This is a genomic window from Streptomyces sp. NPDC031274 (genome assembly GCF_055570235.1).
Window position 1 is genome coordinate 189,246 of sequence record NZ_JBVIHP010000017.1, and the last position, 43,308, is coordinate 232,553.

Sequence of the window (43,308 nt, forward strand, 5' to 3'; positions counted from 1 at the left end):
CCCCCCCCCCCCCCCCCCCCCCCCCCCCCCTCCCCCACCCCCCCCCCCCCCCCCCCTCTCTCCCCCCCCCCCCCCCCCCCCCCCCCCCCTCCACGTAGGCCGCCGGGTCCGCCAGGACCTCGCGCACCACGCGCGCGGCCGCACCCCGCGCCGCGTCAGCGGACGAGGACGAGGCCCGCAGCCGCTTGCTTCCAGGCGTCCACAGGCCCGACACCACACGGGCGGTCAGCTCCTCGTCGGCGGCGGGGGCGAGCCACGGCATGAGGTCGCGGAAGACACCGCCCAGAATCACCGCGTCCGGGTCGATCAGATTCACCGCGCCCGAGAGGACCCGGCCCAGGCGGCGCCCGGCCTCCTCGATCGCGTGCCGGGCCTGCGCCTCGCCCTCGCGCGCCCGGCGCTCCAGCTCCGCGAGTCCGGCCAGGCCCGCGCTCTCCTCGAGACCCGCCGCCCGCAACAGCGCCGCCTGTCCCGCGTACTGCTCCAGACAGCCCCGCGCACCGCAGCGGCACTCGGGACCGTCCGGCTCCACCACCACATGCCCGATCTCACCGGCGAACCCGTGGGCACCCCGCATGAGTCGGCCGTTGAGCACCAGGGCGCCGCCGATACCGATCTCGCCGGTCAGGTAGATGAAGCTGGTCACGGGGTCGTCGCCGTCGCCGAACCACAGCTCGGCCATGGCTGCCAGATTCGCCTCGTTGCCGGCGCTGACGGGCAGTGCGCGGTGTGTGGGACGCAGCGCCGTCAACGCCTGCGCGAACAGCCCCTCCACGGCCACCCGGTTCCAGCCCAGGTTCGGCGCCTGCCGCACCGTACCGCCGGAGACCAGGGCGGGCAGGGCCAGTTCGGCACCGACGGGGTGCAGCTTCTGCTGTGCGGCGGACTCGATGGCCCGGGACGCGAGCCGCGCCGCCCGGGCCAGGACCGTGGCGGGAGGGGCGCCCCGGTTGTCGGTGCGTTCCACCAGGCGTACGCGGTCGGTACCGGCGAGGTCGATGACGCACACCGTCACGTAGTCGATGTTGATCTCGACCCCGAGCCCGGCGGACCCGGTCCGCGCCACCTGCAGCGCTGTGCCCGGCCGGCCCGCCTGCCCGCTGAACGTCTTGCCCCACTCGGTGAGGAACCCCTCGGTGAGGAGCTGGTCCACGAGCGAGGACACCGCGGCCCGGGTGAGTCCCACCCGAGCGGCCACCCCGGCGCGCGTCGCCTCACCCGCGTCATGGACCGTGCGCAGCACCAGACTCAGGTTGTGCCGCCGTACGGTCGCCTTGTCGGCCTTGGAGGGCGTGGCGGAGGGATCGTTGCTGTTCATCGTGGGTCCGACCCTATGTGAAGGGCCGCGAGAGCCTGCACAGCTGTGGCGGAACCCAACCCGGAACCCAACACCGATCACCGGACCAAGCACTCATTGAGAGTCCGTCCGTGCACGAAGCAGGCGCTTCCGATTCACGGACGCTCCCGGCTGCGACGGCGTCCTGCCGGGAGCGGAATCGGCTCGGCGCCGGCCACGACGGTGCTGGTGAGGGTCCCGATGCCTTCGACGGTGAGGGTGACCGTGTCGCCGGGCTTGAGGGGCCGCGGAATCTGCTCGCCGCGCAGGCCCCACAGTTCGGCGAGGCAGCCGCCGTTGCCGCACGTGCCCGAGCCGAGGACGTCGCCAGGGACGACGCGGGTGCCGCGGGAGGCGTAGGCGACCATCTCCTCGAAGGTCCAGCTCATGTTGGACAGCAGGTCCTCGCCGATCACCTGACCGTTGACCTCGGCGGTCAGGGCCAGGCGCAGAAAGCCTTCGCCGTCGCGGTACGGGTCGAGTTCGTCGGCGGTGACGAGATAAGGGCCGAGAGTGGTGGCGGTGTCCTTGCCCTTGCAGGGGCCGAGTCCCACCTTCATCTCGGCGGACTGGAGGTCCCGGGCGGACCAGTCGTTGAAAACCGTGAAGCCGATGATGTGGTCGCGAGCCTGCTCGGGGGTGAGGTCGCGGCCCTCGCGGCCGATGACGGCGGCGACTTCGAGCTCGTAGTCGAGGACGGCCGAGCCGGGCGGCATCGGGACGGCGTCGTCGGGTCCGTAGATCGCGTGCGGGTTGGTGAAGTAGAAGGTGGGCGCGGCGCGCCACTGGTCGGGGACGCCGCTGACACCGTCGACCGAACGGCGCACACCCTCCACGTGCTCCTCGAACGCGACGAAGTCCCGTACGGAGGAGGGCTGGAGCGGAGGCAGCAGCCGCACCTGGGAGACGTGCGGGCCGGGCGGCGCGTCCAGCGCGGCGGCACCGGCCTCGAGAAGACCGGCCAGGCCGCCGCTGGAACGGATCAACTCGGCGAGCGACGCGGCGCCGGGCAGTGGGCAGAGGATGCCGTCCTCCTCGACGACGGCGACGCGGGTGCGGTGCTGGTGTGCGTAGGTGGCGAATCGCATGGGCACTCCTGGCGAGACGGCGCCGGGGGCGCGGCGGTGAGCCAGGGCATGGACAGGGCCACCGCGCCCACGGAACTCGGGGTGGGATCAGACCGGCGGGGCGACGAACACGCCGCGGTCGACGTCGTTGAACGACTCCTTGGCGACGAGTTCGTTCATCGGGTTGGCGGTGCCCCACTGGTCGGTGACCTCGGGCCGGGAGAAGTCGTAGACGTGCGGATGCCAGGTGTCCTCGTCGAGCAGCTCCAACTCCGTCGTGTATTCCACGGTGTTGCCTTGCGGGTCGAGGAAGTAGGTGAAGGTGTTGTCGCCCGCCATGTGCCTGCCGGGACCCCAGATCTTCTGGTACCCGGCGCGCATCACCCGGCCGGAGCCGCGCATGTACTCGTCGAGGCCGCGCATCTCGAAGGAGACATGGTGCAGGGCCGTGTGGGGGCCCTGGGCGATGGCCATCGAGTGGTGCTGGTTGCTGATCCGCATGAAGTGCATGACCTCACCCATGTGCGGCGAGGACAGCGTGTCCGAGAGGGCGAAACCGAGGTGACGCTCGTACCACTCCCGGGTCCGGTTCAGGTCCGGGGAGTTGAGGACGACGTGGGAGAGCTTGACCGGGATGGCCTCCTTCTCCTCGATCTTGCGGTGGCGGCGGACCTCGACGTCGGCGGATACCTCGATGGTGCGTCCGTCGACGTCGAAGAAGCGGAAGCCGTAACCGCCGCCGGGGGTATCGACCTTGCCGGGCTGCGAGATCAACTGCACGCCGCCGGCGAGGAGGTGCTCGGCCAGAGTGTCGACGTCCGCCGCCGACGCCGCACCGTAGGAGACGAGGTCAAGGCGCTTCTCGTCGGCCTTGCGCAGGCGTACGACGTACTGCTCGGGGGAGCCCTCGGCGGCGAGGAAGGAGATGCCGGAGTCCTCGGCGACCTCGGTCAGGCCCCAGACGCCGGAGTAGAAGTCGACCTGCTTGTCGTAGTCGGGCACGGCCAGGTCGACGTGCCGCAGGTGGGTGAGCAGACGTCCGCTCATGATGATCAGTCCTTCCGGAGGAGAGTGGCCGCGTTGCCGCCGCGTATGGCGTGGAGCTCGGTGTCGGACAGACCGGCGGCACGCAGCGCGCCGACCGGATCCTCGGTGCCCATGTCGAAGGGGAAGTCGGAACCGAGCAGTACCCGGTCGGCCCCGGCCACGCGCACCAACTCCCGTAGCACGTGAGGGTTATGGACGAGTGAGTCGAAGTAGAGACGCTTGAGGTAGCTGCTGGGCAGGTGGGCGCAGCCGGATCCGGCGTCGGGGCGGGTCGTCCACGCGTGGTCGGAGCGGCCGACGTGGGTGGGGAGGTATCCGCCGCCGTGCGCCGCGATGATCTTCAGGCCGGGATGGCGGTCCATGACTCCGGAGAAGATCAGGTGAGAGAGGGCGACGGCGTTCTCGGCGGGCTGGCCGACGGTGTTGGACAGGTACCACTGGTCGAGGCGCTCGTCGAGGGTGCAGCCGAAGGGGTGCAGGAAGATGATCGCGCCGGTCTCCTCCGCCTGCGCCCACAGCGATTCGTACGCCGGGTCGGAGAGCTCGCGACCGGGCGCGTGGCTGGAGATCTCGATCCCCGACAGCCCTTGGGCCAGAGCGTGTTGAAGCGCCTTCACGGCGGTCTCCGGATGCTGGAGCGGTACGAGGCCGATGCCGCGCAGCCGGTCCGGCGCGGCCGAACAGTGCGACGCGGTGGCCTCGTTGGCCAGCCGGTACACCTTCTCGGCCGTATCCTCGTCCGCCCAGTAGTGGTAGTGCGAGGGGGAGGGGCTGACCAGCTGGACGTCCACGCCCTGGGCGTCCATCGCCGCGAGGCGGACGGATGGATCGGTGAGGCGGGCGATGCGTTCGCCGATCATCGGGCCGTTGACCTTCAGGGCGGCCGGTCCGTTACGGCGGGCGTCGAGGGCCTTCGCCGCGGCGAGGCCGGGCAGGCCGTCCACCAGCGCCTCGATCTCGGGCAGCAGGACGTGGGCGTGCACGTCGACGGTGGGCACTGTCGTCGTCACGGCAGCTCCCGCAGAATGGCCATGGTGCGGCCCATCAGGCCGGGCACGTCGGCATCACGGACTCCGTCGAGCTGCCACTGACCCAGCTGCACGGATGCCTCCACGACAGGCCGTACGCGGGTGATCCGCCGCTCGTAATAGGCCTGGAGCAGGGCGTCGTCCCAGGTGTCGGCGGCGGACAGCATCTGGGTGAGCACCCAGGCGTCCTCCATCGACAGGGCCGCGCCCTGGGCGAGGGTGGGCGGACAGCAGTGCGCGGCGTCGCCGACGAGGACGACGCGGCCACGGTGCCAGGAGCCCTCGACCAGCATCCGGTCGAACCAGGTGTAGTTCACCTGTGCCGGGTCGGTGATGTGCTCGGTGATCTCGGGCCAGTGGCCGCCGTAGTGCCGTGCCAGGGACTTCATCTCGTCGGCGTACGAGGCCGGCGGGATCGAGGCGCGGTCGCGGTTGGCCTCGACGACGTACGCGTAGAGCATGCTCTCGCTGGTGGGGCAGTACCCGGCGATGTAGGCGGGGCCGCCGTACGCGAGGTCGGTGCGGGTCACTCCGGCCGGGCGAGGCGCGGCGATCCGCCAGATCGCCATGCCGGTGGGCTCGGGCCTGTCCGGGATGCCGATGGCCGCGCGGGTGGCGGAGCCCATGCCGTCGGCGCCGATCACCAGGTCGTAGCGGCTCTCGGTGCCGTCGGTGAAGCGAGCGGTGACGCCGTCGTCGTCGGCGTCCTGGTCCAGGGAGGTGGCGCGGACTCCGAGGCGGACGGTGGCGCCGCTGGCGCGCACCGCGTCGATGAGAACGTGCTGCAGCCGCGAGCGCTGCATGCCGACGGTGGCGGGCAGGTCGTCGCCGCCCGTGCGCAGGTCCTCGGCGACGTGCAGGACGGTGCCGTCGGGGGCGGTGATGCCCACCGCGCCGAAGCCGTAGCCGAACCTCTCCACCTGCTCCCACACGCCGAGTTCACGCAGCACGCGCAGGGCGTTGCCCTGGAGAGTGATGCCGGAGCCCGCGGTGGCGTTCCAGTCGTCCTTCGCCTCGATCAGGTCGACCGCGACTCCGGCGCGGCGCAGCAGGATCGCGGCGGCGTTGCCGGCCGCGCCGCCGCCGATGACGAGGACCGTGCGGGGTGTGCTCATAGGGGAACTGCTCATAGGGGAACTCCTGTGTTCCTCAGAAAGGTCGAGGACTACTTGACGGCGACCGGATTGACCGGCGAACCGACGGCGCCGGTGATGGGCAGGGGAGCGGCGGTGAGCCAGAAGCCGTACTCGCCGTCGCGTGCGCAGTCGGCGGCGAGTACGTCCAGATCCCACATCTCGCCGATGAGCAGACCCATATTGGGGATGGCGACCTGATGCAAGGGCTGGAAGGCGTGCTCGAACTCGTTCGGGCGGACCTCGAATCCCCAGGTGTCGATGGCGATCGCGGCGATCTCGGTGCGGTGCAGCCAGCCGGCCGTGGTGAACGAGAGGCCGGGTGCCGGATCGCCGGCATAGTCGCCCCAGCCCTCGCGCCGGGCGCGAGTGAGGCGTCCGGTGCGCACCAGCACGATGTCGCCCCGGCCGACGGTCACGCCGTGCGCCGCGGCGGTCCGGGTCAGATGCTCCTCGGTGATCGCGAAGGCGTCGGGCAGTTCACCGTCCTCGCCCACGACGCGGCCCACGTCAAGGAGGACGCCACGTCCGGCGACGTGCGGGGCCATGTGCTCGATGCCGGTGACGAGGTCGCCGTCGGAGGTGACGACCTTCTCGGCGGGGCGTCCGTTCCACGCCTTGCCGTGGTCGAAGATGTGGCCGAGCCCGTCCCACTGGGTGGAGCACTGCAGGGGCATGGCGATCACGTCGTCGGCGCCACCCAGGCCGTGCGGGAAGCCCTGGTTGCCGAGGGCGGCGTCGGTGCCGGTGTCGAGCATGGTGTGCACCGGGTTGGTGCGCCGCCGCCAGCCCTTCTGCGGGCCGTCCATGTCGAACCGCTGCGAGAGGGAGAAACTGACACCCCGTCGCACGAGCGCCGCGCCCTCGCGGCGCTTGGCCGCGTCGAGGAAGTTGAGGGTACCGAGCCGGTCGTCCTCGCCCCAGCGCCCCCAGTTCGAGTACGCCTTGGCGGCCTCGGCGATCGCGCCCTCGGGATCGTCGCGGTCCAGAGGTCCGGCGGTCACGCCCCCGCCTCCGTCACACAGCGGGTGCGCTGCGCGCCGAGCCCGGTGATCGAGCCGTCCATCACGTCGCCGTCGCGCAGCAGACGACCCCAGTGCATTCCGTTTCCGGCAGGCGAGCCGGTCAACACCAGGTCACCGGGGAGAAGTCGAGCGCTCTGCGAAGCGTAGGACACCATGCGCGCCACGTTGAAGATCATGTCCTTGGTGGACTCGTCCTGCATGGTCTCGCCGTTCAGCTTCAGGACCAGCCGCAGGTCGTCGGGGTCGGCGATCGACTCGGCGGGAACGATCCACGGGCCGAGCGGAGTGAACCCCGGCGCGTTCTTGCTGCGCAGCCAGTCGGTGCCGATCTGCGGCATGTCCCGGCGGAAGACGGTCGCGCGGTCGGTGAGATCGTTGGCGATCGTGTACCCGGCGACGTGGCCCAGGGCTCCCTCGACCGACACCCGGTGGGCGGGCTTGGCGATGACGGCCGCCAACTCCAGCTCCCAGTCCGGCTTCTTGGCCCAGCCGGGCAGCACGACATCGTCGTACGGTCCCGTGATCGCGCTCGGCAGCCCGATGAATACGTACGGCAGATCCTCCGCGGCACGCCGGTCCATGATCTCGGCCGCCTCCGCGCGCCGCTCGTCCTCAGGCCGGTCGTCGCCGGGGGCGCGGTGCGCGACGTGGAGGTCGATGACGTGCTGCCGGTAGTTGGCGCCGGACTGGAAGACCTGGCGCGGCTCGACCGGAGCGTGCACCTGGAACTGCGCGAGTGGCTTGTGTGCCAGGGCGTCGTCGCCGGCCAAGGCCCGCAGCCGCGGCAGCACCGCGGGCCAGTGCGCCAGGAGTCGTCGTACGGTAAGCCGCTCGTCGTCCAGGGCGTCGCGCAGATCGACGACGCGCTCGTGGGGCGTGACCAGCGCGGGGAACGCGGGACCGCCCGGGGCCGAGAGCGTTGCCAGGGCGAAAGGGCCGGCGAAGAGCGGGGATGCGGGGGCAGGCTTCACGGACATGTCCTCCTGATTGCGGTGGGACTAATCTGGACCCGCCACCGGTGATCAGGGAAATAGATTGTGTGGATGCCAGTCATCCACCAGGAAGATTTCTGCTGGTCAGAGTTGTCCGAAGTCGTACAGCAAGGGAAAATCCGTGAATCTGGCCCGCTTGGACCTCAACCTCGTCGTCGCCTTGCGGGCCCTGCTGGAGGAGCGCAACGTGACCCGCGCCGGGCAGCGCGTCGGACTGAGCCAGCCCGCCATGAGTGCCGCGCTGTCCCGGCTGCGCCGTCACTTCGACGACGACCTGCTGGCCCGCGTCGGCGGCCACTACGAGTTGACCGCTCTCGGCCAAGTGCTCCTCGACCGCACCTCCACCGCCTACGACGTCCTCGAGCGCCTCTTCTCCAGCCAGGCCGAGTTCGACCCGGCCGAGGAGAGCCGTGAGTTCAAGCTGGTGGCGTCCGACTACGCGGTCTCCGTCTTCGGCGCCGAACTCGCCCGCGTCGTGCACGAGGAGGCCCCCGGCATCAGGCTGCGTTTCGCGCAGACCCCGCCCACGGTGGTCGACGACACGGCCACTCTGCTCAGCGCGGTCGACGGGCTGCTCATGCCGCACGGCGTCATCAGCGACTTCCCCGCCACCGACCTCTACGAGGACCGGTGGGTCTTCGTGGTCGCCGACGACCACCCGTCCGTCACGGACCGGCTCACCCGGCAGGACCTGGCCGACCTGCCGTGGGTCACCTACCAGCGGACGTACGACGCACCGGCCGTGCGTCAGCTCGGGATGCTCGGCGTTGAGCCGCGTGTGGAGGTGTCAGTCGACAGTTTCCAGCTGCTGCCGCTGCTTGTGGCCGGCACCCGGCGCATCGCCATGGTCCAGGCCCGGCTCGCCCGCCTGCTCGCGCCGATCGCCCCCGTGCGGGTCGTGGAACCTCCCTACGAGGCGGTTTCCCTGCAGGAGGCTCTGTGGTGGCATCCGGTGCACACGCACGACGCCGCCCACATCTGGCTGCGGGAGACCGCGGCACGCGTCGGATCGAGACTGCCCCGACCGCACGGCGGATGAATCAGGATGGTGACGGAGAAGGACGAAGGAGGCGTGCCTTCCCACACGCGTGGGGCGGCCCCACGCCAGTAGGGCGGGGGTAGCCGCGCCCCGAGGTCTGCGCCGTGCTGCTGGCATGCTGACTTTCACCCCCGGCACCTGCTCGTCTCAGGTCGTTGCGCGGGGGCGGCTGTCAGCCGAAGTCGTCGGGGACGATGCGGAGTTTGTGTGCGACGCGGGCGAGGGCCTTCTGATCGGTCGTGTTGAGCGAGTCGAGGACCATGTGGCGTACGGCGCGCAGGTGTGTGGGCGCTGCCAGGTGCACGATCGCGAAGCCCGCGTCGGTGAGCTCGGCGAGGGTGTAACGGCCGTCGTCCGGGTCGGGTGACCGTACGACCCAACCGCGCTGTTCACAGCGTTTGATGACGTTGGACAGGCGGGAAAGCGACCCGCTTGCGAGGAAGGCGAGCTCTCCCATCCGCAGCTTGCGCTGTGGGGCCTCGGAGAGGTGGCTGAGCACGAGGTACTCGAACAGAGTGAGGCCGTGTTCCTGCCGCAGTGGCGACTCCAGCTTGGCGGGCAGCAGCAGGACAAGCGAGATCAGTCCCGTCCACGCCGCCTTCTCCTGCTCGTCGAGCCATCGCAGCTCCTCATCGCCTTCGTGTTCGCTCATGCCGCTCATGGGTTCTTCCGTGCTGCTCACGGCTCTTCCCGCCCTTCCGGCGAAGTCCGCCATCACTTCACGCTTGAAGTTATGGTTTGCTAGCCTGACTTTACGCGTGAACTCATGGCAGAGGAAACGCGCCCCTATGGACTGGAAAAGGGAGCATCATGAGCACCGTCACCTTCGGTATCACTCCGGGCTACGGCGAGAAGCTGCACGAGGCCCTCGGCTACAGCGGGGCCGTCCGCGTCGGCGACCGGGTCGAGATCTCCGGCCAGGCCGGGGTGGATGACGACCTGGTCATTCCCGACTCGTTGGAAGACGAGATCATCCAGGCTTTCGACAACGTGGAGCGCACGCTCGCGACGGTCGGCGCGACATGGAAGGACGTCATCCACGTCAACTCCTACCACAAGGTCGCACCAGGAGATGACGCCATCGGCGACGACCACAACACGGTCATGGCCGAGCAGTTCCGCCGACGCCTCAACGGCCGCGCGCCGATCTGGACCGAGACCGGCGTCACGGTTCTCGGTCTCGCCGCCATGCGCGTGGAGATCCGCGTCACCGCCATCGTCGGATCCGGGAATTGAACCGTCGCCTCCAGTGACCGAACCGTAGTCACCTAGATGATCAATTCCAAGGGGTCTGTGGTGAGTGGTCGTAGGCCGTCAGTGAGCGAAGGACGGGCTGGCCGGTGTGATCCTTGTGCCAGATCGCGGCGGTCAGCGCGAGGATGCGCTGCATGACGCGGGCGATCACGCCGCCCGGTGTGCGGCCTCGGTGCTGATCGATGTTGAGCTGGCCCTTGAAGGTCTCGTTGACCGACTCGATCACCTGCCGCAACGGCTTGAACAGCAAGGCGCCGGGCCGTTCCGGCTCGTCCTTGCGGGCCGGCCGCAGGAGCCGGATGTCCTGCTCGGCCAACTGCTGCTCGAAGTCGCGGCCGAAGTAGTTCTTGTCGCCGATCAGCGTCTGTCCGGGCCGGGCTGCGGTCAGGCCCGGTTCGGCGGTGAGCAGGTCCAGCAGGGTCTCGCGTTCGTCGGCCTTGTCCCCGGTCAGGGCGAAGGCGACTCGCAGGCCCTGCAAGGTGCACACCAGGTGCAGGCGCAGGCCCCGAAGGAAGCGGCTGTGGCTGGCGCAGTACCCGTACTCGGCCCATCCGGCCAGGTCGGAGCGTTTGACGGTCTCGCGGGAGCGTCCGCACTCCACCGGCGTGGAATTCACGATCCACACGTCGTCGCTCCATGCGGAGCTATCGGCGGCCGGGACCCGGTCACTCGCCGCAGTAGCTCGGCGGCCTTGCGCGGCCGCTTGTTGTGGCCGGGCTGCTGCGGGAGGCAGGGGAAGAGATGTCGCAGGTGCAAGCGGGCGTAGCGAAGCCACTTGGCCTCGGAGGTGTAGCCCAGCATGGCCTGCGTCATCGCGAGCGTGACCAGCTCGGCATCGGCCAGTTGCGGAACAATCCCGATGGCCGGACGCCAGGGCATCAGATGCGGTGATGCCTTCAGCAGGTCGTCGGTCCTCACATAGAGTGCGGTGGCGAGGGAGCCCAACTCTGTCTTCACACACCGACGTTAGGCTCCGCCTTGTGCGCGCACCCGATCCCTTGGAGATCGTTCATCTAGTGGTGCTGGGTCGGGAAACCAGCGGACAGACGTCGGGCGAGCGGGCTGCGGCGCACCGTCCGCGGATCGGGCCCGACTGGAGCCGGCGGCCCGGTGCATTGGCCCGGGCCGCTCTACCGACGCCGCGTCAGTAGCCCTCGCGCACTGCGTGGTTCACGCTCGGGGTCCCGGCCCGCGTGCGTGCCGAGCGCCGCTCATGCCTCGGCGGGTGCGCTCGTCGCCGCCGCGATCAGGGCGGTCGCCGCCGCGCGGGAGGTCGCGGCCACCGTGGAGTCGTGGTCCATCAGGGCGGAGATGCCGGCGCCGTCGTAGAGGAGTTGGAGCTGGCGGCCCAGGGCGTCGGGGTCGGCGGCGCCGGCCTCGGCGGCGAGGCGGGTGAAGAGTTCGCGCATCCAGCCGCGGAAGGCGTCCGCCGCTTCCTGGACCAGCCCGCCGGGGCTGGCCTCGGCGCCGGCGCGGATGAAGGCGCAGCCGTGGAAGTCGGGCCGGTCGAACTGCCGCCCCTGGGACTCGAAGACCGCCAGCATCTGCTCGCGGGGCGTGTCGCGCTCCGCGACGGCCCGGGTGATCCGGTCGGCGGTGGCCGCGTGCCGGGTGTCGAGGTACGCCCGGACGAGCTGCTCCTTGCCGCCGAAGGTGTTGTACAGCGACGCCTTGGCCACGCCCGCGTGCTCGATGACCCGGTCGATCCCGACGCTCTGCACGCCCTCGGCGTAGAACAGCTCGTTCGCGGCGGCGAGCAGGCGCTCTCGCGCCGACGGCTTCGCGGTGCTCTGGACACTCGCCATGACGGTCACTCCTTCAGACAGATCTGTCTACATTATGCTCCGGCCGAGTGCTGGCCGGAGGCCACCCCTCAGGCGTTGCCGCCGACCTGCTCGGCCGGCAGGTCCGCCGCCCCGTCCCGGCCGCCGCGCAACAGCCCGAGCAGCGCGAACGCCGCGAGGACGATCACGGCGACGCCGTACTCCTGCGCGGTGGCGGTCAGTCCGCCCGCGTGGACGACGAGGAACCCGGCGATCACGGCGGGCACCCCCATGCCCAGGTAGGAGACGACGAAGAGCAGCGAAAGCACCCCGGAACTCTCGTGCGGCCGGGCCAGCGGCATCACCGTACGGATGCCGCCCTGGAACCCGCTGCCGAAGCCGACGCCCGCGATGGCGGTGCCGACGAAGAAGCCGGTGGGGGAGGAGTCGCGGATCGAGACGAGGGTGAGGGCCACCCCGGCGATCAGCGCGAGGATGCCGGTGAGCATCACCGTCCGGGTCGCCGCCTTCCGCAGGACCAGCACCGAGACGGCGGCCACCCCGGCGAGCACGAACAGGCTCAGCCCGCCGAGGACTTCGGACCTGGAACCGGTCAACTCCCGTGCGAGGGACGGACCGAGTGATCCGTACAGCCCGGCCAGTGCCCAGACGGCGAACAGCACCGGTGCGGCCACCAGCATCGGGCGGCGTGCGGCGCGCGGCAGCTTGATCTCCGGCGCCAGGCTGGCCAGCGCCCCCGGCTTGCGGATCACCGTCTCCGCCATCAGCGCGACGGCGACGGCCTGGAGGACGAAGACCGCCATCAGCCCGAGGTAGACCAGATGCGTGGGGGCGGGCAGGAACTGGACGACGAGGCCGGAGACCAGCGCGCCGGTGGCCGTGCCGATGCCCGGGACGACCGCGTTGGTGATCGTGCCGCGCGGCCGGTCGATGTCCATCATCCCCGCCCCGATCGCGCCGAGCGCGGCGCCGGTCGACAGCCCCTGGACGATCCGGGCGACCATCAGCCCCGACACGCCGTCGGCGGTGGCGAACACGACCATCGAGATGGCCTGCGCCGCCAGCGCGGCCAGCAGTACCGGCCGTCTGCCGACGTGGTCGGAGACCTTGCCCATGGTGAGCAGCCCGAGCAGCACAGCCACCGCGTAGACGCCGAAGACCACGGTGGTGGTGATCGGGTCGAAGCCCCATTCGGCCTGGTAGACCGCGTAGAGCGGGGTCGGCGCGCTGGAGGCCGCCAGGAACGAGATGGTGATCGAGGCAAGTGCGTACAGCGCCACGTTCGGCGGCAGCTGCCGGCCGCGCGCGGATACGGCAGCGGAAGCGGATCCGGCGTCGGCGGGCGCCGCGTCCGAGGTACGCGCCGGTTTGGACGCCGGGACGACCGAGAGATTCGTCATGACCATTCCCGTCCGAAGTGTGAGTAGACCTGTCTGTCTAATCGCGAATCAGATTAGACAGACAGGTCTACTCACGTCAAGCGGGAGAGGCGAGCATCGCTCGGGCGGGCTCACGGGAAACGCCCGACCGGGACCGCTCACCGTGAGCGGCATCAACAGCTGCGCCGTGCGGTGACGCTCATCGACCTGGAAGGTCCCTCTGCAGTCCAGGTCGCGGCGTCGAACCTGCTGATCATGTCGGGCACGCTCTCGACTGCTTTGGCGGCTACGGCGGAGAACGCTGGCTGGGACAACCGCCGTGTGATCCAGGAGACGTTGCGCGCCTGCATCCGTTTGATCGGGCCCTTCGTGGCCGAGGCCGCGGCAGCACTGGACGCTGCATAGGCCCTGACGCTCCAGGCCCGCACGGGGCGTCGTCGACAGCCCATGAAGAAGATCACCGCCCTCACCTGCGGCCCGCTGTCGCGCCGAGCATGGGGGGGGCGGGGCCCAGGATGCGTGGGGGTGGGTGTCGGGGCAAGGCTGGGAGGCATGACTACAACGCTCGGTGCTTTTGTTCTCGGTACTCCTGATCCTTGCGCCCTGGCCGACTTCTACCGGGCGCTGCTCGGCTGGCAGGAAGTCGAACGAAAGCCGGAATGGGTCCGCCTGAAGGCCCCGGATCAGGAACGCCCCGGTCTCAGCTTCCAGCTGGAGAGCGATCACACTGCTCCTGCGTGGCCGCAGCGCCCGGGGGCTCAGCAGATGCAGGCGCACTTGGACCTGCAGGTGGACGACCTGGAGGCGGAGACCGAACGGGCTTGCGCCCTGGGGGCGACGCTGCAGGAGCACCAACCCCAGAAGGACGTACGGGTCCTGAGTGACCCGCACGGCCACCCGTTCTGCCTCTTTCTCCCGGGTGCCTGAACGCCATCGGCCCGGCACCGGAGGATCTGGAGCAGGTGCCCCGAGAGCCGTTCACGGACAGCCGATGCGGACCCACGGACACGACGTAACCCTGTCCATAACTTGGGCTCGCACCACCATCCGCGTCGGTGAGCAGCTGGCACGGACACGGACAGGGGCGCGGCGAGCGCCCGCCGTAGTCGACCACACAGATATCGAGCATGGCGAGCACCAGAGGTTGACCCTCGACAGCACAAAGGGGCCACGACGAATGTCTGAAGCACCGCCGGACGCGGTGCTTCAGACATTCGTCGTGGCTCGTTGACCGGTCGCCGGTTTCAGGACCATGGCAGGACGAGAGCACCCCAGGCCACCACGGGCCCCGCGGCGACGATGCCGCAGGTGTAGCCGAGGACCTGGCGGTAGAAGCCGCGCCGCTCCACTCCCTGGGCGTTGCTCAGCACCAGTGCTCCATTGGTGGAGAACGGTGAGACGTCGACGATCGTGGTGGAGACGGCGAGGGCGGCTATCAGGCCCGTCGAGCTGAGATGGCTGGACAGCAGCAGCGGAACGGCGATCGGGATGATCGCGGTGAGGATCGCGGTCGAGGAGGCGAAGGCGGAGGTGACGGCGACCGTGAAGCAGAGCAGGAGGGCTACGACGAGCGGGGCTCCGAAGTCGGCCGCGTGCTGGGAGATCTTCTCGATGATCCCGGCGTGCTCCAGCATCGCGATGTAGGTCATCATGCCGCCGACAAGCAGCAGGGTGTGCCAGCTGATGCCGTCCACCGCCTTCTCCTGACGCTTCATGTCCAGGAGGGCAAGCAGCGCTCCGGCGGCCAGGGCCAGGACACCGATCTGCATCTGGAAACCGAGAGCACACACCACCAGGGCAGCCAGGGCGGCGAGGGTGGCCCACTGGTGCCAGGTGGCTCGCCCTGTGGCCGCGTCGCCGTCGGTCGCCTCCTGCTCGGGCCGTGCGGTCGGGTCCGCCGTCATCGTGCGGCGCCGCAGGGCAGCGAAGGTCAGCACGGACAGCAGGAGATTGACGGCGAAGCTGGCGAAGAAGAGGGTCGCAGGGGCGACGGACAGGTCGGTGTCTTCGACCATGCCGAGTACCAGTGCCCCCGAGACGGCCATGGGGGAGAAGGCTCCGGCGTGGGCGCCGCTGATGACCATCATTCCTGTCATGAGCGGGTTGATGTCGTAGCGGAAGGCGAAGTTCATCGCGATGGGCACCAGGATCGCCACGGCGGCGGGGGTGAAGGTGCCCAGCGACGTCAGCACACCGGCCAGAAGGAACAGCACCCAGGGGATCAGGGAGGTACGGCCCCTCACCATGCGGACTCCGGCGGCGACCAGAAGATCGACCGTGCCGTTGCGGCGGGCCACGGCGAACAGGTAGGTGACGCCGACGATGGTGAGGAAGAGCTCCACGGGGAAGCCCTCGAATATCTGATCCTCCGTCATGTTCAGTGCGGTCGTACCGATTGCGAACGACGCGACGAAGGCCAGGATGCCGATGTTGATCGGCAGGACGGTGCCGACGACGAACATGACGAGCAGCGCGCCGACGGATACCAGCTCAGGAGACATCATTGTCCTCTTTGTCCTGCAGGGGGGGGCGGGGCGGGGGAGAGGGCCCGAAGACTGAGGCTCACCGGGCCAGGGGGGGGCAGGGGTCAGGCGGCGGCCGGCAGTGCGGGATCGCGTACGAGGATGCGGGCCTGGCACAGCACACGCGCGGCCCGGGCGACGGTGACCCGGTCCGGTCCGGTGCCCGAGGACTCTACGGACAGCACACCTGCGGGGGTGCCGATGCGCAGGATGCTGCGGTCGGCGGCGGTGGATGCCTCTGCCACCACGGTGCCCGCGGTGAGGTTGGCGGCGGCAACGGCGACCGCGGAGGTGAGGCCGATGGCCGGGTGCGGGGAGTTCATCGACAGCATGCGTACGGACACGTCGTACTCGTGCGCGCCCACGTGTTCGCCGAGGGTGGTGGTGTAGGCGACGGGAGGGCCGACGAGGCCGACCTTGGGCACCGCGTCACCGGGTGCGGCCCCGGGGTCGGCCAGGCCCATGCGGACTGCGGCGGTATGCCGGGCCGCACGCAGCCAGGGCACCTCCGTGCGCATCTGCTCCAGCGTCTCGGCTCCGGTCCTCTGGGCGCGCAGTGCGTCCACCAGGACCACCGGGGCACCGGCGTCCACCATGCTCACGGTCAACGACTGCTGGCCGACTGGCAGTACTTGAGCCGGGCAGCCGGTCGGCAGCAGGCGACCTGTCGCGGCGCCCGAAGGGTGACGGAAAGCGAGCCCCACCGGCACGCCGCCGGCCAGCGTGCCCGGGACCGTACGGTCCCCGAACTCCTGAACCCGGCCTCCCGGGGTGTCCACCTCCGCTTCCAGGACGGCGCCCGTGTTGATGTTGCGCATGACCACGGGGGTGCGTTCGTCCCTGAGCGGCACCAGCCCCTCGGTCACCGCGTAAAGGGCGATGGCCGTCGCGCAGTTGCCGCAGTTGCTGCCCCACTCGACCGTGCCGGTCCCGATGCCGACCTGGGCGAAGAGATAGTCGATGTCGACGCCGTCGTGGGCGCTCGCGCCGACCACGGCCGCCTTGGACGTGGTGGGGGTGGCACCACCGATGCCGTCGAGCTGAACGGGGTCCGCCGCGCCATAGGCGTCGACCAGGATGCGCTCGATCCGGTCGCGGTCGGCAGGCATGTGCACCTGGGGGAAGAGCCAGCACTTGCTGGTCCCACCGCGTACGAGGGTTGCGGGAACGTGCATGTCAGAGCGTCCTTCTCTCAAGCGCATCGGGTGCGGGGCCGCTGCGTCGGCCAGACTCTCGCAGAGCCGTTGGCTTGAGCACAATGTCTCGTTTCTTGAGGAGGGTTTAGCTGGTCTAAAGTCGCTGCATGCTCAATGTCCGCCGACTCCTGCTTCTCGCCGAGGTCGCCGAGCGCGGCTCGCTCACCGCTGCCGCCGAGGCGCTGTCCATGACCACGTCCGCCGCTTCCCAGCAGATGTCCCTGTTCGAGCGCGAGGCCGGACAGCCGCTGATCGAGCGGCTGCCGCGCGGCGTGCGCACCACCGCGGCCGGCACCGCGCTCGCTGAGCGGGGCCGTGCCATTCGCCGTGAACTCCAGGCAGCGGAAGCCGACCTGGAGGCGTTCGGTCATCTGGACCGTGGTGTCGTGACTCTCGGATCCTTTCCGACGGCCAGTGCCTCGCTGCTTCCGTTGGCCCTGACCCGTTTCCGCCGGGCCCACCCGCAGGTGCGCACGGTCGTGCGTGCCGGTGTGCTGGCCCAGCTGAGGGAAATGCTGCACACCGGTGAGGTGGAGCTGTCACTGCTGTGGGACTACGAATGGAATCGCGTCGACGACGACCAGTTGATCCTCACACCGCTCCTCGAAGATCCCACGGTGCTGGTCGTGCCGACCAGTTCGCCGCTGGTCGCCTCCGACCATGTGCGACTGTCCGACCTCGCGGAACAGGAGTGGATCATCCGTGCCGAGAACCACCCGGTCGCGGACGTGCTCCGGCGTGCCTGTCGCCAGGCGGGATTCGAACCGCGCATCGCCTACGCCTCTCACGACTACCAGGAGGCGCAGGCGATGGTTGCCGCCGGCCTCGGCCTGGTTCTCGCGCCCCGACTGGCCCTGACCAACCGGCGCAGTGACGTACGCCTTCTCCCCTTGTCCCATGACCAGTCTCCCGACGCCGTCCCACCGGTCCGCCGCATCCTGCTGGCCACGCCGGCCCAGCGCGCCGCCACACCCGCGGCCCAGACGATGGCCCGCGTCCTGCACGCCGTCGCGCGAGGGTTCACCGCCCCCGGCCTTGACCGCTCGCAGCTGGGTGCGGTGCGAAAACGCTGACACGCCGCTCAGGCAGCAATTAGCGACCACAGGGCTCGAGAATGTCGATGAGAACCGGCAACGCCCTGCGTCATCCGGTGATGCCCGTCGCGCCAGTGACAGTTGAGCGCAGCCGCTCGAAGTCGTACACCTTGATCGTTCTTTGAGCGGCGCCTAGTAGGACTCCGTTAGGTCTGTCTCGGTCGTGGTGTTGTGTGTGACCTGCTGGGCAGGGGCTGATGACAGGTGGTGCAGGTACCGGTCCAGCACCTCAGGGTGTCCTGGAGGGTGTCGAGGACTTGGTAGAGGGTGAGACCGGTGTGGGCGCTTTTGGGGCCAGGCGTTGTTCGGTCAGGAACGCATGGGCGGCGGTCACGAGCGTGACGTGGTGGTGCCAGCCCGGCCAGGAACGGCCCTCGAAGTGATCCAGCCCCAGGCCGTGTTTGAGTTCACGGTAGTCGTGCTCGATGCGCCAGCGGATCTTGGCCAGCCGGACCAGGTCGCCGATCGCAGTGTTGGCCGGCAGGTTGGACAGCCAGTAGTCGGTGGGAGCCTCGGCGTTCGCGGGCCATTCGACCAGCAGCCAGCAGTCGGGCAGGATCCCGTCCCACCAGCCCTGCCCGGCCGAGGCGGCGGCCTTGATGGGCCGCTCGACGGCCTTGCCTGCCGGGCGGATCCGCACGGCGGTGAACCGGGAACGCAGTTCCCCTCGTACCCCGTGACGCCAGGTGACAGGGGTGAAGGCTGCCGCTCCAAGCCCGGCGGCCAGGGCGGCCACCGACAGGGCGGGATGGCGGTAGCGAGGCTGGGGCCAGCAGCCCACCGCTCCGTCACGGGGCGGTGCCTCGGGTTCCGCGTCGAACGGCTGGGCGGTCATATCGGTGCGGACGGACAGAACATAGGCCAGCCCTCGCTCGGACAGCGCAGCCCTCAGGCGGGCATTGGTGCCATAGGCGGCATCGGCCACCACTACCGGCGGTGTCAGTCCCCAACTCAGCGTGTCGAGCATGTCCAGGGCCAGCCGCCATTTCTCCCGGTGCGTGACCTCGGCCGGGATGCCGGTCTTCGCCCGGCATCCGCGGCCCACTCTTCGGGCAGGAACAGCCGCCACTGCAAGGGGCAGGAGGCTGTGTCGGTCGCGGCGTGCATGCTGACCGCGACCTGGCAGTTCGCCCGTTTGCCCAGAGCCCCGCAGTACTGCGGGGCCACCGCGACCGACATCCGGCCGTCCTTGGGCACCGATACATCGTCGATTACCCACGCTTCCGGGGCGATCAGCGGCAGCATCCGTTCAGCGATCCGCCGCTGTATCGGCAGCGGATCCCAGGTCGACTGGTTCACGAACTGCTGCAGGTTCTGATCGTTGCCGTCCGCCAGCCGCGATGCCATGGCCTGGATGGATCTGCGGCGCCCGTCCATCATCAGGCCCCGCAGATAGCAGTCGCCCTTGGCCCGCTGGTCCTTCCGCGGCATCGAGGCAAACACATCCGCAACGAAGAACGCCAACTTCGCCCGGACACGGTTCACTTCATGTGCGTCCACACCTCCAACAGGCTCTTGATCAGCACAAAGGGAAAGACCTAATGGAGTCCTACTAGGCTTCCATGCCCATGGAGATGGGGGATCCGGGCCGAGGTCGCAGGCCGTGGCGCGACCGGCTGGTCAAGCATCGTGCGATCGCAGTCGTGCCAGCCGGGACAGCGGGGCTGGCCGTTCTGGGCGCGGTGCTCGTCGTCCTGCCGGGTGTGGTGGTCGACCACGATCTTGCCGGGGCGAGCGTCGCCGCGCAGGACCGGCTGAAAGCGGTGAACGACGTCCCTACGACACTTCTGCAGGCCGTGGGCGCCATGGTCGTGCTGTTCGGTGCGTTCGCCACCTGGCGGCAACTGCGCGTCAGCCAGGATGGGTTGCGCGCCACGCAGGAGGGGCATATCACCGACCGGTTCGGCACAGCTGTCGATCAGCTCGGCAGTGACAAGCTGGAAACACGCATCGGCGGACTCCACGCGCCGTGGCGGATGGCGGAGCACTCCGTCCGTGACCGCGAGGCCGTCATCTCCATCAAGGCCGCTTACCTGCGTACACACCTGCCGTGGCCGCCCGACGGACCGGAAGCTCCAGCGACGGACGTGCCTATCAACGAGGTTGTGCCGCTGTAGGTCCGCGCCGCCGACGCCCAGGTGGCGCGGACCGGGCTCGGCGTGTTGTTGCTGCAACCCCGGGAGCAGTCCTGGGTCAACCTCGGCGTCACGGACCTGCGCCGGGCCGACTGCGACGGGCGGTGGCCGCATGAGGTCAACCTCGACCGGTCCTGCATGGAGACGTCGGGCCCGTACCACGCCAACCTGACGCAGGCGTCTCTCGTCTCAGTCAACCTGCGGCATGCCGACCTCAAGACGGCGATCCTGCGCCGTGCCCGCTGCGTTCTGGCCGACGTGCGGGGCGCCCGGCTGGTTGAAACGGACTTGCGAGACGCGGACTTCACCGAGGCCGACCTGCGCGAGGCGAACCTGCGCAGGCCGACGCTGGCGGCACTGTCTTCCGCCGCGCTGACCTGCGCCTGGCCGATTTGCGTGGCTCCGACTTGAGCACGGCCGACCTGATGATTAAGCGTCAAATGTACGGCCGAGCTGGCTTCTCATTCCTCCGGAAACGGGCCCTCCTGGCGTGAAGGGGGTCCAGCCAAGGCGAGACCAAAAGCCACAACGGCTCGGCCGTGACCCTCGCTCCCATTCAGGCCCAGTTTGGCAGATCGGTGCCCCACTGGGTCGGCGCATGGTTCCAGTTCGGGGGTGCGCTGTCGTAGTGGACCGGGGGCAGGGCATGGCGCAGCAGACCGTAGGGCGATTCGGTCTCCGTGAGCCAGGATCCGGGGTCGTAGAGGTCGGCTTCGCCCTGGGCGGAGGTGGCGGGGATGCCGCGCAGCAGCCAGGAGGCCGTGCCGGCCAGGGAGACGCGAAGATGCCGCCCGCCGCCGGTGGCCTGTCGGTCGCTCAGTGCACGTAGGACGGCGGCGGCGAGCAAGTACCCGGTTCCGTGGTCCAGCGCCTGCGCGGGCAGTACACCGGGGCGGCCGTCGGCCGTGGCCTCGATTGCGGCGATACCGGTACCGGCTTGGACCAGGCTGTCGAAGCCGCGGCGCTCGGCCCAGGGGCCGGACCAGCCCCAGGCGCACAGTTGGGCGACGATCAGGTCGGGATGCCGGGCCAGGAGCGCGTCGGGGGCCAGTCCGTGCCGGTCCAGGGCGCCGGGGCGGTAGCCGGTCACCACGACGTCTGCCTGGCTGAGAAGACCCTCGAAGGTGTGCCGGTCGCCAGGGCTGGCGAGATCCAGCAGGGTGGAGCGTTTGCCCACGCCGGTGTCGGCGTGGGCATCCGCGTCCTCGGGGAGCTGCGGGGCGTCGACGCGCAGCACGTCGGCGCCCAGCAGCGCCAGTGTGCGTGTGGCGACGGGGCCGGCGATGACGCGGGTCAGGTCCAGGACCCGCATCCCTTGGGCCGGTACGGGTGCGGGTGCCAGCAGCCGGGGGCTGCTCTGACCCACACTCCGAGTCTCGACCAGAGCAGGTCCGGCTCCAGCGGCTGCGGAAGCCACAGCCACGGCCAGGCCGCCTGCCGCGTAGACGGTCTCCTGGACCTCCCGTGCCGGACGCGATACCAGTTCCTTCGAGAGCATGCCCACCAGCGCCTGGTCATGTCCCGTGTCCGCAATACCCAGGGCGCTGAGCAGCCGGGCTCGGTGGTGCGGGTAGTTGGCGTGGGTGCGCACCCATCCGTCGGCCGTCTGCCAGAACCCGGACAGCGGAGCAAAGGACGTCGGGGCCCGGCCGTCGATCCGCAGGTGACGTTCGCTGACGAACGCGGTGGCCACCGCCGCCTCGTTCACCCGCACCGCGGGCACCGGCACACGGTTGCGCAGCGCCAGCAGTTCTGCCGCTGCCAGTGAGGACACTCCCACGCAGGCACGCGCCAGTTCCCTCACCGGCAAACGCGACGGCAGGACAGCGCCCGCCCCTTCGAAGGACACGCTCGGGACCAGTTGGCGTCGGCCCCCCAGAGCCGCCCAGGCGTGCGTGGTGGCCCCATCCTCGGTGTACGTCATCCGCTCATTGTGCAACCCAGGGTGACGCTGCCGACGGGCCGTTGTGGTTCTGCCCTCACTTTGGCCGGCGCCCTGAAGGATCACGATACGTAATCGACCGCAGGAATTGATCCAGAACCCTCCCAGGCTCTGGTCCACTTCGTGTGGTCGCGTGCGCAGTGTGACAGTCGATCTTCCGTTTCAGTAGCCGTGGTGGGAGGTCACGCGCTCTCCATCACGCGCAGCGACTGCGCCACAGGAAGTGGGCCATAGCCTGTCTTGGGGAGTCATGTGCCCGTCTCGGCATGATCGATCGCGATGGTCTTTGATGTCACTCGCCGCTTGTCCCTTCAAGTAAAAAAGGCAGAAAGGTGCCGCCGTCGGAGCTCAGCTGCGCGTCTTACATACGTGCCCTTCCCTGTGGTTGCTATGGCCGTGCACGGGCTCGGTGCCAGGCCGGTCGCGGAGTCGGAGGCTGATCAGCGCGGTGATCGTGAAGGCGGCGACCTGGTAGAGCATGGCGTGCCGGAACGCGGTGTCCGCATCGGCGGCGGGGGCGTAGTAGGCGAGTCCGGCCGCGGTCACTCCGATGGATCCGCCGAGCTGCTGTGCTGTGGGCAGCAGTCCGGAGACCGAACCGGCGGCGGGGCCGTGCACCTCGGCCAGGACCAGGGTGAACACCGAGGCGGTGAAGGCGCCGAACGCGGCTCCGCCGACGGCCAGCACGGGCACTGCCGCCTGGCGTCCCGCTGCCGAGCCGACGAGCGGAGCCAGCGCCAGGCACATCCCGGCCAGCACCAGGGACGCGACGGTGAGCACCGTCGGCCCGTGCCGGCGGGTGAGAGCGGGCGCGGCTCTGCTGCCGCCGACGGCGGCGGCAGCGAACGGTGCTGACGTCAGCGCGGCCGCCAGAGCCGAGTACCCGACGGCGGACTGAAGGTGGAGGAAGAGCAGGTAGGTGAAGGAGGGCACGCCCGTGTTGAACACGAACACCAGCAACGTGCCGCTCCGCGCCGACCGGTCACGCAGCACCGCGGGATGGATCAGCGGGTCAGGCCGGTGCGGGAGGCTCCGGACGAAGTGGCCGAGGGCGGCAACAGCCACCGCGAATCCGGCCCACGTCCACCAGGGCCAGCCTGCTTCCCGCCCCAGAGCCAGGGGCAGGACCAGCGCGCCGGCTCCCACGGTGACCAGCAACGCACCCAGCTTGTCGACGCGGAGTCCGTCCGCCCCGCGGGTGCGGGGCAGCGCGGTCGCTCCGGCCAGCGAGGCGAGCGCCACCGGGACGGTGAGGAGCATCACCGGCCGCCAACCGAGGCCGAAGAGATCGGCACTGAGTACGAGGCCGCCGATCAGCGGCCCGGCCAATGACGCGACGGCCATGGTGGCGCCGTACAGGCCGAGGGCGCGCGGTCGGCGTGTCGCGGGGGTGGCGGCCTGGATGAGCGAGAGGACCTGGGGGGCGACCAGGCCGCTGCCTGCGCCCTGCACCAGCCGGGCCGTGATCAGTGATGCGGCGTCGGGGGCGCACGCGCCGGCCACCGAGCCCGCGGTGAAGACCACGGTGCCCGCGACGAACAGGCGGCGGTAGCCGTACCGGTCGCCGAGCCGTGCGGCGGGGATGAGTAGGCACGCGTACGTCAGGGTGTATCCGGCGAGGACCAGTTGCACGGCGCCCGGACCGGCGCCCAGACCGGCCTGTATCGCCGGCGCAGCCACCTGGGCGACAGTGACGTTGAGGAGCTGCACGAACGTGGCGCTGAGCACCACCGGCAGCACGAGGCGTCCATTGTTCACGGCAGCAGAGCCGAGGCGAGCTCATGGGGCCGGGCGGCGAACGGGCTGTGGCTGCCCGGGAGGGTGCGCACGGTGAACGGGTTGCCGGGCATGGCCCGGTCGGCTTCCGCGATCATCAGATCCTGCACCGCCGTCGGCAGCGCCCGGTCGTCCGCGCAGCGCAGGAAGGTCCGCGGGATGCGCCCCCATCGTTGTGGAGTCACGATGACCGGGGTGGTGGGGATCGCCAGCGGCAGATCGGGGCTCAGCGCCGAGCGCCAGCGGTCGAAGCGGTCCGGAGCGGTGTCGTGGTAGTGAGTCTGCCGCAGTTCCTCGACGTAGGCGGGGTCCTGCGAGAGCGGGTTGATCCGCACGGCGCCCAGTTCCCCGGGGTCGCCGAGGTTCAGACTCTGGCCCCGTGCCGTGGCGTTCTCGGGTGAGCCGAGGTAGTCGAAGAACCGCGGCCGTCCGGCGGGTACGAAGGCTGAGAGGTAGACGAGCTCGTTGACGAGTTCGGGTGCGCGCTCGGCGGCCAGTGACGCGGGGCCGCCGCCCGCGCTGTGCGCGACGAGCACGACACGACGGTGGTGGCGGGCCTGGCGCAGCGTGTCCAGCACGGCCTCGGCGCTGTCGTCCATCGTCACGGTGGCGAGCGCGGACTTCTCGGTCAACAGGCCCGGCTGGCCCGCCTTGAGGTATCCGCTGGGCAGTGGTGCGTCGAAGCCGTGGCCTGGCAGATCGGTGGCCATGCTCGCGGCACCGAGTGCGGCGAGTGCGCGCTGCGTCGCCGCCCACTGCCCTGAGCCGTGCCAGGCCCCGTGCACGAAGACGAAGACGGTGTCTGTGGAGGAAGAATGAGTCATGACCGCATTCCACGTGACCCGGCCCCGGGCATCCAGCGAAAGATCTGACAAGCTGGCCGACGATACATAGGAGATATGGCCGGGAGGCTGACATGGAGGCGCGGCACCTGCGGTACGCACTGACCCTCGCAGAGCACGCACACTTCGGCCGGGCGGCCCGTGCGCTGGGCATCGCGCAGCCTCCGCTGTCCAAGCAGATCGCCGACCTCGAACGGGAAGTGGGCGCCCGCTTGTTCGATCGCACCCGCCAGGGGGTGTTTCCGACGGCTGCGGGCGCGGCCTTCCTCTCCCGGGCGCGCAGGGCGCTCGACGAGATCGCGGCGGCCTCGGTCGACGCGGCCAGGGCAGCGCGCGGCGAGACGGGACGGCTGCGCCTGGGGTTCATTGCCTCGGCGCTGCTCGAACCCCTGCCGGACGTCCTCGGCCGGTTCGGGCGCGAACGGCCCGACGTACGGCTGGAACTGCACGAGATGGCGACCAGGAGCAGCACGGCCGCGCTCGTCGCCGGCGAACTGGACGTGGCGATCGGCCTCGGCCGACCAGGAGGCGTCGGGGCCGAGCAGTTGATATCGGTCCCGATCGGACACGACCACCTCGTCGCGGTCGTGAGCAGCACGCACCCGTACGCGGGTCAGTCGTCGGTGGACGTGGACCGGCTGCGGCAACAGCCGCTGATCGTTGCGCCGGGGGAGGACGAGCCCGCCGTCGCCGCCGGGCTGCGGACCCTCCTGGGCAAGGACTCCCCGGCGCTCTCCGGCGCGACCGTCGCGAGGGACATCCACACCATCATCGGCCTCGCCGCCTGCGGGGTGGGCGTCGGTCTGGGCCCCTCTCGCATGCTGACGGCCCCACGACGGGGCACGTGGTTCTGCGAGGTGACCCCGCGCACGCCGCTGCCCGATCTGGTCCTGTCCTTCAGCGCCCGGGACCGTTCCCCGGCACTGAACGCCTTCCTCGACGTCATCCGCAAGAACTGCCCCGAGGTGGGCGCCGCGCTCGACCACCGGCTCGGCCCACTCGGACCACAAGAAGGCGGCAGTGACTCGACCCCTACCTGACTTCGCCTCGCCGGATGCGTGGTGGGTGGCGGGCAGTTCAATCGCCGTGATCGTGGCGGTGTCGCAACAGCCCCACCGGCTGGCAATGCGCGTCTCATGTTTCGCATGCCTTCGACGCTACGAGCGGCCTGGCCGTCAGGGCATCTGCCGACTGGCTAGAAGCGGCTGGCCGAAGGGATGCAATGGTGCGACGGAAGGCGGCCCCGGGCCGCAGGCGGCGTCAGTCGAAGGGCGGGAGCATGTGGGCACGGCGGGAGTGCTCATCGGCCGGAGGCGAGGGCGTGTCAGCCTTCTTCTGGCAGGCCGAAGGGGCGGTTCTCTGGTGCAGCGCCCGTGAGGCGGTACCGGGCTGTCGGCGAACTGGTCGTATGCGGCTTTGAGTTGATTTACAGGAGCCGTCTGAGCGGGTCGGGGGGGGCCTGTCGGAGTCTTCAGATGCCGCAGCTGGACGCCGACCAGAAGCGGCTTGGGCGGTGATCGACGTGAGTGTGGTCGCTGTGGCCGGGGTAGCCGGGGCCCAGGATGCCGTTGAAGCCGTGGCTGCGGGCCTGCTGGGCGAGTCGGCACAGGGTGTGCGGGCCCGCGCCGAGGTCGGCCGCGTCGCCGTAGAGGTGGCGGCTGCCGGCTGCCCCGCCGACCGCATCGTTGCAGGCATGCGAGCGAAAGCCGCTGGTCACTCGGATGGGTTGGTCACCGAGCGCGTGCCGCAATGCCTCGAGTTTCCACATGGTGCGCAGTGCGTTCGACTTCGCGATACTTGCGCTGACAGCGCCTCCCGCCCACGTGGAGTTGCAGGTGTTGAGTTCGGCATAGGTGAAGTGGATCGGTGTGCAGTCGTTGTCCTGGAGGGCGTAGATCTTGCTGAATGTCGCCGGACCGGCGATGCCGTCGGCGGCCAGCCCGTAGGCCGCTTGGAATCGTTTGACTGCGGCAGTTGTCGCCGGTCCGTAGGCGCCGTCGACGGCGATCACGCCGCCGCTGCCGGCGTGACCGGCCACCCGGATCTGCAACTGCGTCACGTCGGCACCTGAGGCACCTTGGGACAGGTTGCGTGACCACGTGTAGCAGCCGTCGGCCTGAGCAGTACCGGCGGAGGCCACGACACCGCCCAGAGTGGCGGCTATGAGCATGACAAGTGACAGGGCGAGCCGTGCGGTGCGTCCAGGCATCAGAGCACTCCATGAGTGGCGGGGGGCGGGGGATGCGCACGTGCGTCCCGAGCGTGGCGGGACGGCCGGCTCACGTCAACGGGATGTGCACGTCCGTCATTTGTCGGCCCAATGACGGTGCCCGTCAGGCTACTGCCGGAGGGATACCTCATCCCTCCGGCAGTAGCGCGGCCCGCGCCGACTGTCATGACGCCAGACAACCCGATCGAATCGAGGCCCCCCCGTGCATCAAGCCCTTCAGCGACGTCCGAATCGATATGGGAGAAAGCGGTAATCCACAGCCGTACCAGCAAGTCGATCACGTAGTAATCAACTCGGGCGGGAAGGTCATTGGAGGCGACGGAAAGCCCATTAAGGGCTCAGTCAAGGACGATCCTCGCGCCGCGCACATACCTGTGAACGAGTGGGTTAAGTGGAAAGCCGCCCAGCATGCCCTAGCCGTCATGGGTGAGTGCGAGTGATCTGAAACCTTCCCCCGGTACAGCAATTGCAATCACCGCACCGGGGGAGTTGCTTAAGCAGCCAACAACGGGTTACTGACCTTCAAAGCGTGATGCCGCGCCATTGTCGGGCGGGTGCGAGGCCAGTGCCGGTTCCGGTGAGGCAGCCGTCGAGAGCGTCGTGGCGGTACTGGAGCCGGCGTGGGTCGGGTCGGGCGGCGGTGATCAGGTCGTCGGGGTCGGCAAATGCCCGGTTGGCGGTGGTGGTGCGTCGCAGTAATGGACCAGATGCCCTTGACCGGGTTGAGTAGTTGTTTCTAGCTGAGAGGGAAATGGGTTCGGCTATGCGCCTTTCAGGTGTTGAGCAGTCTTTGTGGGATTGTTGGGGATTTGTCACCGCTCGATGTCGTGAGGTTGCAGGCCTGGCCGAGAGCCGTGGAAGTCGTTGGCGTGGTCGACGGCCCATTGGGCGTAGGTATGTGCTGGCGCGCCGGTGATTTTTTCGACGATGGCGGAGGTCAGGGCCGGGACGCCGTTGGCGGCGGCCCACTGACTCACGATCGCCTCGGCCACGAGCGGATGCATTGTTCTGCCGACTTCCGCGCGAGCCTGCTTGTCGGAGATGTGTTCAATCCGGATGGGGCGGTCGATGGCCTTGCCGATGTGCTCGACCTGGCGTTGCAGGGTCAGGGACTCGGCCCCGTAGATGGTGTAGGTCTGGTGCGAGTGGCCCGGTTCGGTCAGAGCGGTGACCGCAAGCGCCGCGATGTCCTTCTCGTGTACCGGCGCCGACTGCGCGAGCGGATAGGGAAGACGGACAACGTTGTCGGTGCGGATTGATTCGGCCCACCAGGTGCGGGTGTTGGTGGCGAATGTCCCCGGCCTGAGGAACGTCCAGTCCATACCGGACCGTTGGATGGCCTGCTCGATCGTGCGATTCAGGCGGGGGACCGGGTGGTCGGCATCGGGGTCCAGGACCGACACCGACGAAAGCAGAACCACCTGCCGGATCCCCGCGGCTGCGGCCGTCTCGGCGACCTTCTCGATGTCGTAGGGCTGCTGGGGGTTGAGCATTCCGTAGAGGAACACCTTGTCGGCACCGTCCAGCGCTGCGGGCAGCGTCTCGGGGCGCTCCAGGTCGGCGGCGACAGCTTCCAACCCGGGCGTCCGGCCTGCGGCTGGGGTTCTGCTGACTGCTCTGACGTGTTCGCCGGCGGCCAGCAGGCCGTCAGTCACGTGTCGGCCCACGTTTCCGCGAGCGCCGAAGACAACTACCACCATGACGGGATCTCCTGTTGTTTGTAGATATGAATTGCCGCATAACGTGTGTGTTTCCAGTGGAAATCCACTTTCGGCACCGGTATGTCGACAGCGCGGGATGGCTGCCATTCAGGGCTGGATGTTCTCCAGGTCCTCCAGAAGGCGCGGGTGCTTCGGCTCCCAGCCGAGAGTCCGCCGGGTGTGGGCGCTGGACGAGGGCTGGTCGGTCGCGAAGATCGGGCCGAGAGGGCCGTAGGTCTCCGATGGCACCGACTCGACCGGCAGGCCAAGACGTCGGCCGATGACCGCAGCGATGTCACGCACCCTGTCTCCCTCATCGTTCACGGCATGCCAGGCGGTACCGGCTTCCGCCTGCTCCAGGGCGAGCCGGAAGAGGACTGCCGCGTCGAGCGCGTGCACGGCCGGCCAACGCTGTGCGCCGTCGCCCGGGTAGCCGGACACTCCGGTCTGGCGTGCGATGTGGGTCAGCAAACCGGCGAACCCGCCCGCGCCCTGGTTGTGAACCGTGCGCGGCAAACGTACGCCCGTGCTCCGGACCCCGCGCGAGGCCAAGTCCAGGACCGCCGTGACCGCGCGACCGCGACCACCGACCGGCCCGTCGGTCGACACGGGGTCGGCCTCGGTGGAGGCGCGGCCCGTCACATCGGGCGTACCCGAGACGGTGACGAAGGGGCGGTCGCTGCCGACGAGTTCCTCGCCGAGGGCCGCGAGGGCGGCACTTTCCTCGGCGACCGCCTTTGCCAGGGCGTCGGGGCTGCTGAAGTCGTTGCCGAATGCCAGGTGGATCACCCCGTCGGCCTGAGCGACGCCGGCCCGAAGGATGTCCAGATCGGTGAGACCTCCCCGGAGCGGCTCGGCGCCGGCCGCCTCGGCGGCCAGTGCGGACGCGTCGGAGCGGGCCAGGGCGAGGACGGTGTGGTCGTTGCCGAGCAGTTCGGCGACGACGGCGGAACCGATCAGACCGGTACCACCGGTGACAAAGACGCGCATGGAACTCTCCCGGAAGTGATGGGACTCTTGTCCCGTCACTCTAGCAGGGTGACGGGACAAGAGTCCCATCACGTATGATGGGCCCATGGGTAGGTGGGAACCAGGGGCGCGCGAACGTCTCGTCGTGGCTGCCGTCGACCTGTTCACCGAGCAGGGGTACGACGCCACGACGGTCGCGCAGATCGCCGAGCGTGCCGGAGTAACCAAAAGCACCTTCTTCCGGCACTTCCCCGATAAGCGCGAGCTGCTGGTGGCCGGGCAGGAGACGCTGAGCCGGCTGCTGACCGAGGGGGTCGCCGAGGCGCCCGGTAACGCCAGCCCGCTCGAGGCGGTCGCTGCCGGCCTCGAGCGCGCATCGAGCGCGATGGGCCCCGCGAGTCGGGAACTCGCCCCTCGCCTGAAGGCGGCCGTTGCCGCCAGCACCGAACTTCAAGAGCGTGACGCCCTCAAGAGCGTCAGCCTCGCGGCCGCGGTGACAACCGCCCTGGTCGCCCGCGGTGTGCCCGATCCGACTGCGGCTCTCGCGAGTGAGCTGGGCCTCCTCGCCTTCAAACGGGGCTTCGCCGAATGGTCCGAGGGCGACCGTGATGCCAAGGACGAGCTCGCCGGGTACATCCTGGCGGCCCTGGACGAGCTGCGTGCGGCGAGCGCATCGCTGGGCTGACCGGACAACCTCACCCGCTCATCGGCTGCTTGCGCATCTACCTATCACTCGTCACCGTGGCCGAAATCCACGGAAAGTGACTTGCCAACACCCTGCCGACCTCGCCGCTGCCTCAGACTCAGAGGGCCGGTATGTGGGTGCATATTCGTATTGCCTTGTCGGCTGGGGTAGGCAGGCTGGTCCGGGGGTCGCCGGGCGGCTACGGCCGCGGCCGGGCGAACAATCCCTGCTCGGTTTCGACCAGGATGCCGCGCTCGGTCAGTCGCTTGCGTTGCAGGCGGGTGTTGTTGATGTTGTTGGGCGCGATCTCCATGTCCATCGCCTCGCACACCTGCCGTGCCCGCAGCGGAGCGTCAGCCGCAGCATGCACCGCCATGATCTGCTGGTAGGCCGGATGGTCCGGCAGCTTCGTGGCCGTCGGAGTCGGCGTCGGCGGATCGGGCAGCGCGAGCAGGGTCTTGCGGGTGATCCGGAGCTCCTCGGCTCCCCGGTCGAACTCCTCAACCTGCGCCGTCAGTTCCGCGATGCGTCCCCGGGTCGCTTCGGCCTGCTGCGCGGCGATCTCAGGCTCCCGCTCCTCCAGATGCGCCAGAACCGCCCCCAGGGTGAGCTCGCCGTCGCTCATGCGCCGCGCCAGGTCGGGGTGGAGGTCGCGGTCAGTATCCGGATCCGGGCCATCCGGTCGCTTATGGCCGAGTACACCCTCGACTCGGCCGAAGCGGGCCGGTGCTCGTAGTCACGTACGAGCCTGCGGTGCAGCATCATGATCCCGTTCACCTGCTCCACTGGTCTGGGAGTCCAGTACGCAGGCGGATGGTTCCCGGTTGCGGCCCTCGGCCTCGCGGAGGAGACGCCGCAGCAGCCCGGTGAGCTGCTCGAAGATTCCGTCTTGCTGCCACTTGGTGAAGTAGCCGTAGACCGTGGCCCACGGGGCGAAGTCGTGGGGCAAGGAGCGCCAAGGGGTCCCGGTGCGGTCCACGTACAGGATCGCGTTCATGATCTGCCGCAGGTTGTGTTCGGGCGAGCGGCCGATGTGCAGGGCGTCACGGCGGCGCCGGGTCCGCCAGGCGGTGAGGGTGGGTTCGATCAGCTCCCAGCGCTCGTCGGACAGATCGCTGGGGTAGCCGTTGCGCGGGGTCATGTTTTCGATGTACCGCGCGGCGAGCGGCCCGGCCAGGGGGGGCAAAGGTCGAGGAGCATGGTCGAGTTGGGATGAGACAGGAGGTGCCGGAACGAAACATCCCTCTTCCGGCACACTGCAATCCAGTTGCCCACCGGCCCCTCCCACCTCACCACGCCAGGGCCACCAAATCGCAACGCATCGGCGTGAAACAGTGCCAAACACTCAGTTACCGGCAGGAGCCTCGGTTCGAACTTGCCCTCGCCTGGGAGCGACCGTGGTGTTGGGCCGTCGCTGCGATCTGTCGCGGGTTGTGGAGAACTTCTGGAGGGGCGTGAGGGGCCGGAAGCCCTGCCGGAACCGCCCGAACGTGCCTACCCGGATCGCCGCGGCGCGCAAGGCCGTTCACGAACTGGAGGAGTGTCTCGCGCACCGCAGCGCGCCCTATTCGACCGGCGCCGAGTAGACTGCGGTCCCCATGCCGGGGCACACGTAATTCGACAGCTGTGTAGAAGCTTCGGGTCGACGAGAGGCAGGCAGGCATGGAGATCTCCGGCATTTTCACCGCGATCGTCATCGGCATTGTGATCGGCGTGTTGGGCCGCCTGGTCATCCCTGGCCGACAGCGCATCGGTATCTGGTGGACGATCCTGGTCGGTATCGCCGCCGCACTCATCGGCACGGGCATTGCCGGTGTCTTTGATGTTGCCGACACCAAGGGCATCGACTGGATCGAGCTGGCCATCCAGATCGGCCTCGCCGCCCTCGGTGTCGGGGGAGTGGAGCGCTTGAAGGGGCGTCGCTGAGCCCGAGGCAGTCGCTGAATCCGGCGGCGTCTTGCTCCATGTCGCCGGATGCGTCGCGCCGCTGATTCTGCTGGCGGGCCGGTCCTTGCACCGCACGATGTGGACCGCATAGGAGTCGGCGGACGACCCGCCGCCCAGCCGTCCGGAACGGGCGACGCGCTCCCCGGAACAGCGTCAGCAGAGGCACGCTCAGGGCCGCGACGTGGCTGATGTGTTCATGGCGTGCCCCCGATCCGGGGGTGAGTGTGGCGGGTCAGGCGGCCGGTGGCACGCGAACGGCTGCGCTGCCGTCCGCGTCCGCGATCGAAGACCTCACTCGCGTTCGATTCGGCCCGCGTCGGCGTCCACCGCAAGGGTGGCACCACGCGTGTACCCGACGGACGAGGGCATCGGGGGCAGCACGGCAGGGACACGGAACCCGCTGCAGCTTCGCCGTAACCCCGGGATGCGCCCCGGACATTCCGCCGATGCAGGAAGGAACGCGCATGCACCTTGAGAGTCAGTACCGACCGTCGGCCGCGCTGGAAGCCATGACGCTCTTGCGCGGTGCCCTGCAAAACGGATACGCCCCTGCCTCTGAGGCCCAACTAGGTCAGGCCGTCCATCGCTTGAGGCAGCAGCTGGGCGAAGACGCCGCAGCCCGCTGCGCTTTGCTGTGGGCGATGACCCATGCCGCGGAACTGAGCGTGGGTGTAGCGGCGAAGGCCTACGACCTGGCCCCCGACGCCGTACTGGATCACCTGACCCTCGGCCTGCAGCGTGTGGACCACATGAGATGACAGGCCCGCGCGACTCTGCCCCGAGCGCTGGGGAGTGCCGGTCACCTGGTGAACAACCGACCAGGGGCCTGCACGAGGAAGTCGACCCGGACTCGAGCACCGGGCGGCGCGCGCAGCCGGGAAGTTGAGGTGGGCACGAGCACGCGGGTGGCGACTTCCGCAAGGCGAAGTGCTGGTGGGGGAGTCCACGCCGTCCTCGTCGGCGGGAGGTCTGCTGGCAATCTGTGCCTGCCTGCCTGCCTGCCTGCCTGCCGAAGCTCCCGCCTCCCGCTCCCCCCTCGCTCCCCGGCGGAGCGGATCAGCTTTTAGGTCGCGCCTGCTCCGGTGGGACGGTCGCAGCGAGGGCGTACAGATCGGCGAAGGCTTGGAGGAGGTGTGCGTCCAAGCTCTGCGAGGGGTCGTCGATCCAGGCTTGGGCGGCGTGGTGGAAGGTGGCCCAGCCGGTCTGTGCGGCCAGGCTTGCCAGCCGGTCGGGGATATCGCGCTGACGTAGCGCCTCCGCCAGGGCTTCGGTGAGGGCTGCGGCCTTGGCCAAGTCACGTTCTCGGAGGGCTGGCGTCTTGGCGATGAGCGCCAGTCGCGGCTCGGAGAGCGGGCGGTTGTCCTCAAGGATCCGTCCGGCTTTCCGGAAGGCGCACAGCAGAATGCCCAGTGGCTGCAGGCCACCACGACAGCCTGCGCCGCGGCGCAGAGGCCGCTGACGGCGTCCTGCACATGGCCTACGGCGGGGACTTCTCCGACCTCGACGACATGACGAGGCGCGACCGGACCGCGATCGAGGCTCTCGGCCAGCCGTTGGAACACTCGGGCAAGCCGCTCGTCATCACCTCGGGCACGCTGGTCATGCCCGCCGGCCGGGAGACCACCGAGAACGACGAACCCGACGCGACCGGGATCGCCGCCTTCCGCATCGCGAGCGAGCCTGTCTGGACTTCGCCGCCCGGGGAGTACGCGCGAGCGTGGCCCGTCTCGCTCCTACTGTCCACGGCCCCGAAGACCACGGCTTCATCCCCATGCTCATCGCCACCGCACGAAAGACCGGCGTCTCGGCCTACGTCGGCGACGGCACCAACCGGTGGCCCGCAGTGCACCGGCTCGACGCCGCGGTCCTGTTCCGCCTGGCACTGGAGAAGGCTCCTGCGGGCAGCGTGCTGCACGGAGCAGCCGAGAGGGGCGTCACCATTCCGGGACGGTGGGCATGCGTCCATCCCGCCCGGTCGTCGTGGCGGGGGCGCTGCAACCCCCGCAGGTAAGATCCACTTCTGCTGATCGGCTTGCCTGCCTTGCCCGTTGCCGCCGCCTGCCGGATATCCCCTGACCGCCTCACAAAGGCAGCGAGGACGACTCCGTTTCCGTCGTCGCGGCTTCCGTCTCCGCTTCTGTGGGGCCGTCGTCACCGGTCTGCTGTCGCGTCATGAAGTACCGCCCGGAGCGCGGTGGGAGCGGTAGACCAGCGAGGCGGCGGTGAGGTCGGCGACGGCGCTGCCGACCGCCTTGAACACGGTGATCTCCTCCTGCGAGGTCCGGCCGGGGTGGCCGCCCGCGCACAGTTCGGGCAGGGTGGCCGCGAGGTCGTCCGGGCTGAGGAGACCGGCCTCGATGGGCTGGGTGAGATCCCCGGATTCGTTCACGGCCTGTGGTGTGTCGATGAAGAGGGTGCCGCGCCGGATGCATGCGTCGTCGGACTCCCGCATGGTGGGCCGGAAGCTGCCGATGAGGTCGAGGTGTGCGCCAGGGGTGAGCCACTCGCCCTGGATGACGGGTTCGGTGGCGAGGGTGGCGCACGTGATGATGTCGGCTTCCGCCGTGGCGGACGCCAGATCGGTGACGAGGCGCGCGTCCAGCCCCTGGTCCCGGAGCGTGTCGACCGCGCGCCGGGCGTTGGCGGTGGTCCGAGCGTGGACGAGCACGGTACGGAGGTCGAAGACGCTGCGGTAGGCCTCGACCGCGAGACTGCCCACGTGCCCGACCCCGACGACGAGCAGGGTGGCGCTCTCCGGGCGGGCGAGGTACGAGGCGGCGAGTACCGAGGTGCCGATGGTGCGTCGGCGGGTCAGTTCGTTGCCGTCGATCACGGCCAGGTGCTCGCCGGTGACCGCGCTGGCCAGGACGTACGCCGATGACAGGGCCGGTTTTCCCCGGGCCGCGTTCGCGGGGAAGACGTTGACGAGCTTCACGCCGACGAACTCGCCGCGCGACCAGGCGGGCATGAGCAGCAGCGTGGCGTCGGCGTCGGGGTCGACGGTGTGGTGGTGGCGGTCGGGGCTGTGGGCGCCGCGCACGAATCCCTCGCGGAGCGCGGGCAGGAGTTCGCCGAAAGGCAGGGCCTTGATGGTCTGTTCAGCGTCGAGTTGCAGCACGGTTCTCTCTCGGTCGGTATCGGCGGGTCGTGGACGGGGGCCTTGGCGGGGCGTCGGGGGTCGGGGGGTCGGTCAGGAGTCGAGGGTCACGTCGGACACGGGCATAGCCTGGCAGGTCAGGCACTGGTCGTCGGCCAAGCCATCGGGTGTGGTGACGAGATGGGCGACCTGGCCCTCCAGTACGGTGACGGTGCAGCTCTCGCACTGGCCCAGACGGCAGCCGCCGGGAAGCGGAATGCCCTCCCGCTCCGCCAGTTGAAGCAGCGTGCCGTCCTCCTTGCGCCATGTGAGCTGACGGTTGGAACGGGAGAAACCGACGGTGGCCCGCGCGTTGTCGGGGATGGCGGCGGCGTGCACGGGGACGGGGGAGTAGCCGTGCTCCGCGAGTCGCTCCGAGTACATCTCCACGCGCCGGGTGGGCGTCGCGAACCCGGTGACCCGGCCCTCCTCCGAGAGCTGGGCGTACTTGCGGTGGACCGTGGTGAGAGGGACCCGGATGCCGCCGGAGTTCCTCGGCCGTGAGCCCCAGGGGTGCCAACTGGTGGTTCCAGCCGGCCTCGACGTCGCCGTCGAAGAAGTCGGCGCCCATACCCAGCCGTTGGGCGAGGTCGAAGACGATCTCGGTGTCGGAACGGGACTGGCCCACCGGGTCCACCATGCGCGGACGCAGCTGGACGTGCTCCTGCGCCCGCTCGCTGATCTCGAATCCCGCCTTGACCGCCTCGCGTTCCCAGGGACTGTTGACGGGCAGCACGATGTCCGCGAACTGGGAGGTGGGGTTGGAGAACAGATCGGGATGAACGTAGAAATCCAGGCTCCGCAAGGCCTCGGCCGTCCGGCGCGGATCCGGCTGCGAGAGCACGATGAGGCTTCGCGGCCCCAACCTGGGCCGTATGAACCCCGATGGTGGCTCGCGGTGGCTGGATTGGAGGTGGACCGCGATCTGGGCGGTCTGCTGGTGTGGCTCCGCGTGGTGAGGCACGGCTCGTAACGCCGGTATCCACCTGATCATGACGGGTGACAGGCAGTTCCTCGGTACGGGCCCTGAAAGCGATGCACATGGCGTAGCCGTCGACAGTATTGTCGACGGCTACGTACCCGGCGTGTGGTGTTCCGTTGCCTGCTTGGCTTTGGGCACACGGCCCAGCGTCGGCCGTAGGAGGGGTGTTTGGCGGGCGAGGAAGTCCCAGAGCTGGTCGGCGATGGGCCCGTGCGGTCGGTCGCGCCGACGAGCTGCCGAGAGTTCCTCGACCACACCGGGGAAGTGGCGTCCGGCGATGGGAAGCAGCCTCCCGTCACGCAACTCGGTCTCGATCATGAACCGCGGAACGTGTCCCCACGCCATGCCGTGCAAGATCAGTTCCTTCTTCATGAGGTGGTCCGGAACGGAGCTCCGGGGCGCGCCGTCGACCAGGAAATGACCTTGTTCGGAGGGATGCCGCGCCGAATCCCGGACCACGCATTGAGTGAACGTCTGCATCCGCTGCGGTGTGATCTCCGTGTCCGGAGGAAAGGGCAGGAATCCGGGCGCCACGACGGGCACCAGCGCGACGCGGCCGAGGTCGATCCACTCCATCCGCACGTCGCTTTTGGGGACGCGGTGCACGATGAGGTCGGCTTCGTCCTCCAGCAGTCGCTCCCAGGGGCCGGTGACCGACTCGAACTGCAGGTGCAGGCGTGTCTGCGGGCGCTGCGCGAAGAAGCGGCTGAGCATCTCCAGTACTGGTGGAAGTGGGCACAGGTCCCCGAGCACCACGCGCAGTTCGGCCTCTTCGCCCATCGCCAACTGTGAGGCGTAGGTCTGTAGTTCCTCGGCCTCGTGCAGCAAGAAGCGCACCTTGCGGTGAAAGGCGCGCCCCGCCTCGGTGAGCTGAACCCGATAGCCCGAGCGATCCAGCAGGTCCAGGCCCAGCCGGCGCTCCAGTTTGGCGACGGCTGCGAACACAGATGGGTGCGAGCGGTTCAGTCGCTCGGCGGCGGCTTGGAAACCGCCGTCGAGCACAACGGCGTTGAAGCACTGCAGTTCGTGGAGTGTGAAGTCCGACATCATTGTCCACGGAGCGTACAGAGTTCGTTCGATCTTTGTAATAGAACTCTGCCAGGTGGTGTTCATAGGCTGAGCGCATAGCCGCTAGAGCACTGGAGCTGACATGACCTCTCAGACCCACCCCACCATCACCACCGGCGATGGCGTCCGCATCGCCTATCGTTTCGACGGTGATGAGAACAAGCCGGTGCTGCTGCTCTCGAACTCCATAGGCACCGACCTCCACATGTGGGATGGCCAGGTGTCGGCGCTGACCGAGCGCTTCCGGCTGCTGCGCTACGACGCGCGCGGCCACGGCGCCTCCGATGTCCCCAGCGGCCCCTACTCCCTGGACCGGCTGGGGCGCGACGTGGTGGAGCTGCTGGATGCCCTGGGCCTGGAGCGGGTGCATGTGCTGGGCCTGTCTCTGGGCGGAATCGTCGCGCAGTGGATGGGGATCCACGTTCCGGAGCGTGTCGATCGCCTGGTGCTCTCCAACACCGCCGCCTCCCTCGGTCCGGCGAAGCAGTGGGATCAACCGATCGCCGAACTGTTGGAAGCCCCGGACATGCAGGTCACCGCGGAGCGGTTTCTGCACAACTGGTTCCCGGCCCGCATGCTGGAAGGCGACGACGAGGTCGTCGAGGGCTTTCGCCACACCCTGCTCGCCACGCGGCGCGAGGGCGTGGCCGGGAGCTGGGCCGCGGTGCGCGACTACGACATGCGCCGCACGGCCACGCTCATCCACAACCCCACACTGGTGATCGCGGGCGAGTACGACACCGTCACATCCGCCGAGCACGGCAAGGAGCTCGCCGCGATCGTCCCCGGCGCGCGGTTCACCCTCCTGCCCACGGTGCACATGGCTAACGTGGAAGGGCAGGCGGAGTTCCTGGACGCTGTGGTGGCCTTCCTCACCGAACAGTCCTGACGGCTGCTGCGTCCTGTCTGCACGCTCCCTTCCCGCTGCCCGTCCCGACCCACAGGCCCACACCTGGGGGGCTTTCAGCCAACACGTCGACTCTCAGCCACACCGCAGAACATAGGACAACCCTTCCTCCAGTGGGCGTGTCACACCTAGCAGGAAGAAATGCTTGAAGTGACACAAGGGGGAGATATGCGACTTAAGCGTGCCATGCTGTCCGTAGCTGGGGTGACTGCGCTGGCGGCCGGCTCCACAGTGGCCCTGACCTCACCAGCATCTGCGGCGGCGAACACCACCCCGCAGAAGGTTTGCGGAAGCAGCTACAAGACTGTCAACTCCGCACAGGTGGGTTCGCTGGGTACCGTCTACCTGACGTACAACGCCTCCAACGGCCGCAACTGCGTGGCCACCATCCGCAGCTCTCCCGGAAATGCCGTGGACACGGCGACGTGGATCTACGTCAGCGACACCGACCAGGGAGCGTCTGACTCCGGCAACTACACGTCCTACGCCGGGCCGGCCACCGTCTACGGCAAGGGTCACTGCGTCGACTGGGGCGGCAACATCAAGAACGTTTACGTGTCCGTCTACGGCTCCAACTGTGCCGCACTGAAGGAGAAGCGGGTCACTTCCATCCGCTGAGGCTTTAGGCCGCCACGCCCACTACGCATGACGGCGCAGTGCCGGGCGGCGAGGGGCTGAGGAAATCGGTCAGGCATGAACGGGAGCTCCTCGTTGAGTGCAACGGCGTGCTCCCTTTCGTGTGTCCCCTCGCCTGTCCCAGACGCCCGCGAAGAAGGGCGACCCGCCCGTGTACGCGGGCCAAGCAGGGGCGAAGACGAATGCTGCCCCGGCCCTCACCAGGTCATGGTCGAGGGACTCGGCTGCGGAAAGTGGACGGCGAAGGCCAAGCTGACCGTTCTCGCACCGACCCCCAAGTCGGTGAAAGGCAAGGCCATCTCAAAGACCGGCGTGAACGCACGCCGGCAGCCGGCGCGGTTCCTGCCTGCAAGTGACCGAACCGTCCGTTTGAACTCACCGCCTGCCGTGCTGGCGCCGGGCGCACGCGCCGGGGCCCGGACCACAGACCGGTTGGGCGCGCGGAGGTTCAGTCGTGGGGGACTTCCTCGACTACGGTTTCCGCGAAGCGCCATGAGCCCCGGTTTCCTGAGGCCTCTGCGCGCAGGCCGGATTCCCAGGCGATGCGGGCGGCCTGGTGATGGGAGAGGTCGGGGTAGTCCTCGGGGTGCACCTTGATGTAGCCGCGGCGGTCGGCGGGGTAAGTGTCCAGGGCTTGGCGGAGCCGCTGTTCCTGTGCGTGCTGTGGGGTGGAGTCGCGGGTGAAGGCCTTGTACGCCCTGCGCGTGCCGGTGGACGGCTCACCGGGGCCCCTGCGCTTCGCCGTCGCCGAGCCCCGCCAGGTCATCCAGCCGACGGAGCCGAGCGCGGCGAGGGCGAACGCGGATGATCCCAGGAGTTCGCCGGTGGCATCGGCCTGGCCCGGCGTGCGGGGGGCGAACTCGCCGTCGGGGTCCTCGATGACCGTGACCGTCTGACCGACGTCGTAGAGGTCGGATGCCGTCTTCATCTCGGGCCCGGACACCAAGGTGCCGTCCTGGCGCTGCAGCGTGTAGTGGTAGTCGCGGTTCTTGCGTCCCTGGCCCGGATCCCGTCGCTCCTTGGTGACCGTCGCCGAGACCTCCTCGCCCCGCTGCTGCAGTGTGAGGTCCTCACGGGCCATACCCGCGACGCCCACGGACATCACAGAGGCGCCCACGATGAACAGCGCCGCGTACGCACTGGCCTCACCTGCAGCACCCAGCCGCCGGATCAGCACGATGAGCAGCACTGCGTGCGCGATCCACAGGGGCACCTGGAGTCCGAGGCCGAAGTCGCCGGCGACGAGGTACATCCCGACGATCGCGGCGAGCGCGTAGCAGCCGACGGCGATCGCCGGCCACGTGCGGTGGCGCGCATAAGGCGCCCCCTCCGCGTGCTTCGTACGCTTCCCGCCTTCGCTCATGCCGCGACGCCCTCCTCGGTCGGTCCCTTTTCAGCCGGTCCGTCGTCGGTCGGCTCCTGCGCCGAGACGGACTTCATGATGCCGCCGAGCAGATCGAGGTACTCACTCCAGTGCTCCCTGTCCTGGGTCATGAAGAGGAACAGAGCCGAACCGGGGCCGGTGCTCAGGGGCACGCAGAACTGGACCTGCCGGATCGTCGTGGGGATGGGGTCGTCGAGGCCGAAGAGCACGCCGGGCAGCTCCAGCTCCTGGTCCCGGATGCAGAGGGCGGACGGGCCGTAGGGCAACATGATCAGGGCGACCTCGGCGTCCGGGTGCTGTTGGCGCCATTGGAGAGCCGTGCGCCTGGCCGAGCCCTGCCTGTCCTGGTCCCGGGGGCCGACGTCCGGTCTTTCGATGAGTACGGACAGCGTGCCCTGTGACAGCTCGCCGTCCGGCATGTGCAGGAGACAGGCCGACACATGCTCGGCGCCCGCCGCGATCGCGGTCTGCAGCGCGTACTCACCGGAGATGACGAGGCTGAACTTCTGCAGGGGGGTGGCGGCACCGGAGAAGAGCGGGTCGATGGCCTCCGCCATCCGCAGCATGCGCTCCTCGGGGTCCTCCAGCAGGTCGAACTGTGTGAAACCGAGTGGGAGGCGGAACCAGAGGTCGGGAACGTCCGTGGCGGGCCGGCCGTCCGCGGAGACGGCAGCCTCGTGCCGCGGGTCAGTGGTCGTCATCAGTCCGTCAACTCCCATGCGCCCAGGCCTATCGCACTGCCGATGGCGACGGCTCCGCCGAACTTGCCGCCGCCGGTTCCCGTCGCGACGTTCGCCACCCCCGTCCCCCAGGTCGCGGCGTCGTACTTGCCCGTGCTCGTCTCGTAGGCGTTGATCGCGGTCGGCGCCGTCCAGGCGAGCTGGGTGGCGGCCTGGACACCTTCCGTGGCGGTCAGCGCGGCGCCCCGGGAGACCCCGAGCTTCGCGGCAGCGGCCATGACGGGCTTGTCGATCACCTTGGCGACCGGGTCCGCCGCCTTCATCACGTTCTTCGCCGTGGTGCCCGCCGTCTTGATGCCGACCTTGGCGCCGGCGGCGACGCCACCGGCCCCACGCCCCGCCTTGAATCCGGCCATGACTCCCGCCTTCGCCGCGCCGACGCCGGGCACCATGCCCAGGGCATCACCGCCGAGCGTGAGCCAGTTACCGATCCGCTCACCGGTCGGTGGCCACAGGCCGTCCACGCCGTACGCCGACGCGTGCGCCAGGAGCGCCACCGCACTCAGGCCGATCGCCAGAGGTGCGAGCACCGGACAGAAGATGGCGATGACACCGATGACCGAGGCTGCCACGGTGATCCAGTCCGCGTGGCTTTGGATCCACTCGCCGATGTCGGCGAGTACGTCCGCCAGCTGGCCCGGCAGGTCCGCCAGTGCTTCTCCCAGGCTTTCCAACGCGTCCCCGAGCTTGTCCCACATGCCCGGCTCATTCGGGGCGATCTCCATTGCAGTCTTGAGGCGATCGGCTATGCCCTTGCCGTACTCCTGGTAGTTCTTCTTCAGCCTGCGGCCCTTGCGGCGGAGTTCGTCCAGTTCGAGATCCATGGAGTTCACGGCCCGATGTGCCTCTTGGACCTCTTCCTCGTGCTCCTTGGCGGCCTTGCCGTTCCCGCCGTTCCCGCCGTTCCCGCCGTTCCCGCCGCTCCCGCTGCCCTCGCGCTTTCCGGCGTCCTTCTTGCTGTCGGCGCGGTCGAGCTTGTCGGCCTTGGCGTGCGCATCGCTCAGCCGCTTGCTGATTATGGCCGCGTCGGCCTCCAGGTCGGCGGCGGCTTTCTGCTTGCGTTGCATGTGGTCGGCCCAGTCGGTCAGGGCGGAGGCGGCATCGCGGAACGAGTCGCGCGCTTCGTCCATCCTCGGGCGGAACTCGTCGTCGAACTTCTCCCGGAAGCTCTCCGCCGCCTTGCCCTTCCAGTCTCCGACTCCGGTTCCGTGCAGGACATGGCAGATCTCGGTGAGAGCCTTCGCCGTCTTGCCGACCTTGTCGGCCACGTCGTCCGCCACGGTGTGGTCACCGGGGCACGGCACAAATCCCAGGGCCGGGAAATCCTCGAGCAGTGCTTCAGCCATGGCTACTTGGCACTCCCCTTGGCGCCGGCCTTCCCGGGCGCTTCGGCGAGTTCGTCGTCCAGCTTCTCGAAGGACTCCTTGATTTTGAGGAGCGCCTCCGACGCCTTTCCGGAGAATTTCGTCAACTGCTTGATTCCGTACGACCACTCGTCGCCGAAGTCATCCATGCGCCGGGCGAGTTCCGGCACCCCCATCGCGTGTCCGCTGACGTTCTTCATGTCCCGGCCCGGCTGCTTCATCATGTGGGCGATGTGGTCGAGGTTGTGCCTCACCCGGTTCAGTACGGCGTAGTCGATCGACAAGTCACTCATCACGTTCCCCCGTTTGCACCTGCATGTATGCGCGCCGCTGTCACGTCGACTGCGTGGTCGACTGCGTGACCGAACGGCTTCCGCGCCTGCGAACGCCGTTCGGCAAGGACGGATCTGTTCGCCGTCGCCTCACGCGCAGCGGACTCGCGCCGACCGGCGGGCACACAATCGCCGCCACTCCGCCCGTTCGTCCCAGGCCGTGCCGTGCCGACACAGCCCACCAACCCGCGTATCCCTCACGCCCCGTGCGCGACTACGACACCGTTGTAGAACGAAGCTACCATCCCTCGACACTCAGGCGCCCAGGAGCGAGCTGCCGGGCTGCGCGCCAGGTCAGACACACCGTCAGGTTGATGGGGTCCGTACCGATGACGTGCGCCGCATCCCGGTGACCGACCCGGCCGGGCCGCAGGCTGGTCAGCTCGGACATCGCATCGGGGCGGGGGCTTGAGGCAGCGCCGGATGTCAGCGGGCCCGCCGCGCCCCGAGGACGAGGACCCCCTGTCGCGGGCAAGCCAGCTCTGCGCATGAAATCCCCGGGTCTCCGGTCCGGGCAAGCAGCGAGCAGGGGAGAGGGGGGGGGGGGGGGGGGGGGGGGGGGGGGGCCCCCCCCCCGCCCCTCCCCCCCCCCCCCCCCCGGGGTTTCCCCCCAACCCTCCCCCCCCCACCCACCCCC

At 69.2% G+C, this 43,308-nt stretch carries 41 protein-coding genes and 5 pseudogenes; 15 read left to right on the top strand and 31 right to left on the bottom strand.

Features of this window, described 5'->3' with window-relative positions; translation table 11 throughout:
* Window positions 1-76: 76 nt before the first annotated feature.
* From ACZ5CR_RS26500 to ACZ5CR_RS26530, 7 genes and pseudogenes are all read right to left on the bottom strand, one after another.
* Window positions 77-1,318 (bottom strand): annotated as a pseudogene (locus ACZ5CR_RS26500) (ROK family transcriptional regulator); the annotation flags it as partial.
* Window positions 1,319-1,452: 134 nt separating this feature from the next.
* Entirely contained in the window at window positions 1,453-2,424 is a 972-nt protein-coding gene (locus tag ACZ5CR_RS26505; RefSeq protein WP_468861674.1) for a fumarylacetoacetate hydrolase family protein, read from the bottom strand.
* A gap of 87 nt (window positions 2,425-2,511) precedes the next feature.
* Window positions 2,512-3,450, bottom strand: a complete 939-nt coding sequence (locus ACZ5CR_RS26510; RefSeq protein WP_468861676.1) for a VOC family protein — start codon at window positions 3,448-3,450, stop codon at window positions 2,512-2,514.
* Window positions 3,451-3,455: 5 nt separating this feature from the next.
* A complete protein-coding gene (locus tag ACZ5CR_RS26515) occupies window positions 3,456-4,460 on the bottom strand; it encodes an amidohydrolase family protein (protein WP_468861678.1) in 1,005 nt (334 codons plus the stop codon).
* Window positions 4,457-5,593, bottom strand: a complete 1,137-nt coding sequence (locus ACZ5CR_RS26520) for an FAD-dependent oxidoreductase (protein WP_468861765.1) — start codon at window positions 5,591-5,593, stop codon at window positions 4,457-4,459. The genes ACZ5CR_RS26515 and ACZ5CR_RS26520 overlap by 4 nt, the downstream gene beginning before the upstream one ends.
* A 50-nt stretch (window positions 5,594-5,643) precedes the next feature.
* Window positions 5,644-6,615 (bottom strand): cyclase family protein, encoded by a 972-nt coding sequence (locus ACZ5CR_RS26525; protein ID WP_468861681.1) that lies wholly within the window; start codon window positions 6,613-6,615, stop codon window positions 5,644-5,646.
* Entirely contained in the window at window positions 6,612-7,613 is a 1,002-nt protein-coding gene (locus ACZ5CR_RS26530) for a fumarylacetoacetate hydrolase family protein (RefSeq protein WP_468861684.1), read from the bottom strand. Before ACZ5CR_RS26530 ends, ACZ5CR_RS26525 begins: the two co-directional genes overlap by 4 nt.
* 136 nt (window positions 7,614-7,749) lie before the next feature.
* Between ACZ5CR_RS26530 and ACZ5CR_RS26535 the strand changes: the two genes are divergently transcribed.
* Window positions 7,750-8,667 carry a LysR family transcriptional regulator gene (locus tag ACZ5CR_RS26535; RefSeq protein ID WP_468861686.1) on the top strand — a complete coding sequence of 306 codons (918 nt, stop codon included), beginning with the start codon at window positions 7,750-7,752 and terminating at the stop codon, window positions 8,665-8,667.
* A gap of 172 nt (window positions 8,668-8,839) precedes the next feature.
* Here the strand turns inward: ACZ5CR_RS26535 and ACZ5CR_RS26540 are convergent, their stop codons facing one another.
* Complete coding sequence (locus tag ACZ5CR_RS26540) at window positions 8,840-9,349, bottom strand: MarR family winged helix-turn-helix transcriptional regulator (protein ID WP_468861688.1); 510 nt, start codon at window positions 9,347-9,349, stop codon at window positions 8,840-8,842.
* A gap of 128 nt (window positions 9,350-9,477) precedes the next feature.
* Between ACZ5CR_RS26540 and ACZ5CR_RS26545 the strand changes: the two genes are divergently transcribed.
* Window positions 9,478-9,903, top strand: a complete 426-nt coding sequence (locus tag ACZ5CR_RS26545; RefSeq protein ID WP_468861691.1) for a Rid family hydrolase — start codon at window positions 9,478-9,480, stop codon at window positions 9,901-9,903.
* A 40-nt stretch (window positions 9,904-9,943) separates the two neighbouring features.
* Here the strand turns inward: ACZ5CR_RS26545 and ACZ5CR_RS26550 are convergent.
* The 3 genes and pseudogenes from ACZ5CR_RS26550 to ACZ5CR_RS26560 form a co-directional block, all read right to left on the bottom strand.
* A pseudogene (locus ACZ5CR_RS26550) lies at window positions 9,944-10,878 on the bottom strand (IS982 family transposase).
* A 254-nt stretch (window positions 10,879-11,132) separates the two neighbouring features.
* Window positions 11,133-11,726: a TetR/AcrR family transcriptional regulator gene (locus tag ACZ5CR_RS26555; protein ID WP_468861693.1), complete on the bottom strand. Its 594-nt coding sequence runs from the start codon at window positions 11,724-11,726 to the stop codon at window positions 11,133-11,135.
* A 68-nt stretch (window positions 11,727-11,794) separates the two neighbouring features.
* The gene (locus ACZ5CR_RS26560; protein WP_468861696.1) at window positions 11,795-13,105 is read right to left on the bottom strand and encodes an MFS transporter; all 1,311 of its coding nucleotides are present in this window, start codon (window positions 13,103-13,105) and stop codon (window positions 11,795-11,797) included.
* 171 nt (window positions 13,106-13,276) lie between these two features.
* Here ACZ5CR_RS26560 and ACZ5CR_RS26565 point away from each other — a divergent pair, with 171 nt between their 5' ends.
* Together ACZ5CR_RS26565 and ACZ5CR_RS26570 are read left to right on the top strand one after the other, a co-directional pair.
* Window positions 13,277-13,489 (top strand): hypothetical protein, encoded by a 213-nt coding sequence (locus ACZ5CR_RS26565; RefSeq protein WP_468861698.1) that lies wholly within the window; start codon window positions 13,277-13,279, stop codon window positions 13,487-13,489.
* A gap of 147 nt (window positions 13,490-13,636) precedes the next feature.
* Window positions 13,637-14,011, top strand: a complete 375-nt coding sequence (locus ACZ5CR_RS26570) for a VOC family protein (protein ID WP_468861699.1) — start codon at window positions 13,637-13,639, stop codon at window positions 14,009-14,011.
* Between the two features lie 317 nt (window positions 14,012-14,328).
* On the opposite strand, the gene ACZ5CR_RS26575 is transcribed toward ACZ5CR_RS26570, so the two are convergent.
* Together ACZ5CR_RS26575 and ACZ5CR_RS26580 are read right to left on the bottom strand one after the other, a co-directional pair.
* Window positions 14,329-15,585 carry an SLC13 family permease gene (locus ACZ5CR_RS26575; protein WP_468861702.1) on the bottom strand — a complete coding sequence of 419 codons (1,257 nt, stop codon included), beginning with the start codon at window positions 15,583-15,585 and terminating at the stop codon, window positions 14,329-14,331.
* Between the two features lie 86 nt (window positions 15,586-15,671).
* Window positions 15,672-16,781, bottom strand: coding sequence for a PrpF domain-containing protein (locus ACZ5CR_RS26580; protein WP_468861705.1), 1,110 nt, complete (start codon window positions 16,779-16,781; stop codon window positions 15,672-15,674).
* A 128-nt stretch (window positions 16,782-16,909) separates the two neighbouring features.
* Between ACZ5CR_RS26580 and ACZ5CR_RS26585 the strand changes: the two genes are divergently transcribed.
* Window positions 16,910-17,875: a LysR family transcriptional regulator gene (locus ACZ5CR_RS26585; protein WP_468861707.1), complete on the top strand. Its 966-nt coding sequence runs from the start codon at window positions 16,910-16,912 to the stop codon at window positions 17,873-17,875.
* A gap of 250 nt (window positions 17,876-18,125) precedes the next feature.
* Here ACZ5CR_RS26585 and ACZ5CR_RS26590 read toward each other — a convergent pair.
* Window positions 18,126-19,396: pseudogene (locus ACZ5CR_RS26590) on the bottom strand (IS701 family transposase).
* Between the two features lie 62 nt (window positions 19,397-19,458).
* On the opposite strand from ACZ5CR_RS26590, the gene ACZ5CR_RS26595 reads away from it, so the two are divergent.
* The 3 genes from ACZ5CR_RS26595 to ACZ5CR_RS26605 are packed head-to-tail and all read left to right on the top strand — an operon-like array spanning window position 19,459 to window position 20,525.
* Window positions 19,459-20,013, top strand: a complete 555-nt coding sequence (locus ACZ5CR_RS26595; protein WP_468861710.1) for a hypothetical protein — start codon at window positions 19,459-19,461, stop codon at window positions 20,011-20,013.
* 45 nt (window positions 20,014-20,058) lie between these two features.
* On the top strand, window positions 20,059-20,442 hold the full coding sequence (locus ACZ5CR_RS26600) for a pentapeptide repeat-containing protein (RefSeq protein WP_468861712.1): 384 nt from the start codon (window positions 20,059-20,061) through the stop codon (window positions 20,440-20,442).
* Window positions 20,409-20,525: a hypothetical protein gene (locus ACZ5CR_RS26605; RefSeq protein WP_468861767.1), complete on the top strand. Its 117-nt coding sequence runs from the start codon at window positions 20,409-20,411 to the stop codon at window positions 20,523-20,525. Before ACZ5CR_RS26600 ends, ACZ5CR_RS26605 begins: the two co-directional genes overlap by 34 nt.
* A 62-nt stretch (window positions 20,526-20,587) precedes the next feature.
* On the opposite strand, the gene ACZ5CR_RS26610 is transcribed toward ACZ5CR_RS26605, so the two are convergent.
* The 3 genes from ACZ5CR_RS26610 to ACZ5CR_RS26620 all read right to left on the bottom strand — a co-directional run bounded on the left by ACZ5CR_RS26610 (window position 20,588) and on the right by ACZ5CR_RS26620 (window position 24,573).
* Entirely contained in the window at window positions 20,588-21,805 is a 1,218-nt protein-coding gene (locus ACZ5CR_RS26610) for a CoA transferase (protein ID WP_468861769.1), read from the bottom strand.
* A gap of 516 nt (window positions 21,806-22,321) precedes the next feature.
* The gene (locus tag ACZ5CR_RS26615) at window positions 22,322-23,731 is read right to left on the bottom strand and encodes an MFS transporter (RefSeq protein ID WP_468861715.1); all 1,410 of its coding nucleotides are present in this window, start codon (window positions 23,729-23,731) and stop codon (window positions 22,322-22,324) included.
* Entirely contained in the window at window positions 23,728-24,573 is an 846-nt protein-coding gene (locus ACZ5CR_RS26620) for an alpha/beta hydrolase (RefSeq protein ID WP_468861717.1), read from the bottom strand. The genes ACZ5CR_RS26615 and ACZ5CR_RS26620 overlap by 4 nt, the downstream gene beginning before the upstream one ends.
* A 92-nt stretch (window positions 24,574-24,665) precedes the next feature.
* Between ACZ5CR_RS26620 and ACZ5CR_RS26625 the strand changes: the two genes are divergently transcribed.
* Entirely contained in the window at window positions 24,666-25,631 is a 966-nt protein-coding gene (locus ACZ5CR_RS26625) for a LysR family transcriptional regulator (RefSeq protein WP_468861719.1), read from the top strand.
* Between the two features lie 431 nt (window positions 25,632-26,062).
* Here ACZ5CR_RS26625 and ACZ5CR_RS26630 read toward each other — a convergent pair whose 3' ends face one another.
* From ACZ5CR_RS26630 to ACZ5CR_RS26640, 3 genes are all read right to left on the bottom strand, one after another.
* The gene (locus tag ACZ5CR_RS26630) at window positions 26,063-26,800 is read right to left on the bottom strand and encodes a D-Ala-D-Ala carboxypeptidase family metallohydrolase (protein WP_468861722.1); all 738 of its coding nucleotides are present in this window, start codon (window positions 26,798-26,800) and stop codon (window positions 26,063-26,065) included.
* 833 nt (window positions 26,801-27,633) lie between these two features.
* Window positions 27,634-28,629 (bottom strand): SDR family oxidoreductase, encoded by a 996-nt coding sequence (locus ACZ5CR_RS26635; protein ID WP_468861724.1) that lies wholly within the window; start codon window positions 28,627-28,629, stop codon window positions 27,634-27,636.
* On the bottom strand, window positions 28,630-29,511 hold the full coding sequence (locus ACZ5CR_RS26640; RefSeq protein ID WP_468861726.1) for an SDR family oxidoreductase: 882 nt from the start codon (window positions 29,509-29,511) through the stop codon (window positions 28,630-28,632).
* Window positions 29,512-29,596: 85 nt separating this feature from the next.
* Between ACZ5CR_RS26640 and ACZ5CR_RS26645 the strand changes: the two genes are divergently transcribed.
* Complete coding sequence (locus ACZ5CR_RS26645) at window positions 29,597-30,175, top strand: TetR/AcrR family transcriptional regulator (protein ID WP_468861728.1); 579 nt, start codon at window positions 29,597-29,599, stop codon at window positions 30,173-30,175.
* Between the two features lie 199 nt (window positions 30,176-30,374).
* Here ACZ5CR_RS26645 and ACZ5CR_RS26650 read toward each other — a convergent pair whose 3' ends face one another.
* A complete protein-coding gene (locus tag ACZ5CR_RS26650; RefSeq protein ID WP_468861730.1) occupies window positions 30,375-30,800 on the bottom strand; it encodes a hypothetical protein in 426 nt (141 codons plus the stop codon).
* 162 nt (window positions 30,801-30,962) lie between these two features.
* Window positions 30,963-31,316: pseudogene (locus ACZ5CR_RS26655) on the bottom strand (transposase); the annotation flags it as partial.
* A 521-nt stretch (window positions 31,317-31,837) separates the two neighbouring features.
* On the opposite strand from ACZ5CR_RS26655, the gene ACZ5CR_RS26660 reads away from it, so the two are divergent.
* Both ACZ5CR_RS26660 and ACZ5CR_RS26665 read left to right on the top strand, forming a co-directional pair.
* A complete protein-coding gene (locus ACZ5CR_RS26660) occupies window positions 31,838-32,101 on the top strand; it encodes a GlsB/YeaQ/YmgE family stress response membrane protein (RefSeq protein WP_468861732.1) in 264 nt (87 codons plus the stop codon).
* A 467-nt stretch (window positions 32,102-32,568) separates the two neighbouring features.
* Window positions 32,569-32,880 (top strand): hypothetical protein, encoded by a 312-nt coding sequence (locus ACZ5CR_RS26665; RefSeq protein ID WP_468861733.1) that lies wholly within the window; start codon window positions 32,569-32,571, stop codon window positions 32,878-32,880.
* Between the two features lie 298 nt (window positions 32,881-33,178).
* On the opposite strand, the gene ACZ5CR_RS26670 is transcribed toward ACZ5CR_RS26665, so the two are convergent.
* Window positions 33,179-33,571 carry an acyl-CoA-like ligand-binding transcription factor gene (locus ACZ5CR_RS26670; protein ID WP_468861770.1) on the bottom strand — a complete coding sequence of 131 codons (393 nt, stop codon included), beginning with the start codon at window positions 33,569-33,571 and terminating at the stop codon, window positions 33,179-33,181.
* Window positions 33,572-33,839: 268 nt separating this feature from the next.
* On the opposite strand from ACZ5CR_RS26670, the gene ACZ5CR_RS26675 reads away from it, so the two are divergent.
* Window positions 33,840-34,133 carry a hypothetical protein gene (locus tag ACZ5CR_RS26675; RefSeq protein ID WP_468861735.1) on the top strand — a complete coding sequence of 98 codons (294 nt, stop codon included), beginning with the start codon at window positions 33,840-33,842 and terminating at the stop codon, window positions 34,131-34,133.
* A 159-nt stretch (window positions 34,134-34,292) separates the two neighbouring features.
* Here ACZ5CR_RS26675 and lhpI read toward each other — a convergent pair whose 3' ends face one another.
* The 4 genes and pseudogenes from lhpI to ACZ5CR_RS26695 all read right to left on the bottom strand — a co-directional run bounded on the left by lhpI (window position 34,293) and on the right by ACZ5CR_RS26695 (window position 37,353).
* Window positions 34,293-35,240 carry a bifunctional Delta(1)-pyrroline-2-carboxylate/Delta(1)-piperideine-2-carboxylate reductase gene (gene lhpI / locus ACZ5CR_RS26680; protein ID WP_468861738.1) on the bottom strand — a complete coding sequence of 316 codons (948 nt, stop codon included), beginning with the start codon at window positions 35,238-35,240 and terminating at the stop codon, window positions 34,293-34,295.
* A 72-nt stretch (window positions 35,241-35,312) separates the two neighbouring features.
* Window positions 35,313-35,642: a 2Fe-2S iron-sulfur cluster-binding protein gene (locus ACZ5CR_RS26685; RefSeq protein WP_468861740.1), complete on the bottom strand. Its 330-nt coding sequence runs from the start codon at window positions 35,640-35,642 to the stop codon at window positions 35,313-35,315.
* A gap of 256 nt (window positions 35,643-35,898) precedes the next feature.
* Window positions 35,899-36,252: pseudogene (locus ACZ5CR_RS26690) on the bottom strand (hypothetical protein); the annotation flags it as partial.
* Window positions 36,253-36,330: 78 nt separating this feature from the next.
* A complete protein-coding gene (locus ACZ5CR_RS26695; protein ID WP_468861742.1) occupies window positions 36,331-37,353 on the bottom strand; it encodes a LysR family transcriptional regulator in 1,023 nt (340 codons plus the stop codon).
* Between the two features lie 37 nt (window positions 37,354-37,390).
* Here ACZ5CR_RS26695 and pcaD point away from each other — a divergent pair, with 37 nt between their 5' ends.
* Together pcaD and ACZ5CR_RS26705 are read left to right on the top strand one after the other, a co-directional pair.
* Complete coding sequence (pcaD, locus tag ACZ5CR_RS26700) at window positions 37,391-38,197, top strand: 3-oxoadipate enol-lactonase (RefSeq protein ID WP_468861744.1); 807 nt, start codon at window positions 37,391-37,393, stop codon at window positions 38,195-38,197.
* A 186-nt stretch (window positions 38,198-38,383) separates the two neighbouring features.
* The gene (locus ACZ5CR_RS26705; RefSeq protein ID WP_468861745.1) at window positions 38,384-38,833 is read left to right on the top strand and encodes a spore-associated protein; all 450 of its coding nucleotides are present in this window, start codon (window positions 38,384-38,386) and stop codon (window positions 38,831-38,833) included.
* Between the two features lie 466 nt (window positions 38,834-39,299).
* Here ACZ5CR_RS26705 and ACZ5CR_RS26710 read toward each other — a convergent pair whose 3' ends face one another.
* From ACZ5CR_RS26710 to ACZ5CR_RS26725, 4 genes are read right to left on the bottom strand one after another with little or no spacing between them, the layout of a single operon-like run.
* A complete protein-coding gene (locus ACZ5CR_RS26710) occupies window positions 39,300-40,214 on the bottom strand; it encodes a DUF3592 domain-containing protein (RefSeq protein WP_468861746.1) in 915 nt (304 codons plus the stop codon).
* Window positions 40,211-40,936, bottom strand: a complete 726-nt coding sequence (locus tag ACZ5CR_RS26715) for a hypothetical protein (protein ID WP_468861748.1) — start codon at window positions 40,934-40,936, stop codon at window positions 40,211-40,213. Before ACZ5CR_RS26715 ends, ACZ5CR_RS26710 begins: the two co-directional genes overlap by 4 nt.
* Window positions 40,936-42,321, bottom strand: a complete 1,386-nt coding sequence (locus tag ACZ5CR_RS26720; protein WP_468861750.1) for a WXG100 family type VII secretion target — start codon at window positions 42,319-42,321, stop codon at window positions 40,936-40,938. The genes ACZ5CR_RS26715 and ACZ5CR_RS26720 overlap by 1 nt, the downstream gene beginning before the upstream one ends.
* A gap of 2 nt (window positions 42,322-42,323) precedes the next feature.
* Window positions 42,324-42,632 (bottom strand): hypothetical protein, encoded by a 309-nt coding sequence (locus ACZ5CR_RS26725; protein ID WP_468861753.1) that lies wholly within the window; start codon window positions 42,630-42,632, stop codon window positions 42,324-42,326.
* Window positions 42,633-43,308: the final 676 nt, after the last annotated feature.

Bases quoted from the DNA above. Each gene is read 5' to 3' on its own strand.
- ACZ5CR_RS26505 (WP_468861674.1), bottom strand. From the start codon at position 2,424: ATGCGATTCGCCACCTACGCACACCAGCACCGCACCCGCGTCGCCGTC.
- ACZ5CR_RS26510 (WP_468861676.1), bottom strand. From the start codon at position 3,450: ATGAGCGGACGTCTGCTCACCCACCTGCGGCACGTCGACCTGGCCGTG.
- ACZ5CR_RS26520 (WP_468861765.1), bottom strand. From the start codon at position 5,593: ATGAGCACACCCCGCACGGTCCTCGTCATCGGCGGCGGCGCGGCCGGC.
- ACZ5CR_RS26530 (WP_468861684.1), bottom strand. From the start codon at position 7,613: ATGTCCGTGAAGCCTGCCCCCGCATCCCCGCTCTTCGCCGGCCCTTTC.
- ACZ5CR_RS26545 (WP_468861691.1), top strand. From the start codon at position 9,478: ATGAGCACCGTCACCTTCGGTATCACTCCGGGCTACGGCGAGAAGCTG.
- ACZ5CR_RS26555 (WP_468861693.1), bottom strand. From the start codon at position 11,726: ATGGCGAGTGTCCAGAGCACCGCGAAGCCGTCGGCGCGAGAGCGCCTG.
- ACZ5CR_RS26560 (WP_468861696.1), bottom strand. From the start codon at position 13,105: ATGACGAATCTCTCGGTCGTCCCGGCGTCCAAACCGGCGCGTACCTCG.
- ACZ5CR_RS26570 (WP_468861699.1), top strand. From the start codon at position 13,637: ATGACTACAACGCTCGGTGCTTTTGTTCTCGGTACTCCTGATCCTTGC.
- ACZ5CR_RS26575 (WP_468861702.1), bottom strand. From the start codon at position 15,585: ATGTCTCCTGAGCTGGTATCCGTCGGCGCGCTGCTCGTCATGTTCGTC.
- ACZ5CR_RS26580 (WP_468861705.1), bottom strand. From the start codon at position 16,781: ATGCACGTTCCCGCAACCCTCGTACGCGGTGGGACCAGCAAGTGCTGG.
- ACZ5CR_RS26585 (WP_468861707.1), top strand. From the start codon at position 16,910: ATGCTCAATGTCCGCCGACTCCTGCTTCTCGCCGAGGTCGCCGAGCGC.
- ACZ5CR_RS26595 (WP_468861710.1), top strand. From the start codon at position 19,459: ATGCCCATGGAGATGGGGGATCCGGGCCGAGGTCGCAGGCCGTGGCGC.
- ACZ5CR_RS26620 (WP_468861717.1), bottom strand. From the start codon at position 24,573: ATGACTCATTCTTCCTCCACAGACACCGTCTTCGTCTTCGTGCACGGG.
- ACZ5CR_RS26625 (WP_468861719.1), top strand. From the start codon at position 24,666: ATGGAGGCGCGGCACCTGCGGTACGCACTGACCCTCGCAGAGCACGCA.
- ACZ5CR_RS26630 (WP_468861722.1), bottom strand. From the start codon at position 26,800: ATGCCTGGACGCACCGCACGGCTCGCCCTGTCACTTGTCATGCTCATA.
- ACZ5CR_RS26635 (WP_468861724.1), bottom strand. From the start codon at position 28,629: ATGGCAGCCATCCCGCGCTGTCGACATACCGGTGCCGAAAGTGGATTT.
- ACZ5CR_RS26640 (WP_468861726.1), bottom strand. From the start codon at position 29,511: ATGCGCGTCTTTGTCACCGGTGGTACCGGTCTGATCGGTTCCGCCGTC.
- ACZ5CR_RS26645 (WP_468861728.1), top strand. From the start codon at position 29,597: ATGGGTAGGTGGGAACCAGGGGCGCGCGAACGTCTCGTCGTGGCTGCC.
- ACZ5CR_RS26650 (WP_468861730.1), bottom strand. From the start codon at position 30,800: ATGAGCGACGGCGAGCTCACCCTGGGGGCGGTTCTGGCGCATCTGGAG.
- ACZ5CR_RS26660 (WP_468861732.1), top strand. From the start codon at position 31,838: ATGGAGATCTCCGGCATTTTCACCGCGATCGTCATCGGCATTGTGATC.
- ACZ5CR_RS26665 (WP_468861733.1), top strand. From the start codon at position 32,569: ATGCAGGAAGGAACGCGCATGCACCTTGAGAGTCAGTACCGACCGTCG.
- ACZ5CR_RS26685 (WP_468861740.1), bottom strand. From the start codon at position 35,642: ATGTACTCGGAGCGACTCGCGGAGCACGGCTACTCCCCCGTCCCCGTG.
- ACZ5CR_RS26695 (WP_468861742.1), bottom strand. From the start codon at position 37,353: ATGAACACCACCTGGCAGAGTTCTATTACAAAGATCGAACGAACTCTG.
- pcaD (WP_468861744.1), top strand. From the start codon at position 37,391: ATGACCTCTCAGACCCACCCCACCATCACCACCGGCGATGGCGTCCGC.
- ACZ5CR_RS26705 (WP_468861745.1), top strand. From the start codon at position 38,384: ATGCGACTTAAGCGTGCCATGCTGTCCGTAGCTGGGGTGACTGCGCTG.
- ACZ5CR_RS26710 (WP_468861746.1), bottom strand. From the start codon at position 40,214: ATGAGCGAAGGCGGGAAGCGTACGAAGCACGCGGAGGGGGCGCCTTAT.
- ACZ5CR_RS26715 (WP_468861748.1), bottom strand. From the start codon at position 40,936: ATGACGACCACTGACCCGCGGCACGAGGCTGCCGTCTCCGCGGACGGC.
- ACZ5CR_RS26720 (WP_468861750.1), bottom strand. From the start codon at position 42,321: ATGGCTGAAGCACTGCTCGAGGATTTCCCGGCCCTGGGATTTGTGCCG.
- ACZ5CR_RS26725 (WP_468861753.1), bottom strand. From the start codon at position 42,632: ATGAGTGACTTGTCGATCGACTACGCCGTACTGAACCGGGTGAGGCAC.